Origin of the sequence: Halorubrum salinarum (genome assembly GCF_013267195.1) — an archaeon.
GTDB lineage: Archaea > Halobacteriota > Halobacteria > Halobacteriales > Haloferacaceae > Halorubrum > Halorubrum salinarum.
Genome location: NZ_CP053941.1, coordinates 948,839 through 1,004,277, shown reverse-complemented (window position 1 = coordinate 1,004,277; position 55,439 = coordinate 948,839). Strand labels below are relative to the sequence as shown.

The following is a 55,439-nucleotide window of genomic DNA, read 5'->3' as shown; positions in this document are numbered from 1 at the left end:
GTCGGCATACCCGAATTTCTTCGCACGAGGTGATAAAGGACACGAGACGACGCGCGACGGGGCGGGGTCTCCGGGAGGTGTGGCGCCGTTGTGCGGCGTCGACGCCGGGCGTAAGCGACGGGCGGCTCGTCGTCGGCGCCGCTAGCTGATCGCCGGCGCCCCGCCGATGTCCTCCTCGGTGACCGGCGCCCCGCAGACGACGCAGCCCGTCTCGAGCAGCGTCGCCCGCATCGCGTCGTCCACCTCGATCGAGCGCCGACACTCCGGGCAGACGAAGGTGTGGGTGGATCGCCCCGTCATACCTGTGCGTACGGTCCCCACGCCCATCAAACGGGCCTCGGATTCTCGGGAGTTCGAAATGTGATGAACGATCCTTACTCCAACAGCGACCCGAACAGCTTCCGCTGGGCGGCCGCGACGTGCTCCGTGAACGTCGACCGACCGATCCCCAGCGACTCGGCCACTTCGCCGGCGTTGGCGCCCTTCGGGTGGTCGAAGTAGCCCGCCTCGTAGGCGGCCGCCAGCACCTCGCGCTGCCGCTCGGTCAGCTCGCTCCGGTCGACGGTGACGAGGTCCGACTCCGTCGGCGTCGTCGTCGACTGGAGCAGGCGCTTCACTTCCATGTCCGGACACGCGTCGCGGAACGCCTCCAGGACCGACCGCAGGGTCGGCAGATCCGTCGCGTGGAAGGTTATCCGGAGCCGGCCGTCGCGGATCGTCGCCTCCGAGACGGGCGTCTCGTGGCGGTCGAGGACCGCGAACGGCGAGTCGGGGTCGACCGCGGCGTCAAAGCGGTACGCCGCGCGGCCGCCGTAGTCGAAGACGACCTCGACGTCGTCGGGGACCGCGAGGTCGGCGTCCGCGATGAACTCCACGACGACGCGCTCGCGGTCGGCCGCGGGCGTACAGCGCGCCACCTCGGAGACCGGCGTCGCCCCGTCGACGACGCCGTCGAAGGGCGACGGCGACGCGGTCGGCAGCGAGACCTCCGCCCGGATTCCCGAACCCATCTCGTTCGTCCGTACCCGTCCCGGGCAAAAACGTTGGCGGGCGCGCGGCCGCGGTATAAAACTCCCCGCATATGATGGGCCACCGTTCGGGGGGCTGGAGCGGGTACGTACAGATATGAAACGCCCCCCGCGCACGACGGACGGCACCACGACGACCAAGGGAGACGCGGCGCTCGACGCGACGTTCGAGGCGCTCGCCGACGCCGACTGCCGGGCGATCCTCGCGGCCGCGACGACGCCGAAGACGACGAGCGAACTCGCCGAGGACTGCGACATCGCGCTCTCGACCGCCTACCGGAAGGTCGAACTGCTGAGCGAGACGCCGCTGCTCGCCGAGGGGGTCCGGTTCGACCCGGACGGCGACCACGCCGCGGAGTACGTCCGCGACGCCGCCGACGCCGCGATCGAACTCGGCGACGACGGCGTCGCGCTCACGGTCGACGACGCCGGGCGCGACCCGCTGACCGCCGCGCTCGATTCACCCGGCGTGTCGGCCGACTGACAGCCGCGCACGGCGAGGAGGTCCCTCGATCTGCGCCGATTGTTCTCGTCGCTGATAATCGAACGGTCAACGTTTTAGGCCAGTTCGCAGACGGGTTTCGTATGTCTCGGCCGCCGGAACCAGAGACCCTCATCGATCTCGCGCAGGACAAAATCGCGGTGATCGACGAGACGGGTCGGTTCCGGTACCTCAACGCTGCCACTCACGACCTGCTCGGGTACACGCCCGACGAACTCGTCGGGACGAACGCCTTCGACCTGATTCACCCCGACGACGCCGACCGGGTCCTGGCGGCGTTCGAGCGCCTCGTCGTCGACGGCGAACGCCCGGACGCCCCGCTGGAGTACCGCTACGCGACCGCCGACGGCGACTGGGTGTGGTTCCGCACCCGCGTGTTCCCGCCCGCCGACACCGGACTCGACGGCTACGCGCTGAGCTCTCGCGATATCACCCTCGAAGTCGAGTCCAGGCGCCGCCTGGAGACCATCGCCTCGACCTCGCCGGACGTGCTGTGGATGTTCACCGCCGACTGGTCGGAGCTGCTGTTCGTCAACGGCGCGGCCGAGTCGGTGTTCGGGATCGACCCGGACACGCTCGAAACGCGGCCGCGAGCGTTCCTGGAGGCCGTCCACCCCGACGACCGGGAGGCCGTCGAGGACTCGATGGAGCGGCTCTCCGCCGGCGAGCCGACGAACCTCGACTACCGGATCGGGTCGCGCGACGGACCGACCAGTTGGGTCAGGGTGCCCGCCCGTCCCGTGATCGAGGACGGCGAGGTGGTCGCGGTCACGGGGTTCGCGCGCGACGTGACCAACGAGTACCGCCGCGAGCGACAGCTCACGGTGATGGACAACCTGCTCCGGCACACGATCCGCAACGACATGAACATCGTCGACGGCACTGCGGAGCGGATCGCCGAGCGGGTCGCCGACGCCGTCCCGTCCGGCGACGGGGAGGCGGCCAATGTCGACCTCGCCGGCCTCGCCGCCGACCTGATCGACCACGCCGAGACGGTCCGCCGCGTCGCGGACGACCTGCTGACGACCGCGGAGAAGCAGCGCGGCGTGATCGACCTCCTGCGGCAACACGAGCCGCCGCAGCGGCTCCGGGTCGCCCCCCTCGTCGAGCGCGCGGTGGCGGACGCCGTGGGGGACCCGAGCGACTCGCCCGCCGACGTCTCCGTCACCTGTCCCGAGGACGCGCGGGCGTTCACGCACCCCGAACTCGACTACGCGATCGCCGAGCTGATCGAGAACGCGATCGAACACGCGGAGGGGACGGCGACGGTCGAGATCGAGGTCACGGCGCCCGGCGACCGCGTCGAGATCGCGGTCCGGGACGACGCGCCGCCGATCCCGGCGGCCGAGCGGGACCCTATCACCGACCGGTGGAAGATGGACGACCTCAGACACACCGGCGGGATGGGGCTGTGGCTCGTCTACTGGATCGCGGACCGCTCCGGCGGGGACCTCGCGTTCGACCCCGGCCCCGACGGGAACGAGGTGACGATCAGCGTCCCCGACGCCGACTGCGAGCCCTCCTTCTCGGTGGCGGAGCGGGGGCACCCGGCGGCCGCGCCGGTCAGCCCGTCGGCGGCCGGGATCGACCGCGGGTCGACGGCGCCGGTCTCCGGCTCCGAGACGGTCTCCGAGTCCGACGCCGACGGGGGAGCCGTTGCCGCGTCCGCCGCGGACGGCGGGGTGGACGGGTCCGACGCGTCTCCCGAGGCGTCGACGGGATCGACCGACGGCTGACCGAAACCCGATCGATCGTTCACCGTTGGATTCGATTTCGAAGAACCTCCCACCGATCTTAAGCCGGCGCTTCGCGTACTCCCGCGTTGATGGGTACGCTCAACGAGCTGTTCGACCCGGACCGGGTCGCCGTCGTCGGCGCCACCACCCGCGAGGGGGCCGTCGGCCGCGCCGTCACGTCGAATCTCCTCGACGACTTCGACGGCGACACGGTCCCCGTCAACCCGAACTACGACGAGGTGCTCGGCACGCCCTGCGTCGACGACGTCGCCGACGCGGACGCCGACGTCGCCGTGATCGTCGTGCCCCCCTCGATCGTCTTGGACGCCATCGAGGCGTGCGGCGAGGCGGGGGTCCGCAACGTCGTCGTGATCACCGCCGGGTTCGGCGAGACGGGAGAGGACGGAGCGGCGAGGGAGCGTCGCCTCGCGGAGCTAGCCGACGAGTACGACCTGAACCTCGTCGGCCCCAACAGCCTGGGGATCATGTCGACGCCCTCGGGGATGAACGCGACGTTCGGTCCCGAGAACGCACTCCCCGGCGGGCTCTCCTTCATGAGCCAGTCCGGCGCGTTCGTCACCGCGGTCCTCGACTGGGCCAACGACAACGGGATCGGGTTCAAGGACGTGGTCTCGCTCGGCAACAAGGCGGTCTTAGACGAGACGGACTTCGTCGACCACTGGGGAGACGACGAGGAGACCGACGTGATCATCGGCTACCTGGAGGGGATCGAGGACGGGCGCGAGTTCATCGAGACCGCCCGCGAGACCACCCAAGACACCCCCATCGTCGCCGTGAAGTCCGGCCGGACGAGCGCGGGCGCGCAGGCGGCCTCCTCGCACACCGGCACCCTCGCCGGCTCCGACAAGGCGTACGAGGCCGGCCTCGACCAGGCGGGCGTCATCCGCGCCGAGTCGGTCGACGAGCTGTTCGACTCGGCGGGCATCCTCGGGAGCCAGCCGCTGCCCGACACCGACAGCGTCGCGGTCGTCACCAACGCCGGCGGCCCGGGCGTGATGGCGACCGACGCGGTGGGCGACGCCGACCTCGACATGGCGTCGTTCACCCGCGAGACCAGCGACGCGCTCGCGGCGTCGATGCCCGAGGAGGCGAACATCCACAACCCGGTCGACGTGATCGGCGACGCGGACGTCGAGCGGTTCCGCGAGGCGCTGGAGATCACCGTCGAGGACGACAACGTCGGCGCCGCCCTCGTGTTGGCCGCGCCGACGGCGACGATCGACTTCGGCGACCTCGCGGACGCGATCGAGGCCGTCAGCGAGGAGATGGACGCGCCCGTCGCGGCCTGCCTGATGGGCGGCGACCGGACCCGCGAGCCCAAACAGCAGCTCCAGGCGAAGGGGATCCCCTGCTACTTCGACCCCGCGCGCGCCATCGACAGCCTCGCGACGCTCGCGCGCTACCGCGACATCAAGGCCCGCGAGTACGCGCCGCCCATGGAGTTCGACGTCGACCGCGAGCGCGCCCGCGAGATCCTCGCCACGGTGCGCCACCGCGACGACAACCGCCTGGGCGTCGAGGCGATGGACCTCCTCGACGCGTACGGCATCCCCACGCCCGACGGCGAGATCGTCGACTCGCCGGAGCGCGCCCGCGAGGTCGCCGAGCGCGTCGACGGCGACGTGGTGATGAAGATCGTCTCGCCGGACATCCTGCATAAGTCCGACATCGGCGGCGTCGCCGTCGGCGTCGCCGACGCGGACGTGGCCGACACCTACGAGGACCTCGTCACCCGCGCCCGCAACTACCAGCCGGACGCGACCGTCCTCGGCGTCCAAGTACAGGAGATGGTCGACTTAGACGACGGCGTCGAGACCATCGTCGGCATGAACCGCGACCCGCAGTTCGGCCCGCTGCTGATGTTCGGGCTCGGCGGCATCTTCGTGGAGGTGATGGAGGACACCACCTTCCGCGTCGCGCCCGTCTCCGAGCCCGAGGCCCGCGAGATGACCGAGGAGATCCAGTCGGCGCCGCTGCTGCGGGGCGCCCGCGGCCGCGACCCGGTCGACGTCGACGCCGTGATCGAGACGATCGGCCGGCTCTCGCAGCTGGTCACCGACTTCCCGGCCATCCTCGAACTCGACATCAACCCACTCGTCGCACTGCCCGACGACGACGGCGGCACGAACGCCGCCGCCGTCGACGTGAGACTCACCGTCGACCCGGAGGCACTCGACCCCGAAGCCACCGACCCGGAGGCACCCACCGATGACTGACACACCCACCACACTCGTCACCGCGACCGGAGACAGCGCCGGAAAGACAGCGATCACCGTCGCCCTCGCGCGGCTCGCGGCCGACCGCGACCGCAGCGTCGGCTACATGAAACCGAAGGGCACGCGGCTCCAGTCGAACGTCGGCAAGACGCTCGATCAGGACCCCATGCTCGCCCGCGAGGTGCTCGGCTTGGACGCCGAGATGCACCAGATGGAGCCCGTCGTCTACTCGCCGACGTTCGTCGAGGGCGCGGTCCGCGGCACCGAGGACCCCGACGCCCTGCGCGACCGGATCCGCGAGGAGTACGACGGGATCGCCGCCGACAACGACCAGGTGTTCGTCGAGGGCGGCGGCAGCTGGACGACCGGCGGCGTCGTCGACCTCACCGACGTCGACGTCGCGGAGCTGCTCGACGCGCGGGTGGTGCTCGTCGCCGACTACGACTCGCCGAACGACCTCGACGAGGTGCTGGCGGCCGCCGACGCGTTCGGCGACCGCCTCGCCGGCGTCGTGTTCAACAAGGTGTCCGACGACGCCTTCGAGTCGCTCGACCAGGACGGGATCCCGTTCCTCGAATCGAAGGGCATCACCGTCTTCGGCGCGCTGCCGTACGAGAAGGAGCTCGCCGGCGTCACCGTCGGCGAGCTGGCCGACGAGCTGGGCGCCGAACTGCTCACGGACGCGCCCACCGACGCGTTCGTCGAGCGCTTCCTCGTCGGCGCGATGGGCGGCGACGAGGCGCTGCGCTACTTCCGGCGCGCCCGCGACGCCGCGGTCATCACCGGCGGCGACCGCGCCGACGTCCAGACCGCGGCGCTCGACGCCTCCGGCGTCGCCTGTCTCGTCTTGACCGGCGGTCACCGCCCCTCGGGCGCGGTGCTGGGCAAGGCCGCGGACGCCGGCAGGCCCGTCCTCGCCGTGAACACCGACACGGTCACCGCCATCGACCGCGCCGAGGAAGTCGTCCGCGGCGGCCGGACGCGCGACGTCCGTACCGTCGACCGGATGGCGGAGCTACTCGCCGACTACGTCGACGTCGACGCGCTGGTCTGAGCGGCGCGCGCCGCGCCTACGCGGCGAACCGGACCCCGGTGATCTCGAACCGCGCGCCGCCGGCCGCGCTTTCGGTGACGGTCACGTCCCAGCCGTGCGCGTCCGCGATCTCGCCGACGATCGCCAGCCCGAATCCGGTGTTGTCCGGCACCGTCGAGTACGCCGACTCGAACACCGCCTCCCGGTCGGCCGCGGCGATCCCGGGGCCGTCGTCCGCGACGTAGAACCCGTCCGCGAGGCGCCCGACCTCGACGGTCACCTCCGGACCGACGTGGTCGATGGCGTTCCGGATCAGGTTCTCGAGGAGCTGTTTCAGCCGCCCTCGGTCAGCCACCACCGTTCGGTCGGCGTCGACGTTCAGCGTCGCGTCGCCGGTCTCGACGCCCGCCCAGCACCCCTCGACCACCTCCTTCAGGGGGACGGGCTCGGTCTCGGTGACGACCTTCCCCTCGCGCGCCAACGACAGCAGATCGTCGACGAGCGCCTGCCCGCGTTCGAGCGCCTGCTCGGCCTCGAGGAGCTGGTCGCTGTCGCACTCGGCCCGGGCCAGTTCGAGCCGCCCCTCGACCACGTTCAGCGGGTTCCGGAGGTCGTGGCTGACGACCCTCGCGAACTTCTCTAAGCGCTCGTTCTGTCGCTGGAGCTCCTCCTCGCGCTCCCGCCGCTCTGTGATGTCCCGCGCGATGTGGAGCCCGGCGACGACGTCGCCGTCCTCGCGGACCGGCGCCGTCCGTATCTCGAACACCCGGTCCTCGTAGGGCACCTCGACGCGCTCCGACGCTCCGGCCAGCGTCGCCTCGTGGACCGCCTCGATCGTCTCGATAAGCTCCTCGGGGAACCGCTCGACCTCGGAGACGCTGCGCCCCACGATGTCGTCGGGATCGGTGTCGAGCGGGTCGAAGCCGCTCCCGGAGACGATCTGGTACCGAAAATCGCGGTCGACGTAGAAGACGCCGCCGTTCGGGAAGTTCTCCGCGAGCGTCCGGTACCGGGACTCGCTTTCCGCGAGCTCCTGCTCGCGCTGTTTCCGTTCGGTGATGTCGGTGATGAACCCCTTTAGGGCGTCCAGTTCGCCGTCGTCCGCGTACACGCCTCGCCCGCGCTCCCACATCCACCTCGTCTCGCCGTCCTCGGTGACGATGCGGTAGGTGACCTCGAAGGTGTCGCCGGCGGAAAGCTCCGCCTGGACGGTCGCCCACATCTCCTCTCTGTCGTCGGGGTGGAGGATGTCCTCGCCCCAGACGACCCCGTCGTCGCCCTCGATCGCGCCGGCGCTGTGCCCGGTGAGGTCCTCGACTTCGCCCCTGACGGTCTCCATCGGCCACCCCGGCTCGTTCCGACACCGGTACACCATCCCCGGCAGGTTGCTGATGAGCGTCTCCAACCGCCGCGTCCGTTCCGCCGCGATGCGCCGCGACCGGTGCGCCTCGACGGCGTTCAGGATCCGGTTGGCGAGCAGCGCGTACTGATCGGCGCTTCCGGACTTCTGAATGTAGTCGGTGACGCCGGCCGAGATCGCGTCGCTGGCGACCTCCTCGCTCCCCTTGCCGGTGTGGAGGATGAACGGGAGGTCGGGGTGGTCGTCGCGGACGGTCTCGAGGAACTCGATCCCGTTTTGTCCCGGCATGTCGTAATCGGAGATCACGCAGTCGAACGACTCGTCGGCCAGCCTGGCCGACCCCTCGGTCCCGCTCGACACGATCTCGACGTCGAACCGGTCGTCTTCGCGTCCGAGAAAGGTCGCAGCCATCTCTGCGAACTCCGGCTCGTCGTCGACGTACAGGACGCGGATCGAGTCGGTTATCGGCTCCATCTGTGCTACCAATTGTCGAATAATCACATCTGGAAGACATAAATCCGGTGGCGACGCTCGCATCTCGCGCCTCCGGTCGCCGACGCCGGCCGTCTCTCCGGCTTTCGCGTCTCGGCCCACGCTTGAGCCCGACCGCTGGCCCGACAGCGCGGTGCGTTCACGAGCGGTCGCCGCCGTCGGACGGCGCGCGCTCGCCCGCCCCGCGGGTGATCGTCTGACGTACTGTTTTCACGGTGGACGACGTACCCCGCCCATGACCAGTCTCTCGGAGGCGTACGGTGGACGGGGGCGCTCCGGGGTCGACCCGCGTCGGCTGTACCTCGGTGTGGGGTCGTTCGTCGCGGGCGCGCTGCTCGTCGTCGCGGGGATCCTCGTGGCGGCCGAGGTGGCGATGCCGTCGGGGTTCTCGTCCGGGACCGCCAGGGAGGTCGGCGGGATCCTCGGCGGCGTCGGCGTCCCGCTCGTGTTGCTCGGCGTGATGGCCGTCCTCCCGGCCGACCGCAACACCTACGCCGCGGCGGCCGTCGGCGCGGCCGTCATGTGTCTCGGCGTGGCCCTGTTCGCTCACGCGTACCCCCAGCAGTGGGTCGGCGGGCCGCGCCCGGAGCTGACCGACCTCACCCTCCCGACCGCGGGCGTCTACTTCCTCGGCGCCGCGACGACGCTGTGGAGCGTGTTCGTCGGCGTCGCCAACTTCAAGACCCGCAACGACCCCGGCGGCACCGTCTCGATGGAGGTGACCCACAAGGGGGAGACGAAGGTGGTCGAGGTCCCCCGCGACCAACTGAGCGGCCCCGGCGGCGTCGGCCTCCTCGGCGGCACCCCCGACGGCGAGGTCGAGACGCAGACGAACCGCCCCGACGACGCGAACCGGCCGACGCCCGGCGCGTCCCGGCCGGCCGATCGAGACCCCGCCGGCGCGGCGGCCGGCACCGGAGCGACGAACGGATCGGGTGCGACCAACGGATCGGGAGCGACGGTCGCCTCCGGGGCGTCCGACCGATCGGGCGGTCGGTCGAACGACCGCTCCGCCGCGGGCGACCGGTCGAACGGCACGGGACCGTCCGGGTCGGGCCGGTCGGGCACGGGCGGCGCCCCCGGCCCCGGCTCGGCGGGCGTGAGCGACGGCGGCAGCGCCGAGACCGACATCAGCTCCCCGCTCGACGGCCCGGGGCCGGAGGGACCGGCCTCGCCGTCGACCCCTTCCCCCGGCTCCCCCGCCGCGCGCGACGGCCCCGGCGACGCCTACTGCGGCAACTGCGAGAAGTTCGACTACGTCCGGACCGAAGACGGGATGCGCCCCTACTGCGCGCACTACGACGAGCTGATGGACGACATGGAGGCGTGCGACGCCTGGACGCCGCGGTAGACGACGGACGCCCGTTTTCTCCCCGCCTCACACCGGTTCCGCGGACGGGAGCTGCGACTCCGCGACCGCGAACGCGAGCGTGCTCAACACGCCGATGAGCGTCCCCGCCGCGAGCGCCAACGCCAGCTCCGAGAGGCCGAGCGCCGTCACGCCCGGCGCGTCCGGGAGGAAGAACCCGGAGACCGCGAACAGCACGACGGCGATTGAGGCCACGTAGAACGGCGCGTTGAGGTAGCGCCACCGGAACCGACCGGCGAGGTACTCGTCGGTGATCTGGCCGAGGCTGGAGGTGACGCCCGCGACGCCGAGCCACTGGACGAACCCGTGGACGAACGCCGCGAGGGCGGTGCCGGCGGCGAGCGGGCTCCCCAGCGCGGTCCGGACCGTGTCGACGGTGTCGACCCCCTGAACGCCGCCGACGACGATCAGCGCGAGCGCGACGACGTAGGTGACGAGCGTCACGCGGCCGGTGTACAGCACGTTGCGGACGCTCTCAGCGGCGCCGTCGACGCTCTCTTCGAGCCCCAGCCCGCGGAACAGCGAGTAGAGGCCGACGGCGCCCGAGAGGATCCCCAGCACGGCCGCGCCGGCGACGTCGAAGAGGTTCGCGACGACGACGAGCGGGTAGATGAGGAGGAGCACGCCCAGCGGGATGAGGATCGTCCCGCGGGTCTCCGGGTCCGCGAGGACCTGCTTGATCGTGTAGTACAGCGACTCGAGGTCCTGCGCCTGGCGGACGACGACGCGGCGCATCCCGTCGATCGGCATCCGCGACCGGATCACGGGGAGGACGGACTCGTCTTGGGCGCCGTCGGTGATCACGACCGCCGACACCTCCTCGCCGGTCGACAGCTCGGCGAGCACGCGGTCGACCTCCTGACCGACCGCGCGATTCGCCTTCACGTCGGGGCCGTCGACGCCGGTGACGGCCGCGACCTCGACGGCCTCGCCCTCCGCGGCGAGCTCGTCGTGGACGTTGACGCCCTGGAAGAGGACGTTCACGTCGGAGTCCTCCGGGTCGGCGGTCGCGAGCGCGACCGCGGCCTCCGTGACGTCCTCGTCGCCGATGACGGGGGTAGGGATCCCCGTCTTGCGGCCGAGGTCGTCGTCGAGGTCGACGCAGAGGACGAGCAGCATCGGTCGAGGCTACGCGGGGGGACGGCATATGTTTTCGGCTCGGAGCGCTCGGGTCCGTCGAACCCGGCGACCGCGTCGGCCCGCGCGGCCGAGTTTGCGCGCGCGGCCGCGTTCGTGCGCGTCGCCCCGCGCCGCCGCGTCCGTCAGTTCTCCTCGTTCGGCTCGTGTTCGATCCCGTTCATCATCCGGCGGACGTTCTCGCCGTCGCTGAACGCGGCCGGGTACGCCGCGAGCGGGAGGACGAAGTCGCTCCCGACGCCGACCGGCTCGCCGATGTGGAGCTCCAGCTCGGTGGTCACGCCGGTGCCCTCGATCTCCGCGTCGGCCGTGTACACGACGACCCCGGCGTCCGAGCCGAGGACCTCGGTCGAGTACTCCGAGCCGCGTTCGAGGTCCCCGACGCCCTCGAAGCGGCTCAGGATGAGCTCGGCGCGCTCGCGGGTGCTGAACTCGGCGATCGGGTTCAGCGCCCGGCCCAGTACCTCGATCTGCGGCGTCGTCACCGCGGCGAAGACGGCGGCCTGGTAGCGCTCGCCGAACAGCTCGACGGCCTTGTCGTACTCGGCGACCGTGTTCGTCACCCGGACCTCGCGGGTCTGCCCGGCCGCCTCGACCTCCCGGGAGAGGGTCTCCTCCGAGACCTCGTTGAGCTCGTACCCGCTCTCCGAGAGCGTGGCGTCGGCGACCGTGGCCGTGCCGGCCGCGAACTCCGCCGGCCCCTCGCCGGTGGCGACCTCGAACGCGGTACAGCCGGCGAGGCTCGCGAGACCGACCGCCCCGCCCGCCGCGAGCGCCCGGCGACGGGTGACGGCGTCGCTCGCGTCGCTGTTCTCGGCGTCGTGCTCGGCGGTCGGGTCTCGGTTCATGGCCGTCACTGACGGCGGCGGGGGTACATACTTTGTGTTCGGGCGGGTCGGACGGCCGCCCGTTCGGTCGTCCCGTCACGCCGCCGTGACAACCGCTCTCGCCCGACTCCGCGCTTCGCACGCTTTTTCACGTCGCGGCCGGTAGAGGGGGGTAGATGATCTCCAAGGGCTGTGAACAGTGCGCCAAGGGCGGGAAGATGGTACTTTTCGTCTACGGGTACTGCGACCAGCGGGACTGCTTCTACTGCCCCCTCGGAGAGAACCGGAAGAACGTCACCGACGTGTACGCCAACGAGCGGAAAGTCGAGTCGGACGAAGACGTGATCGAGGAGGCAAAGCGCATGAGCGCGCTCGGCACCTCGATCACCGGCGGCGAGCCGCAGGAGGCGATGGCGAAGACGACCCGGTACCTCGAACTCCTGAAAGACGAGTTCGGCGAGGACCACCACACCCACCTCTACACCGGGATCACGGGCGGCCGCGAGAACATGCGTCGCCTCTCGGAGGCGGGCCTCGACGAGATCCGCTTCCACCCGCCGCTGGAGATGTGGGGCGACATGCACGGCACCGAGTGGGAGGAGATCCTCCACATCGCCCGCGAGGAGGGGCTCACGCCCGCCTTCGAGATCCCCGGCATCCGCGCGGAACCGGAGTTCTTGGAGTTCTTAGACGAGGGCGCCGCGGAGTTCTGTAACATCAACGAGTTCGAGATGTCCGACGGGAACTACCGCCGGATGCAAGCGGAGGGGTTCGAGCTCCAGGAGGGCCACATGTCCGCCGTCGAGGGGTCGAAGGACGACGCCATCCTCGAGGAGATGGCGAGCCACGAGAAGGTGTACTTCTGTACGTCGGTGTTCAAAGACGCCGCCCAGCACCGGAACCGCCTCAAGCGGATGGCGCGGAACATCCGCCGCGAGTTCGACGAGGTGACCGACGACGGGACTCTGGTCTACGGGAAGGCGTTCGCCGACCCCGAGCGGTTCGAGGCGCTCGGCGTCCCCGAGGAGTTCTACACCGTGAAATCGAACCACGTCGAGGTGGCGTGGTGGCTGCTCGAAGAGATGGTCGAGGACGGCGACCTCGACGAGGGCGAGATCGTCGAGCAGTACCCGACCGTCGACGGGACGGTCGTCGAGCGCACCCCGGTCGCCTGAGCGGGCGCGGTCCGATTCTTCTGACGAAGATTCCCGGTGCTTACCCGCAGGAACGGCGGTGGCGCGCGCCTGCGAGGCCGCACCGCGGCCGAGCAGCGCGCGCGAGGGAGTCAGTCGCCGAGCGGAGCGACGGCGACTGACGAGGCTGGGGAGGCGTGAGGCCGCGGTGCTGTGCGGGGCGGGACTCAAAGGGGCAGTCGGGAGGACGAAGCACGGCGCAGTAAGCACCGCAGGAACGAGCGGAGCGAGTAACGAGGAGCGCAACAAGCCGCGCGAGTCCTCCCGGCTGGGGCTTTGGCGGTGTTGGCCGCAGATCCGTGGCCGAACACTCCGCCTGTGTCGTGCCACTCACTGTCACAATTATAAGTGATAAACACGTACGGTCGCGTATGGCCTCCGAAGAACCCGTATTCGCCGACGTGAGCATCGGACAGGCGGTGTACAACGAGGACGGGGAGCGGCTCGGCTCGATCCGCGGGGTCGACGACGACGGCTTCTACGTCGCGTCGCCGTCGGGCACGGACACACTGACGCTCACCGACGCGCGCGACGTGTTCGGCACCGCGTACGTGATGTGGCGCTGCTGGGAGTGCGGCGAGATGGGCGAGATCGGCGACCAGCTCCCCGCGAACTGCCCGAGCTGCGACGCGCCCCGCGAGGAGCTGTACTACTGGGCCGAGGATTGACACGATTACCGTGAGAAGCGGTCTCGCGTTTATACCGTCTTCTTGTGAGCGGCTGACCGTGTAGCTACTGTTGACGCCCCCGAAGCCCCAGCCGCGAGGCGGCCGCACACTCGCTGCGCTCCTCGGTCGCTCGTTTCACTCGCTCCCTACGGTGCTTACTTCGTCTGCGGCCGCCTCGCGGCTGCCCCTTCGACTCCTCCCCACCGCAACCGCACGGCACCTCACGCCTCCCCAGCCTCGTCAGTCGCCCTCCGCGTTGCTCCGGGCGACTGACTCCCTCGCGCGTGCTGCTCGGCCGCAAGGCGACCTCGCAGGCACGCGCCGACCGCTTCGAGCAATTATGAGCTCTCCTCTTCCTCCTCAAGTTCGTCCCCCTCGTCGCCCACCTGCTCGCGGAGGCGCTCGACCTCCGCCTCCAGTTCGGCGATTCGGTCGGCGTCCGCCCCTCCGTCGTCGGAGCGCGTCGTGAGGTACACCACCGCGCCCGCGACGAGGACGAGCGGCACGCCGAAGAGGAGCACGGCGATGATCATGATGATTATCAGCTCCGGACCGCCGGGCACGCCGCCGAACGCGGGGACGAGAGAGACCATGTGCCGTCCACTCGACGGCGCGACTAAAGCGATCGGGGCGAGGGGTCCGCGGCTCAGTCCGCGTCGACGAAGTCCGCGAGGTTCGCCTGGAGCCCGGCCGCGAGCGTCGACTTCCGGCGCAGGCGCCCCAGCGAGACGGGGAGGTGGTCGGCGACGCCGCGGACCGCCTCGCCGAACGTCTCGGCGGCCCCGAACTCGCCGTCGAAGGCGTTCCGGACGGCCTCGCGCACCTGCCAGACGCCGACCGGGCCCCAGTAGTCGTCGGAGACGTGGCGGAGGACGAGCGCCTTCGCCTGCCGGCCGCGCTCGTCGAGGTGTTCTAAGACGCCGAGCCGGGCCGCGTAGTAGGCGCCCGCCGTCTCCTCGACGTAGCCGGTCCGGCCCTCGCGCCCCTCGCTGGCGGCCGCGAGGTATACCCCCGCCTCGGGGTCGGGGTTCCAGATGGAGCCGGGCGACTTCATCTCGACGAGCTCGTACTCCCAGCGCCCCGGGACCAAGATTACCCAGAACGCGTTGCCGAGGTACTCGTTGCGGTGGACCTCGATCCGATCGACGGTCGGGTTGTCGCGGATCGAGCCGCGGAGGAACTGGCCGACCGTGTCGTCGACGGCCGTGATCGACCAGCGCGTCGGGACGAGCCGGCGGTTCTCGCCGCGCCCCAGCGCGCCCGCCGAGAGGATCGTGTTGATCTCGTACACGTCGAACCCGCGGCGGTAGAGGTAGGTCATCGCGCCCTCGGCGCGCCAGTCGTCGTCTTCGAGCGTCTTCTTCACCGGGCGCGGCACGTGCGGGTTCTCGCCGAGGTCGGCGCGCTGCGCCGCGGCGCGCGGCCCCGTCGGCGTCTTGATGTCCTCCGTCCCCACGTCGAAGTCGAGGTCCGGGCGGCCGTCGAGCCCGATCTCCACGTCGACCGGGCGGTCCGCGATCGCGACCTCGCGTTGGACGCCCAGCCAGCCGTCCCACGCGTCGTGGACGCTCTCGGCGGGCCCCCTGCCGCCTCCGACCGACTTCGCCCCGCCCGTCGCGCCCGCGTCCGCGACGTCGACGCCGCGGGTCGAGTTGAGCAGGCTGGTCCGGCGGTCGAACACGTCCGAAATCGAGACGCCCTCGTCGTACCACGCCGCGGAGGTCTCGAACGCTTCCGCGCGCTCCTCGCGGCCGACCGGCGAGAGCAGGCCCGTCGAGACGTTCGGGTAGTCCGCGCGGCCGACGAAGATGGAGGGCGAGACGCTGCCGACCACGGCGTCGTCGGAGACGTGTTCGTCGAAGCGCCGCTCGAAGGAGTCGAGGTGATCGAGGATGCCGTAGTCCTTCTCCGCGGCGAGGCGCCGCCGCTCGGCGCGCTCGTTCGCCTCGAACTCGATGAACTCGTCGAGCCGCATTCGGATCGGCGTTGGCGGCGCACCGGCTTGAACGTTTCCGGCGCGGGCGCCCGTCAGAACGGCAGAGAGGGGAAAGGTGAGAGACCGCGGGACCGAGGCCGCCTAACTGTGGATGCCCATCGCTTCGATCTGCTCTTGGTACCGGTTGCGGATGGTGACCTCGGTGACCTGCGCCACGTCGGCGACCTCGCGCTGGGTCTTCTTCTCGTTACAGAGCAGCGACGCGGCGTAGATGGCGGCGGCGGCGTAGCCGGTGGGCGACTTCCCGGAGAGGAGGCCCTGCTCGGCCGTCGTCTCGATGATCTCGTTGGCCTTCGACTGGACCTCCTCGGAGAGCTCCAGCTCCGAGGAGAAGCGCGGGACGTACTTCTTCGGGTCGACCGGCCGCATCTCTAAGCCGAGCTCCTGGGAGATGTAGCGGTACGTCCGGCCGATCTCCTTGCGGTCGACCCGCGAGACCTCCGAAATCTCCTCGAGGCTGCGGGGGATCCCCTCCTTGCGGCAGGCGGCGTACAGCGCGGCGGTGGAGACGCCCTCTATCGAGCGCCCCCGGATGAGGTCCTCGTTCAGGGCCCGTCGATAGATCACCGACGCCACCTCGCGTACCGAGCGCGGCACGCCGAGCGCGCTGGCCATTCGGTCGATCTCGGAGAGCGCGAACTGGAGGTTTCGCTCGCCCGCGTCCTTCGTCCGAATTCGCTCCTGCCACTTCCGTAAGCGGTGCATCTGCGACCGCTTCTTCGAGGAGATGGAGCGGCCGTAGGCGTCCTTGTCCTTCCAGTCGATGGTCGTCGTCAGCCCCTTGTCGTGCATCGTCTTCGTCGTCGGGGCGCCGACGCGCGACTTCTCCTGCCGCTCCGAGTGGTTGAACGCGCGCCACTCCGGGCCGGGATCGATCTGCTCGTCCTCGATGATCATCCCCGTCTCCTCGTGTATCAGCTCCCCGTCGGCCGTCCGGGTGAGGTCCTCCGGATCGAAGTCCTCGGGGTCCAACTCGTCGACGTCCTCGATGTCTATCTCCGCTTCCTCGGCGTCCTCGTCCCCCACGCGCTGCCGGTCGTGATCCCGTTGCCGGGTGGGCCGTGTCATCGCATTTATATGCTATCCAATCGGTTTAACTTAAAAGTTCGTTACCGTGCGGGTGAGTAGCACGGTCTTTCGCGGCCTCAAACCGGTTCGGGCCGACGGTCGGCGCGGTCGCTGCGTCGGAACCGCGGGACACGCCGCCCGCGTCGGCGGCGCCTCCGATTTCGGCCCCTTTTCAGTCGGCGGACGGACAGCCCTTTGTCCGCCCGGCGCGGAACCCGGACGAATGCCGACGATCGACTGCGACCCGACGGCCGCGCGCGAGCGGCTCGCGGACGCCGGCGTCCGGATCGACGAGGGGAACACGCCCCACGAGCGGTGGCGCGCCGACCGCGACGGGGCCGTCGCGGTCGCGTACGACGACAAGGTCGTCGTCCAGGGGAGCGACCCCACCCGCCTGACCGCCCTGCTTCGCGACGGCGGCGGCCGCGCGCACGTCTACTTCGACGGGGCCTCCCGCGGGAACCCGGGCCCGGCCGCGGTGGGCTGGTGCCTGGTCACGTCCGACGGCGTCGTCGCCGAGGGCGGCGAGCGCATCGGCCGCGCGACGAACAACCAGGCCGAGTACGCGGCGCTGATCCGCGCGCTGGAGGCGGCCGACGAGTACGGCTTCGACGCGGTCGACGTCCGCGGCGACTCCCAGCTGACCGTCAAGCAAGTCCGCGGCGAGTGGAACGCCAACGACCCGGAGCTGCGCGAGCGGCGGGTCCGCGCCCGGGAGCTGCTGGAGCGGTTCGACCGCTGGTCGATCGCCCACGTACCGCGGGAGATAAACGAGCGCGCCGACGACTTGGCGAACGAGGCACTCGATGACGCGAACTGACGACGACCCGCCCGAGTGGGCCAAGGAGCGGGCGCGCGAGATGATGGCGGCGGGAGACGAGGAGGCGGCCGACGACCCCGCGGACGCCGTGGACTCGCCCGATCCCGACGACGAGCGCGTCCCGGACGTGCCGGTCGAGGCGGTCGAGGAGGCGGAGCGGCTCACGCGGCTCGCCCGCGAGGCCGAATCCGCGGAGCCGACCCCGGAGATCGAGCAGGCGGCCGCGCAGTACCGCGAGCGGCGCGACGCCCTCGCGGCCGAGTACGGCTACACCGCGCGCGTCCGCGAGGAGGACGACGCGCTCGTCCTGTACCCCGACGAGTGGATGGACGAGGGGACGGTTCAACTCGACCGCGTCGAGGACACCGACCGCGCGGTCGAGGTGTCGCTGTCCGGTCCCGGCGACGCCGACCGCTACCGCGAGGTGGCCGCGTACAACGAGGCGGTGGCCGCGGCGGTCGCCGAGCGCGAGGCCGCGGTCCACGCGCGCACCGCGGAGACGTTCGCGACGTTCATGAGCAACCACTACGTCCGCACGGTCGACGACGCGACCCCGGAGATGCGGGCGGAGTTCCGCGAGGAGTACCTGGTCCGGAACGGGTGGCCGACCGACGAGCAGCTCGACGCCGTCGACGAGTCGCTGTCCGTGATCGAGTCCGTCGCCGCCGACGTGGACGTCGACGACGTGGCGGTCGACGACGTGGACGATCCCGCTGCCGACGAATCAGGCGACGCCGGCGGGTCCGCCGCCGACGAATCCCCCGACGCCGCGGACTCACCCGACACGAGCGACTCGGCGTAGCGGCCGCTCGGCGGAGAAAAACGCGGCTTTCGCCGCGCCGTGTGCCAAAAGGGTCGGTTAGCGTTCGATGCCGGACGGCCCCGCGGGGCGCGCTCGACTACTCCAGCAGCGCGCGGACCTCGTCCGCGCGCTCCTCGTCGGTGACGAACCGGTCGAGGACCCACTCGATCTGCCCGAGGACCACGTCGTGGCCCTCCTCGGTGAGCTCGTACTGGTTCGTCCGCTTGTCGAGTTCGCTCTTTTCGACGAGCCCGTCGTCGACGAGATCGTCGAGGTTGGGGTACAGGCGGCCGTGGTTCACTTCGGAGCCGTAGTACGCCTCCAGCTCCCGCTTGATCGCGAGACCGTACATCGGCTCCTCGGCCAGGATGGTGAGGATGTTCTGCTGGAACGCCGTGAGATCGCTCGCCGCCCTCGATTCATCAGTGACTGTTTGTGCCTCTGACATGCGTAGTGGAAAGGGGCCCGAACTTATAGTCTTTCTCAACATTCACGATCGTTGCGATGCGTAACCTCGAACGGTTGTCCGGATCCCTCGGTATCGACGGTCTCTTCGCGGACATCCGTGCGATCCGCCGGCGGACTGCGTTCGACCGATCGATTCCGTTCGCGCCGAGTGCGCCGACGATCCGTCGGTCGCATCGCCGTTTCGGTTCGCGATCGAAACCCGGGGTTCGACCCCTGACGGGGCGAATCGGCGCTGCGGTTCGCCGTCCCCGTCGCGCCGCGCGTCCACCGGCTCAGGCGATCCCGAAAGGACTTTGCCCGGCTTCGACGCATCTTCGGGCACATGGTCAACCTCTGGGAGGATCTCGAGACGGGACCGAACACGCCGGACGAGATCTACGCCGTCGTCGAGTGTCTCAAAGGCGAGCGCAACAAGTACGAGTACGACAAGGACATCCCCGGCGTCGTCTTGGACCGCGTGCTCCACTCGAACGTCCACTACCCGTACGACTACGGGTTCATCCCGCAGTCGTACTACGACGACGAGGACCCCTTCGACGTGATGGTGCTCGTCGAGGACCAGACGTTCCCCGGCTGCGTCGTCGAGGCCCGCCCCGTCGCGCTGATGAAGATGGACGACGACGGCGAGCAGGACGACAAGGTGATCGCGGTGCCGACCGAGGACCCGCGGTTCGACCACATCGAGGACCTCGATGACATCCCGCAGCAGACCCTCGACGAGATAGACGAGTTCTTCGCGACCTACAAGAACCTCGAGGCCGGCAAGGAGGTCGAAACGCTCGGCTGGGAGGACAAGGCCGCCGCGAAGGACGCCATCGAGCACGCGCAGGACCTGTACGACGAGCACTTCGCGTAACGGACCGATAACCTGGACGCATCCGCCGCCCGCGGCCGGATGCGTTATGCCTATGGGTAATTTTTAGAATGTGAGTCGCGTACCCTCGCGTAGAGCCATGAGCGCCACCACGCCTTCCGTCGGCATCGATCACCCGACGGTCGTTCCTGCGAACTTCGACCCGGACGACGACGCGGCCGACGCGGCGGCCGAGGAGACCGCGACGACCGACGACGCGTAGCCGACTCCTCAGACGCGTTCGACGACGGCGGAGAGCGGCGTCGCCTCGTCCCGAAGCGACGCGAACGCCTCGTCGACCCAGTCGACGACGGTCTCGTCCGTCGATTCGAGCACGCATCGCGGGTTGTTCCGCTCGTCGTACGCGGCCACGCACGCGACGTCGCCGCACCGGACGAGCCCGTACTCTATCGGCTCGGCGCTCACGTACACCGTCGCGTCGTCGTCGTACAGGGCGCGGTCCGTCGCCGGACCGAACTCCGCGACCGACGCGTCGGCGACGTCGCGGTCGATGATCAGCTCCACGTCCGCGCCGCCGTCCAGCGCCGCGGCCGCCGCGTCGTTGAACTGCTGGAGGACGACCGGGGAGACGGCCCGGATCTCGGCGCCGCGGCTCTCGCGGAGGAGGTCCGTGAGCCGGTCGACCACCGCCAGCGGGTTCTGATCGGACGCCACCGTGAGGTCGCTGTCGGGGATCCCCTCCGGCGGGAAGTCGACGCCGACACGCTCGACGGTCTCGGCGAACCGCCCGTAGCGCTCGCCGCGTTCCACCTCGGTCAGGAGCGCCTCGTACGCGTCGTGAACGCGTACTCCGGTCGGCGTCACCCGGTAGTCGGCGTCGCGTTTCACGACCCAGTTCCGCTCGCGGAACCCCCCGAGGATCCGCTGAACCGTCGTTCGGGTCGCGTCGACCGCGTCGGTCAGTTCGGCCGGACGCCGCGGCTCCTCGCGCAGCGCCCGGAGTATCGCGACCCGAACGGGCGAGCCGGCGAGGTACTGTGCGCCGTCGTGTCCGTCCTCGGCCGTCATCGTACGATCCGTGTGTACGGGTACCGCCGTGTTAACCGTACCGCGTCCTCGCGGCGGTCGCCGCGACCCGCGCGCTCCCGTCGCTCAGTCCCGGTAGCGGAACGAGACGACGGTGCCGACGGTGTCCTCGCCGGCGATGCGCTCCGTGGTCACGGTCACGGCCGCGAGCGCGTCCGCGCCGAGCGCCTCCTCGATCACCGCCCGCAGCGCGTCGGGGTCGGCGCCTTCCTGTCTCACCGGCACGCGGACCTGTCGGCGGTTGACCGCGACGTCGCCGAGGTCGTACTCCGTGTGCTCGAACGCCTCCCGGATCGCCGCTTCGATGTCGGTCATGGCACGGTCCGTTGCGCGCTGGGCGGTGAAAAAACGCGGTCTTCAGTGACGGTCGCGAGAGCGGCGGTTTTCGGTCGTTGTCGATCGGGGTAGAACGGGCAATTTCTCGAAGTTTAGCGGCCATGTTTATTTAATACAGATAATTTATAGTTCAAACATCTCTATAATCCAACCGCAGAACAATCTCAATATTTATTTATCCTGATACTTTTCGAATATGCACGAAAGTGTCGCAGATTACCTGGCAGAGCACCCAAAAATGGCCGGCGTCCTGTTCACCGCGCTGCTGCTGTTAACGCAGGCGGCGCCTGCGGTGGCGAATCAGGCAGCTTCTAATCCCGGTCCTTAATCGTCTCAATCTTATCATTCCAAGTTAATTCGCCGTTGTAAAAAATCGGTGTATTTTCCAGGTCAAGGAAGGAAGCAACCTCCTCATCGTCTATTGAGGTTATGTTTATTGTCGATGGAACAATATGATTAGAGCCATCTTGGTTTAAATTCAGTGTTGTCATGGTCCCTACCCCATATGGGCCATTTGGGAACGTTCCAACATTCACATCCCAGCCTGATTTGTTCTCATTTCTTAGATTGATTACTAATGCTACACCGCTCCTGCTCTGACAAACGGTCGTCCCCCCGTCGCCCACCACGATGTACTGGTGGCCGGTAATCAGTTCGCGCTTCGCCACGTGAAGCGCGGTGCGGAGGTTGAACCCGCTGTTCATCAGGCGGGCGATGATCCGGCCGAGCGTCGTCGCGGGCGAGTTCGCCACGTCGGAGAGCGTGACGATGCCGCCGCGCGAGCCGCGGTGGACCAGGGCCTCGCCCTGCTGGTAGGACTGGCAGGCGTTGAGAAGGAAGGCGCTGACGCCGATCTCGAGGTCCTCGTCGGTCAGGTCGAGGTAGCTGTCCGCGCACTGCATCCCGCGGTCGTCGACGTGTCCGATGTAGTGGAGGAAGTCCACGTCGGATTCGAGGGTCTCGCGCATCTCCGCGCGCGTGAGGTCGTGGCGCACCTCGATGTCGAACTGGACCATGTCGCGGAGCCCGTAGAGGTCGGCGACGTTGCCCTCCTCGCGCATCTGCTCGTCGTTACAGACGACGAGGACGGAGATGCGCGACTGCTCGACCTGACCCGCTTCGAGCCGACGGTGGTACGCGTCGAGCGTCGCCTTGTTCGCGTCGAGCGGGACGCCGTCGCCGACCCACGCGTGCTCGACGGTGTCGACCGGCTCCGGGCGGACGAAGTCGGTCTGGGCGGCGACGGCGCCGCGCTCCGCGGAGGCGTCCGCGCCGCGGGTGGCCGCCGCGCTCGCGCCGCCGCGCACGAACTCGTCGTCTCCGAGGCCGATGCCGCCGGCCGGGGCCTCCCGCCTCGTCGCCCGCGCGGAACTCCGGTCCGCGCCGCCCAGGAAGCCGACGCCGACTCCTCCGTCATCCTCCACCGGCGTGACGGTCTCCGGCGAGCGAACGATGGACAGCTCGCCCGCGACGAACGGGAGCATCTCCACGTTCTCCGGGTCGGGTCGGACGTCCGTCGTCAGAGTCCACTGCGGCAGCTCTGGCTCGACCGCCTCGAAGGGCACGTCGAGGTACTCGCCGAGCCGCTCCGCGAGCGGGAGGTCGTACAGCCGCCCCCAGTCGAGGTCGAGGCCGGTCGTCTCGCGCTCGTGGAGGTCGACCGGGTAGAACCCCTCCGTGCGGGCGAGACAGTCCATGTGGAACGACTGCCTGAGCACCTGGGCGGTCCGCGCCTCGAAGCCGGGTTCGAGCGGGTACGTCCACCCGTCGCCCTCGATCCGCGGGTCGTCGCCCGGCACCACGTCGGCCGCGAAGTAGTACGCCAGCGAGACGACTGGGTAGAGGTAGCGGTACTCGGGCGGGACGACGATCCGAACGCCGCTGTCGACGGGCTCAACCCGCTCGGGGACCCGGAACTCGTCGCCGGGTTCGATCAGCGGAGGATGCCCCCGCAAGGTGGGGAACGACCGCTCGGGACTGGTCGTCTGGAGCGCGGAGCCGAGCAGCGAGACGGCGTCCATCAGCGACTCGGGGTCGGTCGGGGCGGTGATCGTCCCCGCCGGCGTCTGGTGGAGCGACCGGAAGCCGAGCCCGACGGTCCCCGGCGCGTCGAGGTCGATCCGGGTGGTCCGGTCGGTCGTCGAGACGGAGAAGCCGGCGTCGAAGGTGAGGTACAGCTTCGTCGGCGCCGGGTTGATCCCGACGTGGTACGTCCCGTCCGGCATCGTGTAGCAGTCGCCGTGGGTGAGCAGCGTCCCGTCGCCGGCGCGCGTCTCGACGACCGCGACGCGCGGGATCTCGATCGCCCCGGTCTCGACGGCGACGCTGGCGTCGACCGGGAAGTAGTGGTCCGATTCGGGCCGTCGTCGCGGCTCGACCGGCCGGTCGGTGTACACGTCGAACTGGGTGTTCTCGATGTGGTCCGTGACGGTGATCCCGTCGGCCTCGCGCAGCGGGTCGATGTCGATGCTCATGGGGGCTCCGCGGCCGTCGTTCGGGCCGATGAGGACGGACGCCGCGGGGGTTGGTACCGTCCGGTTGGGCGAAAGCGGCGATAAAGCTTGCGTCGGTCGGATCGCCGCGGACCGAACGGATAAAGTCCCGGCCGCCCCACCTCCGCGTAATGATAACGCTGGGAACGGCCCGCGCCGCTCCGGGCGAGACGGACACGGGCCGTCTCGAGGTGGGGGAGATGCGGGACGGGAGCCCCGTCCGGCTGCCGGTCGCCGCGGTCAACGGCGCGGCCGACGGGCCGACGCTGTACGTCCAGGCGGTGAGCGACGGCGACGAGCTGAACGGGCTCGGCGTCGTCAACCGCGTCGTCCCGCGCCTCGACCCGGCCGAGCTGTCCGGGTCGGTCCTCGTCGTCGGCATCGTGAACCACTTCGCGTTCCAGGCGGCGGAACACCGGAACCCGGTCGACGACCGGAAGATGAACCGCGGCTACCCCGGCGACGCCGACGGGACGACGAGCGAGCGGATCGCCCACGAGACGTTCCAGGTCGCCAAGCGCGCCGACTACATCCTCGACCTCCACCAGGGGTCGACGAGCCGGATGATAAACGAGACGCGCGTCCGCTGCGGCGTCCGCCACCGCCTCCACGGCGACTGCTTAGAGCTCGCGAAGGCGTTCGGCTGCGGGCACGTCCTCGACATCAAGGGCCCGGACGGCCAGCTCGCCCGGGCCGGTCCGGAACACGGGATCCCCACCGTCGACCCCGAGCTCGGCGGCTGCGTCGGCTGGGACGAGGAGTCGATCCGGTACGGCGTCGAGGGCGTGTTCAACGTGCTCCGGCACTACGGGTTCCTCGACGGCGACGCCGCCCTCGACTCGCAGACGCGCGCCCGCGGCTTCGACCAGTACGGCTCGCCCGCCGGCGGCTTGGTCCGCTTCGAGCGCGAACTCGGCGAGCGCGTCTCGGCCGGCGACGTCCTCTTCGAGGTGACCGACACCTTCGGCGCCTTGGAGGGCCGCGTCACCGCCGACACGGACGGGATATTCTGGCGGACGCGTCGGCTCCCGCAGGTGGCCGCAGGCGAGTACGTCTGCTCGATCGGTACCAACGTCGACGAGTACTGATGGGTTCCCCCGACGGATCGAGCGGAGGAGTGCGCGCCCTCCGCTGTCCGGACTGCGGCGAGACGTACCGCGACCGCTGGCGCTGCCGGTGCGGCGCCCCCCTCGACTTCGCCGAGCCTCCGGTTCCGGACGGTCCCGCGCCCGACCCCCAGTCGTTCGACGCGCGCGACGGTCTGTGGGCGTTCGACGGCTTCCTCGCCGTCGGCGACGACCCCGCTGACCGGGTGACGCTGGGCGAGGGGCTGACGCCGCTCGTCGACGCCGACCGGGGCCGCGGATCCGCGGAGAACGCGGACGGCGGCGACGCCGCGCCGTGGAACGCGTCGTTCAAGCTGGAGTACGTCTTCCCGACCGGCTCGTTCAAGGACCGCGGCGCGACGACGACGCTGACGCGGGCCCGCGAGCTGGGCGTCGAGCGCGTCGTCGAGGACTCCTCCGGCAACGCCGGCGCCGCGGTCGCGACCTACGCCGCCCGCGCCGGAATGGCGGCCGAGATCTACGTCCCCGCCGACGCGAAGGAGTCGAAGCTCGCGGCGATCCGTCGCGCCGGCGCCGAGCCGGTCCGGATCGAGGGGAGTCGGCGGGACGTGACCGAGGCGTGCGTCGCGGCGCTCGACGGAAGCGGAGACGACCCCGCGGGCGACGCCGGCGGCCCGGCCGCCGACGGGGACGACGACCCGGCCTGGTACGCCAGCCACGCCTGGAACCCGGCGTTCTTCGAGGGAACCGCCACGGTCGCGTACGAGATCGCGTACCAGAGCGGCTGGGACGCCCCCGACGCGGTCGTGACGCCGCTCGGCCACGGGACGCTGTTCCTCGGCGCCTACCGCGGGTTCCGGCGGCTCGAACGGGCCGGCTGGACCGACTCCGTCCCCCGGCTCTACGGCGCGCAGGCGGCCGGCGTCGCGCCCATCGTCCGGGCGCTCCACGGCCCGGATGCCGCCGATCCGGAGGGCGTCGTCAACGCCGCGGCCGACGGGATCCAGATCGCCGAGCCGGTCCGGGACCGCGAGATCCTGTCTGCCGTCGACGCGACGGACGGCGACGCGGTCGCGGTCACCGAGGCGGCCGCGACCCGCGAACTCGACCGGCTCCACGCCGCCGGGTTCTACACGGAGCCGACCTGCGCGGTCGCGCCCGCCGCGCTGCGGACCCTCCGCGACCGCGGGGAGATCGATCCCGACGAGGACGTGGTCGTGCCGCTGACCGGCAGCGGGCTGAAGGGCTGAGGCGGACGGCGCGGTCGGCACCGACCCGCCCCACCGTCACCACTATTCAGCCGGCGCCCGTCGCCGTCGGTATGGAGGTGCTCGTCTACGGCGCCGGCGCGCTCGGGAGCCTCGTGGGCGGGCTGCTGGCGCGCGAACACGACGTGACGCTCGTCGGCCGCGACCCGCACATGCGGACGATCCGGGAGGACGGCCTCCGGATCGACGGCGAGATCGACGCCCGCGTCGCCCCTCGCGCGCTCACCGACGGGCGGCACCGCGCCGCCGACCTCGCCCTCGTCACGACGAAGGCGTACGACACCGACGCGGCCGCCCGGGCGCTCGCCACGGGGGAGTACGAGGCGGTCTGCTCGCTCCAGAACGGGCTCACCGAGGAGCGACTGGTCGCCGCGCTCGACGCGACGGTCCTCGCCGGCACCGCGACCTACGGCGCCCGGTTCGCGGAGCCGGGCCGGGTCACCTGTACCGGCGTCGGCGAGGTGGTGGTCGGCGCGCTCTCCGGGGGCCCGAGCCCGGCGGCCGCGCGGGTCGGCGCGGCCTTCGAGGCGGCCGGGATCGAGGCGGTCGTCGCCGAGGACATGCCGGTCCGCCGCTTCGAGAAGCTCGCGGTCAACGCCGGGATCAACGGCCCCTCCGCGCTCGCGCGGACCGAGAACGGGCCGACGCTGGACGGCCCGGCGGGCGAGGTCGCCCGCGAGGCCGCCCGCGAGACGGCCGCGACGGCCCGGGCGGTCGGGGTCGACCTCGCCGACGACCGGGCGGTCGCGGCCGTCGAGCGCGTCGCCGATCGCACCGCCGCGAACCGGTCGTCGATGTGCGAGGACGTGGCGAACGGCCGCCGGACCGAGGTCGACGCCGTCTACGGGGCGATCGCCGACCGAGCGGAGCGTCACGCCGTGGCGGTTCCGACGTGCCGGACCGTCGGGTCGCTGATCCGCGGCTGGGAGGCGGCGCGGGGGCTCCGGTAGGGGTAGACGAACTGCGAAAAGGGTCCGGCGCCGGCGGCGTCCGCGGCCGCTACGCGCTCAACACCACTCTTCGAGGACGGTCGCGTCGGTCTCGTCGACCGACACCCACGCGTCCTCCCGCGAGACGTCCGCGATGACGAGCTCCGGTCGCGACGACGAGGAGTCGATGGACGCCATCACGTCCGGCGCCTCGGCGGCGTCGAGCGCCGGGTCCGTCGGCAGCGCCGTCCGACGGCGGTCGGGGTCCGGGTCGTCCCAAGGAGTGGAACTCCGTGACATGGTTGTGAATAGTTCACAGTACGTATAAGAGTTGCGAACCCGACCGGAATCCGCCGTCAGATCCGAGTTTCCCGGGACCGCCGGCCGACGTATCTCCCGATACCCGGCCCCTCGGCCGACGATGTGCTCGAACGTGTCGAGTTTCTCATCGGCTCACCGGGGGCTCCCGCGCCGGGGGCTTCCGCGCCGGGATTCCGGCTCTGCGCGTCTCCGCGCGGCCGGCCTTTCCGCTGTGCGCCACGCGGTCCGTCTCCGCCCACCTTCGCAGTATACAAGAGGTGTCACGCTGAATGACGGGCATGAACGTCGCAGACGCCATGACGCCCCGGTCGGAGCTCGTCGTCGTCGAGATCCCCGGGAGCCGCAACGACGTGTTGGAGTACATCCAGGAGCACGGCTTCTCATCGGTGCCGGTCGTGAAAGACGTCGACGGCGACGAGGTGTACCGCGGGCTCGTCACGCGCGACGACCTGATCGAGCAGCCGGACGAGGACCAGCTCGCGCTGCTGATGCGCGAGGTGCCGACCGTCGCGGCCGACGACGACATGGTCGAGGCCGCCCGGACGATGGTCGCGGAGGAGTCCCGGCGCCTCCCCGTCGTCGACGGCGACGAGCTCGTCGGCATCCTCACCGTCACCGACGTGGTGCGGGCGATCGCCCGCGGCGAGGTCGACGGGGAGACCCAGGTCGGCGAGCTCGCGACGCGCGCGGTCAACGCGACCCACGCCGGCACGCCGCTGCCGGTCGCCGAGCGCGAGATCGGGCTCTCCGGGGTCCCGTACGCGGTCGTCCTCGACGACGAGGCCGCGGTCGCGGGGATGCTCACCGAGGTCGACATCCTCGAGGTCGCCCGCGTGGTCGAGGGGGAGGCGAGCACCGGCGACTCGATCGCCGAGGAGGACTCCGAGTGGTCCTGGGAGGGGATCAAGGCGACCGGCGCGCGCTACCTCCCCACCCGGAACGTCGAGATCCCGGCCGAGGCGGTCCGCCACTTCATGACCGAGGACCTGATCACGGTCAACGCCACGCGGACGGCCCGGGAGGTCGCCCAGGAGCTCATCAGCAACGACATCGAGCAGGTCCCGCTCGTCTCCGGCACGGACCTCGACGGGATCGTCCGGGACGTGGACCTGCTGGAGGGGCTGTAGATGGCCGCGGACGCGCTCGCCGAACTCGCGAAGCGCCGCGGGTTCTTCTTCGGCTCGAACGGCGCGTACGGCGGCACCGCCGGCTTCTACACGTTTGGCCCGCAGGGCGCCGCCCTCAAGCGGAACGTCGAGGACGCGTGGCGCGACCGGTTCACCATCCGCGAGGGGAACCGCGAGATCGAGGCGCCGACGGTGATGCCAGAGGCCGTCTTCGAGGCCTCCGGCCACCTGGAGGGGTTCGACGACATGCTCGTCGAGTGCCCCGAGTGCGGCGAGTCCCACCGCGCCGACCACCTCGTCGAGGACGCCACCGACGTCGAGGACGCCGAGGCGCTCCCCGGCGAGGAGGTCGCCGAGCTGATCGCCGACGCCGGCATCGCCTGCCCGGCCTGCGGCACCGAGCTCGCCGGCCAGCCGGTCGAGGCGTTCAACCTCATGTTCGCGACCGACATCGGTCCCGGCGACGCCCAGCCCGGCTACCTCCGCCCGGAGACCGCGCAGGGGATCTTCGTCGAGTTCCCGCGGCTGAAGGAGTACGCCCGCGGGAACCTCCCGTTCGGCATCACCCAGATCGGCCCCGCCTACCGCAACGAGATCTCGCCGCGCGGCGGGCTCCTCCGGCTCCGCGAGTTCACGCAGGCCGAGTTAGAGCAGTTCATCGACCCCGAGGAGGACGAGCCGCCGCTCGACCGCGTCCGCGACGTGGAGGTCCGGCTGTACCCGGCAAGCGAGCAGGAGGCGGACGACGGCGACTACCTCGACACGACGGTCGGCGAGGCGGTCGACGAGGGCGTCATCGGCTCCCCGTGGGTCGGCTACTACCTCGGCGTCGCCCAGGAGTGGTACGAGCGCGTCGGCGTCGACCTCGACCGCTTCCGGTTCCGCCAGCACCTCGCGGGCGAGCGCGCCCACTACGCGGCCGACTGCTGGGACGCGGAGAGCGAGGTCGACGGCGACTGGATCGAGATCGCCGGCTTCGCGTACCGCGGCGACTACGACCTCTCGAAGCACGACGAGTACGGCGACGACGCGTTCACCGTCTTCAAGCGCTACGACGAGCCGAAGACGGTCGAGCGCGCGACGGTCGACCCCGACATGTCCGTGCTGGGGCCCGAGTTCGGCGGCGACGCCGCCGCGGTCGCCGAGGCGCTGGAGGCGCTCGCCGAGCGCGACCCCGACGCCTTCGACGGCGAGACGGTGACCGTCGACGTGGACGGCGAACCGCGCGAGGTCGACGCCGACGTCGCGGACTTCTCGGTCGAGGAGGTGACCGAGAGCGGCGAGCACATCACGCCCCACGTCGTCGAGCCGTCGTTCGGCGTCGGGCGGACCGTCCAGACGCTGCTCGCGCACGCCTACGAGACCGACGAGGTCGACGGGGAGGAGCGGACGTACCTCTCCTTAGCGCCCGAGGTCGCGCCGCAGGACGCCGCGGTCTTCCCACTCGTCACCAACGACGACCGCCTCACGGCGCTCGCCGACGAGGTCGCGGCCGACCTCCGCGCGGCGGGGCTCGCGGTCGCGTACGACGACTCCGGCTCGATCGGCCGCCGGTACCGGCGGCAGGACGAGGTCGGCACGCCGTTCTGCGTCACGGTCGACCGCGACGGCATCGAGGGCGACGGCCCCGACACCGTCACGCTCCGCGAGCGCGACTCCGCGGCGCAGGTCCGGATCCCCGTCGCGGACCTCGCCAACGAGCTGACCGCGCTGCGCGAGGGCGAGCCGTTCGCCGCTGTCGCGGACCGGTACGACGCGGTCGACACCGACATCGAGACCGCGGGGAACTGAGGGCGTGACGCTCCCGGCCGCGGCGTGGCGCGAGCGCGTGGAGTTCGAGCGGCGGCTGGTCCACGCGAGCGGCACCCTCTACCCGGTCCCGTACCTGCTGGGCTGGATCTCGTGGCGGACGACCGGCCGGCTGCTCCTCGTGAGCGTCGCCGTCGCGGCCGTCCTCGAAACGCTCCGACTCTCGGGGTCGGTCGGCCCGCTCGACCCGCTGTACGACGCCTTGGTCAGGGAGTACGAGTCCGACAGCGTCGCCGGCTACGCGCTGTACCAGGTGAGCATGGCGGGCACCGCGTTCCTCTTCGCGCCGGTGTTCGCCGTGCCCGCGATGTGGATGCTCTCGGTCGGCGACCCGATAAGCGGCGGCCTCGGCGAGAACGCGGCGACGGAGCCGAAGCGCCTCTCGGTGGTGGCGGCGATGGTGTTCGTCTGCTTCGGGATCGCCGTCCCGTACGCGATCCCCGAGTTCGGGCCCGACCCCGGCGTGATCGTCGCGCTCGCCGGCGCGATCCCCGCCGCGATCGCCGACGGACTCCCGCCGCTCATCCGCGGCGTCGCCGTCGACGACAACCTCACCATCCCGCCCGCGGCCGCCGGCGGAATGTTCCTCGCGGCGGCGCTGATCGCGTAGCGCGGTCGACGGAGACCGCGTAGCGCGGTCGCTCGGTCCCGCTCGGTTCTGAGGTGACGGCGCCGTCGCTCGCCGAATTGGGCTGAGAGAAGCGCCGAGGCGGAGATTTGAACTCCGGTGTCCGAATGGACAGTAGATTTCGAATCTACCGCCTTGGCCAGGCTAGGCTACCTCGGCTCACTCTCCGGTTGGCCGGTTCCGCTGTTATGCGTTTCGATCGCGCCCGCGGCGCGGTGCCCCGATCGCCGCCGACCGCGCCGGGGTCCTGGCGTCCCCGTCCCCCCGCGGTCTCCGGTTCCGGCAACGCTTTTCGGCCCGGCTCCCGTGCGGTCGGTATGGACGTCCCCGAAGCGGCCGACGCCTGCTCCCGCGTCGTCGACGAGGTCGGCGGCGCCGTCGTCGCCGACCGCGAGTTCCTCGACCGCGTCACGCTCGGCATCCTCGCCCGCGGCCACGTCCTCCTGGAGGACGTGCCCGGCACCGGCAAGACCCTCTCTGCGCGCTCGTTCGCGACCGCGCTCGGCCTGGAGTTCTCCCGGATCCAGTTCACCCCCGACCTCCTCCCGGCCGACGTCACCGGCACCAACGTGTTCGACGAGCGCGACGGCTCCTTCTCGTTCTCGCCGGGGCCGATCTTCGCGAACGTCGTCCTCGCCGACGAGATCAACCGCGCACCGCCGAAGACGCAGGCGGCGCTGCTGGAGGCGATGGAGGAGGGCCAGGTGACCGTCGACGGCGACACCCACGAGCTGCCGAGCCCGTTCTACGTCATCGCGACCCAGAACCCGGTCGAGAGCGAGGGCGCGTTCCCGCTGCCGGAGGCCCAGCTCGACCGCTTCACGATCAAGACCTCCATCGGCTACCCCGACGAGGACGGCGAGCTGGAGCTGCTCCGGCGCCGCGCCGGGCGCGTCGAGCAGTCGCCGACCGTCGACCGCGTGCTCGACCCCGACGCCGTGGCGGCGCTGCGGGAGGTCCCCGAGTCGGTCCGCGTCGAGGACGACCTGCTGCGCTACGCGGCGGCGCTCGCGCGGGCGACCCGCGAGGACCGCCGCGTCGAGGCTGGCGTCTCCCCCCGCGGCACCCAGCGGCTCTTCGAGACCGCCCGCGCGGCCGCCGTCCTCGCCGGCCGCGAGTTCGTCACGCCGGACGACGTGAAGCGGGTCGCGGAGCCGACGCTCGCCCACCGGCTCGTGTTGACGCCCGACGCCGCCGTCAACGACGTCGACGAGCGCGACGTGATCGCCGACGTGCTCGACCGCGTCGCGGTGCCGACGGTCGAGCCGCCGGAGGCCTGAGGCGCCTCGGCGCCGCGGCGCCTAGGTTACTCCGCGTCCCGCTCCGCCAGCAGCTCCGTCGCCGTGAGCAGCGACTCCAGCTCCGCGTCGTGTTCTTCGAGCAGCTCCGCGGCGCCCTCCTCGCGGTCGACGACGACCAGCACGCGGTCCACGGTCGCGCCCGCCTCGCGGAGCGCCTCCACCGCGTCGACCGCGGACTGCCCCGTCGTGGCGATGTCCTCGATCACGACGACCTCTTCGCCGTCGTCGAGCCGGCCCTCGATCCGGTTGCCCGTCCCGTACTCCTTCGCCTGCTTGCGCGCGATGACGTACGGGCGGCCGAGCTCCGCGGCCGTGACGGCCACCAGCGGGACCGCGCCGAGCGCGACGCCCGCCAGCTTCGCGTCCGTCTCGGCGAGCCGGTCGGCGAACGCCTCGGCGACGAGCGTCAGGGCGTCCGGGTCGGTCTCGAAGAGGTACTTGTCGACGTAGTAGTCGCTCGTGCCGCCGTGGGACAGCTCGAACTCGCCGAACCGGACGGCGTCGGCCGCGGTGAGCGCGGCGATCAGCTCGCGTCGTCGGTCGTCGTCGGTCATACACGGAGACGGACCGCCGCCGACAATAAACGGGTCGGAACGCGGAGGGCGGCTACCGCTCGTCCCCGCCGTCGAGCCCGGGACCGCTCCGCTCCGCCGCCGGGAGCACGAGCGTCACCGTCGTCCCCTCGCCGTCGAGCCCGGGGCCGAACCGGATCTCGCCGCCGTACGCCTCCACGACCCAGGCGGCGATCCACAGCCCGACGCCGGTGTTGTGCTGTAGCTGCGTCACCTCGCTGTCGCCGGTGATCACGTCCCGGACCGCGGCCGCGATCCCGGGGCCGTCGTCGGCGACGCGCACTGCCACGACGCCGTCGTCCGGGTCGCGCTCGGCGGTCACCGCGACGCGCGGGGCGTCCCCGCCGTGCTCGACGGCGTTCTCCACGAGGTGGTCGACCGCGACCGAGAGGCGGTCGTCGCCCCGCACCGCGGTCCCAGCCGGCACGTCGGTGGTGATCCGCGCGTCGGGCCGCTCGGCCGCGTGCTTCGACGCGACCGCCTCGACGACCTCGGCCACGTCGACCGCGTCCGGGTCGGTCACGTACCCCTCCTCCACGACGCGGCGGAGCGTGGTGGCGCCGTCGGCGACGCCCGCCAGCCGCTTGCCCGTGGCCTCGATCCGCTCCGCGAAGTCGCTGACCTGCTCGTCGTCGCTGCGGTCGGCGATCTCGCCGGCGAAGCCGAACACGACGTTCAGCTCGTTCCGGACGTTGTGTCTGAGGATCCGGTTGACGATCCGCACGTACCGCTCGCGGCGCTTCCGGTCGGTGATGTCCGTGTAGATCCCGAACGCCCGACGGGTCCCCTCCGTCTCGTAGCTGAACCCGCGGAAGAGGAACTCCCGCGGGCCGTCCACGGTCTGCCGGCGGACCTCGCGCGTCGCGAACCCGCGCTCGCGGACCATCGCGTCGAGGTCCGCCTCCTCGTCGCCGCCGCGATCGCTGTCCCCCAGCCGGTCGTCCTGGATGTCCAACGCGCCGATCGTCCGGCCGCGGAGCGACGCCTCGTCCGCGCCGAACTGCTGCTCGAACGCGGGGTTGACCCCGTCTATCACCGTCTCGTCGTCCTCCAAGACGACCTCCATCACCGGGTCGGGGATCCGGTCGAACAGCCGCCGGAAGCGGTCACGCTCCGTCGACAGCTCGGTCTGCGTCCGCCGGAGGTCCGTCGTGTCGCTCAGCGACCCGACGACGCCGCCCCCGTGGTCGGAGAGCCGCGACAGCCGCAACTGGCCGTGCCGCGGCCGCGGGTCGCCCTCGCGCTCGGCGGTCAGTTCGATCGTCCGGGCCGGCTCGGGACCCCCGCCGGCGTCGGCCGTCGAGTCGGTGAGCGCCCCGACCGCGTCGGCCACCAGCGGCGCGTCGGCCGCGTCGACGAGCGCGTCGAGCCGCTCCCCGACGACCTCGTCGCGGTCGTCGGCCCCGAACCACGCGACGAACGGCGCGGTGGCGTACGTGACGGCGCCGTCGCCGTCGAGCACGCACACCATGTCGTCGACGTTCTTCAGCGCGTCCTCGTAGGTCCGGAGCCGGCGGCGGCGGTCCGCGGCGTCCATCGCCGCGACCGCGTTCGTCGCCAGCAGTTCGAGCACGGCGACGTCGTCCTCGCCGAAGGCGTCCGGTTCGACGGCGCCGACGATGACCACGCCGTGAGCGCCGAGCGGGACCGCCGCGACGGAGCGCATCCCGTGGTACGAGCGCCCGTCGCCGAGCGCCTCGATGTCGTCCATCACCCGCGGGTCGCCCGCCTCGAACACCCCGCCGGTGAACCCCTCGCCGGGACGACGCGGCCCGCGGCTGTCGGCGAACCGGTCGCCGACCCCGTCGCTCGTCGCGACCAGCCGGAGCCGGTCCGCGTCGGCGTCGTACAGCCGCACGCCGCTGATCTCGTAGCCCAGCACCTCGTCGGCGGCCTCGATCAGCCGGTCCGCGACGGCCTCCCTCCCGTCGGCCCGCTGGATGCCCTCCACGGTGCCGAGGAGCCGTTCGAGGATCCGCTCGCGGCGCTTCCGGTCCGTGATGTCCGCGAAGAACACGGAGAGCCCGTCGGGCGAGGGATACGCGGTCACCTCGGTCCACAGGTCCAGCGGCTCGTAGTAGCTCTCGAAGGAGACGGACTCCTGCGTCTCCATCGCCCGCCGGTAGTTCGTCTCGTACTCCTCGCCTATCGCCGCCGGGAACTCCGCCCAGACGTCGGCGCCGAGCAGCTCGTCCGGCTCGCGCTCTAACAGCGCCGCGGCCCGCTCGTTGACGTAGGTGAACCGCCAGTCGTCGTCGAGCGCGAAGAAGGCGTCGTCGATCCGTTCGAGGGTCTCCTCGAATCGGTCGACGGCCGCCTCGCGCTCCTCGCGGGCGACCCGCCGTTCGAGCGCCCGCCCCAGCCAGTCTGCGAGCAGCTCGACGAACAGCCGCTCGCGCTCGTCGAACGGTCGGTCGCGTCGCTCCGGGTCGAGGAAACAGAGCGTCCCGAACGTCTCGCCGTCGACGACGACACGGCCGCCGACGTAGCTGCCGAAGCCGAACGCCTCGTAGGACGGGTCGTCGCCGAGGCCCGCGGCCTCGGGGTCGGTGAACGCGACCACGTCGTCGCTCCGGACCGTCCGCTTGCAGTAGGTCAGGTCCAGCGGCAGCGTCCCGTCGTCGTCGAGCGCGTCCTCGGCGAGCGACGCCACCGTCCCGGTCCCGTCGCTGTACTGTCGGAGTTCGATGCGGTCGCCCTCGACCCGCGAGGAGTAGCCGATGGAGAGGTCGAGCCGGTCGCGGCCCAGCGCCAACAGCTCGTCGAGCTTCTCGTCGAGGTCGGTGGTCCGGTCCGAGACGATCCGAATGAACGGTTCCAGGGCGGCCTCGCGCTCCCGACGCAGCGTGTCGTCGGGTCGACGGTCCTCGCTCCCGGCGCCGAGGCGGTCCGCGAGCGTCTCGCCGTCGGCCGCCAGCCGGCGCCCGGAGGCGTACTCGACCCCGATCCGGCTCGCGTCGATCGCCGCGTCCGGGTCGTCTTCGACGGTGTACGCGAGCGTCGTCGCGTCGGGGTAGCGGTCGCGGACCGCCCGCAGGCGGTCCCGCACGGCGCGGCCGCGCTCGCCCGCCGCCCCGTCGCGCAGCCGGACGATCACCGCGTCCGGGCACCCGACGCCGTCGCCGTCGCTCTCCCGGCCGCCGTGCGGGACCGTCCGGGTCCCCTCCGGGAGGGCCCCCCACGCGGCGTCGACCGGCTCCCCGAGGTGAAGGGTCGACTCACCGGGCATCTGTTGGGGGCGTGCGTCGCGGTCGTCCGCGGCGGGGGCGGTCGGCGGCCGTCATCTCGGCCGCGGCCCTCTCGCCTCTCGTCGCCGGGCCGGGGAGACGGTCGACTCGCCGCCCCCGTTCGGCTCGGTACCCTCCCGGCTCGTCGCGTCGGTCATCGGCTCTGCTACGAACGTCCCCCACATAATCGTTCCCTCCGCGTTTTCGGAATCGATAGCGGCGGTGCCTCGCGGCGTCGCGACCGCGGCCGACCGGTCCGCGTCGGCGGCGACGGTCCCGACACGATTTAGGCGGCCCGCTCACAACGCTCCGGTAATGAGCACGCAGGCCGCGACGGCGGACCGGACAGTCGTGATCGGGCTGGAGGTCCACGTCCAGCTCGAGACCGACACGAAGATCTTCTGCGGCTGCTCGACGGAGCCCGCCGAGGACGAGGCGCCGAACACGCGCACCTGCCCGACCTGCCTCGGGCTGCCGGGCGCGCTCCCCGTCCTCAACGAGGCCGCCGTCGAGGCCGCCGTGAAGGTCGGGAAGGCGATCGACGCCGACATCCCCGAGACGACCACGTTCCACCGGAAGAACTACTACTACCCCGACCTCCCGAAGAACTTCCAGCTCACCCAGTACGACGCGCCGATCTGCGCCGAGGGCGAACTGGAGGTCCGCGTCGACGGCGACCCGCGCACCATCGGGATCACCCGCGCGCACCTCGAAGAGGACCCCGGCAGCCTCCAGCACGCCGGCGGCTCCATCGAGTCGGCGAGCCACACCCTCGTCAACTACAACCGCGCCGGCACTCCCCTCATGGAGATCGTCACGGAGCCGGACTTCCGCTCGCCGGCCGAGACGCGGGCGTTCCTCGCGAAGCTGGAGGAGGTCTTGGAGTACCTCGGCGTGTTCGACCCCGGCCGCGACGGGAGCCTGCGCGTCGACGCCAACGTCTCCTTAGTCCCCGCCGAACACGTCGCCGACGACGGGACGATCGACGCGGACGCGCTCGACGACGTGAACCGCGCCGAGGTGAAGAACATCTCCAGCCACAAGGGCGCGGAGCAGGCGCTCGCCTACGAGGTCACCCGCCAGGAGAACGTCCTCCGCCGCGGCCGCGAGATCGAACAGGAGACCCGCCACTGGGACGAGGACCGCGGCGTCACCGTCGGCATGCGCTCGAAGGAGGCCGAGAAGGACTACCGCTACTTCCGCGAGGGCGACCTCCCCGCGCTGGAGGTGGCCGACTGGAAAGAGCAGATCGCGATCCCGGAGCTCCCCGACGCCCGCCGCGAGCGCTTCCGCGACGAGTACGGGCTCGACCGCGAGGCGGCCTCGAAGCTCACCTCCACGAAGGCGGTCGCGGACTTCTTCGAGGACGTGGCCAGCGAGTTCGACCCCGACCTCGCGGCGACGTGGGTCGCCGACAACTTACTCGGCGAGCTCAACTACCGCGAGATGGCGATCACCGACGTCGAGGGCCGGCTCGACGAGTTCACGCGCCTGATCGAGCTCGTCGCCGCCGACGAGCTGACCGTGAAGAACGCCGAGGAGACCGTCCTCCGCGAGATGCTCGACGAGGGCGACGACCCCGAGACGATCATCGAGCGCGAGGACCTCGGCAAGGCCGAGAGCGGCGAGGTCGAGGCCGCGGTCGCGGCCGCCATCGACGAGAACCCCGACGCGGTCGCTGACTACCACGACGGCGACGAGGGCGCGATCAACTTCCTCGTCGGGCAGGTGATGCAGGCGACCGGCGGCAGCGCCGACCCCGGCCAGGTGAACGGCCTGCTCCGCGAGGAGCTGGACGGCTGAGCCGCGGCCGACGCGACCGAGAGCAACCATGGCGATCGTCGAAACCGTCCTGATCGGCCACGTCAGCGGGTTCTGTCTCCTTCTCGCGTGGGCGATCCGCCGCGGCGACGCGGCCGACCTGATCGCCGGCTACGACGGCGACCTACCGCCAGAGCGCGAGGCGGCGCTCGCCCGCGACGCGGCGCGCGTGCTCGTCGTCGCCGCGGCCGCGACCGGCCTCCTCGTCGTCGACGCGTGGACCGGCGCGGTCCCGCGGCCCGGCGCGCTGGCGGCGGTCGCCGTCGGCGCCGCGGTCGCGTGGTTCCTCTACACGTGGAACGTCCGCGAGCCGGCCGACGGCTGAGCCGAGCCGCCGGAACCGTGCGATTGACGCCGCCGCGCCCGCTACCGCGCCCATGGACGTGACCGTCGAGGTCGTCGGCGAGGGGACCGCCGAGTACAGCCTCGCTGCCGACGCGACGTACGACGACCTGATCCGCGAGGCGGGCTACCACCCGCAGGAGGCGTCCGCGCTGGTCGACGGCTCGCCGGTCCCGGGCGACCGCGTCGTCGACGCCCCGGAGGTGCGGGTCCTGCGGCTGATCAAGGGCGGGACGGGCGCGAGCGCCCCGCCGTGACCGCCGAGGAGGCCCGCCCCGACCCGCCCGCGGACGTGACCGTCGAGCCGGCGACGCCCGGCGACCGCCTCGACGTCCTCCGGGTCCTCGACGCCGCGATGCTCTCGACCGACGCGGCGACCGTCGACGACCGGATCGACGCGGGCGACGCGCTCGTCGCCCGCTCCGCCCGGACCGGCGGAGTCGTCGGCGCGCTGGTCGCCGTGCGACCCGACCCGGACCGACTCCACGTCGACGCCGTCGCGGTCAGGCGGGCGCGCCGAGGGGAAGGGATCGGCGCCGCGCTCGTCGCGGCCGCGCTCGACCGGGGCGCGTCTGACCCCGCGGTCGCGGCCGTCACCGCGACGTTCGACGCCGACCTGCGGGGGTTCTACGAGCGCCTCGGGTTCGCGGTCCGCCCGGCGGGAGCGCGGGGCGACGCCGCTGAGGGGGCGGCGGGCGACGACGCCAGCGGAAGTTCGGACCGGCTCGCGGGCCGGGCGTCCGTGACCGGTCGCGAGCGGTCGTGAACCCCGCGCAAGCGGTGCGTCGGACTCGCGGCTGACTGAGATTTTTTAGTGTGGTACGCGTACGCACGCCTCCCACGGATGATGCCCTCAGCGTCCGGAACCCTCGATCCCGATGGCACCGACGGCGAGGCGGTGGACTCGATCGACGGCCCCAGGCTCCGCCCGGTCGCGTCCGCGGACGACCGCTCGACCGGCGACGGGCGGCCGGTCCCCGACCGACGCGGCCGCGACGAGGCCCGCGCGGCCGAGCGCGACCTGCCGGCGGACAGAGTCGAGCGGCTCGCGGACGAGGTGGCGGCGCTCGAAGCCGAGGTCGAGGCGCTCGAAGCGGAACTCGCGTCGAAGGAGCGGGAGCGCCAGCAGGTGATCGACACCTACGAGTCGATCGTCGCGGCGCAACGGACGCCCACCGAATCGACCGAGCCGACGCCCGACCTGTCGACCGGGAGCGACGGGCGGCGGCCGCTCGCCGCGCTCGCGTCTCGCCTCGGGCGGGTCGCGACGTGGCTGCGAGGGCGCGAGTAGCCCTTCCGCCACCGCACGTCGCCGAAGCGCTCCGCGCCGTCTCCCCGGCGCGCACGCATTCGACGTTCATTTCCCGGTCGCCCCCGTCGTTACGGGTATGAGCGCGAATTCGCCCGCGGGTTCGGCGGCCCCTTCCCGGGCCGCGGTGACCGACGCATGAGCGGGAAAGACGACTACTACAACCGGTCCAAACAGCAGGGGTACCGCGCCCGGTCCGCCTACAAGCTGAAACAGCTCGACGAGGAGGCCGACCTCCTCGGCCACGGCGACACCGTGGTCGACCTCGGCGCCGCGCCCGGCGGCTGGCTCCAGGTCGCGGCCGAGGAAGTCGGCGAGGGCGGCACCGTGGTCGGCGTCGACCTCCAGCGCATCGACGAGTTCGACGACCACGACGTGGAGACGATCCGCGGCGACATGACCGAGGAGCGCACCCGCCACTACCTGCGCGAGGCGGTCGGCGAGGGCGGCGCCGACGCGGTCCTCTCCGACATGGCGCCGAACATGACCGGCGAGTACTCCCTCGACCACGCCCGGTCGGTCCACCTCGCGCGGCAGGCGCTCGACACCGCGGACGAGCTGCTCGCGCCCGGCGGCGACTTCGTCGTGAAGGTGTTCCAGGGCCGGGACCTCGACGACTTCCGCGACGACGTGAGCGAGTCGTTCCAGTACGTGCGGACCGTCTCGCCGCCCGCCTCCCGGGACTCGTCCTCTGAGGTGTACCTCGTCGCGAAGGGGTACACGACCTCGCCGGTCGCCGAGGGCGACCGCGTCGAGGTGACGGTGGAAGAGGAGGGCGACGAGGGCGACGGGATCGCCTACGTCGAGGGATACACGCTGTTCGTCGACGCTGACGTGGGCGAGACGCTCACGGTCGAGGTCACGGACGTGAAGCCCCGGTTCGGGTTCGCCGATCCGGTCGACGACTGACTCGCCCCCCGGTCCGGGGACGAGCGCCCCTCACTCGCCGTCCCGCTCGACGGTCGCGCCGCGCAGCGCGTACCTGACGCCGGCGTCGTAGCCGCGGTCCGGCTCGACGCTCCAGCCCTCCACCCGCCCGAGCGCGCGGACGTTCGGCAGCGCCATGCCCGCCTCCGCGCTCGGCTCGGCGCTCTCGTACTCGAACAGGAGCTCCCCGCCGTCGTCGCCCGTGAACCGACCGTCGTCCGCGACCGCGAACCCGTCGTCGGTCAGGGTCACGGTCACGGCGGTCGCCTCGTTGAAGGCGGCGAACTCGAACGCGTTCTTGAACAGCTGTTTGAGGCGGGTCGGCGCCGCGCGTATCCGCCCGTCGCCCTCGACGGCCACCTCCACGTCCGCCTCGGACGCGGCCGCGGCGTCGGTCACCGCGGCCTCGAAGTCGACGAACGTCGACTCGTCGACGTCGCGCGCGTACCGCGCGAGGGTGTGGAGGTCCTCGACGACCCCGCCGATCCGGGCGACGCGGCGCCGCGCCACGTCCACCGACTCGGCGGCGGCCGCCGCGTCGCCCCCGTCGAGCCGGTCTTCCGCCTCCGCGAGGTGGCCGTCGGCGACCGCGACGGAGTTCCGCAGCTCGTGGGCGATCGCGCCGGCCATGTCCCTCAGCTGCTCCTCGTGGCGGTCGAGCTGCTCGCGCTGCCGCTCGATGGCGGTCACGTCCTGGACCAGCAGCGCCCACCCGAACGCCGCGCCGCCGACCGCGAGCGGCTCGCTCGTGACGCAGTAGGTCCGGCTCCGACCCGCTGGGCCGTCGACGTCGACGAGCGCGGGCGCCTCCGTCCGGTACCGCTCGGCGACGCCCGGGGCGAACTCCTCGATGCGCTCCTCTCCGTCGGGGATCGCGGGGAACAGGTCGGCCGCCCGATCGTTGTGGTCGCGGAGCCGCCCCTCGGTGTCGAGGACGAGGACGGCCCCGGCGGTGCGCTCGACGAACGCCCGCGTCGTCGTCTGTTCGACCGCGAGGAAGGTGTCCTCGACGAGGTAGACGGCGCCGACCGCGAAGACGGCGACGCCGAGCGGCTCGTAGCTCAGTTGGGGGAGGAGGCTCGGATCCGCGAGGGCGACCGCGTTCGGCACGACCGCGAGCCCGGTCGCCGCGAACACCCCGGCCAGCGTCCACGACGACCCTTCGGACCGCTCGAACAGCCGGTACAGGAGGTAGAAGCCGACCCCGGAGAGGAGGTACGCGACCGCGAGCGACCCCCAGTACAGCGCCCCCTCCTCGACGACGAGCCGACGGACCGGCTCCGTCCGGAGCGACGCCTCGAAGTACCGGCCGTGGATCGGGTTCGTGAGCTTCAGCGCGACGACCGCGACGTAGAGCGCGACCCCGGCCCGCCGGTAGCCCGGCCGCCGGTGGTAGTCGCGGCCGGCGTACGCCGAGGCGAAGTACAGCCACGCGAACGGCGTGGCGAACCCGACGATCAGCGCGAGGACGTACAGCGCCACCGCCGTCGACTCCTCGCCGGCGAGCAGCACGCCCGCCTGGAGGAACCCCCAGACGCCGACGAGTATCAGGAGCCAGCGGAGTCCCCGCCGGCCGTCGCCGTTCCGCAGGCGCGATCCGTGGAACGCGGCCGCGAAGCAGGCGGCTCCCGAGAGGGCGAACAGCCCGACGAGCCACCACAGGGCTGTCACGGACACACCGAGTATCGGAGGGAAATAACTTAATTTGGTCGCTCACTCGGGGACGGAACGTCGGACGAGAAATATATCTCTGCGTATGTGTTGCCGGTTCGGCCGCCCCGCCCGAGCGCGGCGGTCAGTTCGCGGCGCGCCTGACCCACTCGCGGAGCGTGAACCGGTCGTACGCCGTCTCCGCGGCGACCTCCCACTCGTCGTCGTCCCACTCGGGGTAGTACGTGTCGCCCTCGTAGGCGCCGTCGACGTGGCTGAGGGCCATCCCGTCGAGGTGCGGCTGGAACAGGTCGTAGATGCCGCCCCCGCCGAGGACGTACGCCGTGTCGACGCCGACCTCGGTCGCGGCCTCGCGGGCCAGTTCGATCGCCGCCTCGTCGCCGTTCGCGACGCTCGCGGTCGGCACGTCCACCGCCTCGACGCTCCGGCTCACGACGATCTGACGGCTGCCGGGGAGGTCGTCGCGCATCGAGTCGAAGGTGCGCCGGCCCAGAATCACCGGCGAGCCCGCGACGCGCTCGCGGTACTGCCTGACGTCCGCCTCGATGTGGGGCCACGGCACCTCGCCGTCCCTCCCGATCACCCGGTTCTCCGCGAGCGCGGCGACGCTGACGAGTTTCACGGACGTGGTAGGGGACGGAGGGGCAAAAGCGGCGCGTCGGCCGGGGTCGTCGGGGTCGAACGAGGTAGAAGGACTCAGCCGTCGAGGCCGAGCAGGTCGGCCGGACTCAGCCGTCGAGGCCGAGCAGGTCGAACGGGTAGCCGTTGTCCAGTTCGTCGGCGCGCTCGTAGACGACGCGGGCGGCCGCCACGTCCTGGATCGCGAGCCCCGTCGAGTCGAAGACGCTGACGCCGCGCACGCCGTCGGCGTCGGCCGGCGTGCCGGGCGTGCCGGGGCGGCCCGCGCGGCGGCCGACGACGATCTCGCCGATCTCGCCGTAGATGTCGTCGTCGGTGAGCGTCCCCGCGGCGTACGGGACGTTGATCTCGCCGGAGTGGGTGCACTGCTCGTGGTCGTCGATGACGACGGTGGCGTCCAAGAGGAGGTCGTCCGCCAGTTCGTGTTTGCCCTCGGCGTCCGCGCCCATGGCGTTGACGTGGGTGTGGTCGCCCACGTCGTCCGGGCCGACGATCGGGTCCTCGACGGGGGTGACCGTCGAGAGCACGTCGCAGTGGCCGGCCTCGGCGATCGAGCCCGCGCGCACGTCGAACCGGTCCTCGAAGGCGTCGACGAAGTCGGCGACGCGCGCCTCGTCGAGGTCGCTCACGACGACCTCCTCGATGTCCCGGACCGCCGCGATCGCTTCGAGCTGGGTGTACGACTGGACGCCGGCGCCGACGATGCCGAGCGAGGTCGCGTCCGGGACCGCGAGGTGGTCGGTCGCGACCGCGGCGGCCGCCCCGGTGCGTTTCATCGTCAGCGTCGTCCCGTCGAGGACCGCGAGCGGGAACGCCGTCTCCGGGTCGGAGTAGATCATCGTCCCCATCACGGTCGGGAGGTCGTGGTGGTCGGGGTTGTCGGTGTGGACGTTCACCCACTTGATCCCGGCGGCGTCCCAGCCGTCGCCCTCCTCGGTCTCCTCGGCCACGTCCTCCTCGCGCACGTCGAGGTAGGCCGGCATCGAGCGGAAGTCGCCGTTGTACTCGGGGAGGTCGATGTACGACTTCGCCGGCATCTTCGCGTCGCCGCGCTCGTAGGCCGTGAACGCGCCGCGGACCGCGTCGATCACGCGGTCCATCTCGGCGTTCTCGTCCACGTCGTCAGCGTTGAGGAGCAGCGTCTGCATGTCGCAGAATTTGCCGGCCGCTACTTAGTCCCTTCCGAACGCGCGCCGCGTCCCCCCGGTCGGTCGCCGCCGTCAGGGCGCGCGCCGCGCTCCGGGACCACGACCGCGCGCAGGTCGTTGGCGTTCGTCCCCGTCGGCCCGGTGCGGAGCAGCGCCCCCGCGTCGTCGAGGACCGGGTACGCGTCGTGCGCGTCGAGCGCGTCCGCGGCCGCCTCGCGGTCGATCGTTTCTCCCTCGCCGACGAGGCGGTCGTCGACCAGCGCCCCCGCGGCGTCCGTGGCGCCGTCGATCCCGTCGGTGTCGACGCTCGCGACGGCGATCCCCTCGCCGTCGGGCCCCGCCGCGTCGAGTTCGGCCGCCGCCGACAGGGCGAACTCCCCGTTCGGCCCGCCCTCGCCGGGGTCGTCGCCGAGCGTCACCGTCACCTCGCCGGCCGAGAGGAGGACCGCCGGGGGCTCGACCGGCTCCCCGACCGCCCGGCACTCCTCGGCGACCGCCGCGTGCGCCTTCGCCGCCTCCCGCGCCTCGCCGCGCATCCGCGCGGCGAGCACGAGCGGCTCGTACCCCCGCTCGGCGGCGACCTCGCGGGCGGCGGTCAGGGCCGTGCGCGCGTTCGCGACGATCCGAACGGCGACGCCGTCGAAGGCGGGATCCCCCGCGGTCGGGGTCTCCGCGACCTCGCCCGCGGCGCCGCGTTCGAGGCGGTCCGCGACGGCGGCGGGCGCGTCGATCCCGTATCGGTCGAGGACGGCGAGCGCGTCCCCGAACGTCGTCGGGTCCGGCGAGAGTGGGCCGCTCGCGATCACGGCCGGGTCGTCGCCGGTCACGTCGCTGACCGCCAGCGCGAGCGCGTCGGCGGGGGCGGCCGTCCGCGCCAGCCGCCCGCCCTTCACCGCCGAGAGGTGCTTGCGGACCGCGTTGATCTCCGAGATGGTCGCCCCGCTCGCCAGCAGCGCCTCGGTCGTCTCGCGGAGGCCGTCGAGGCCGACTCCCTCGGCCGGCGCGGCCAGCAGCGCGCTCCCGCCGCCGGTGATCAGCCCGAGCACGAGGTCGGACTCGCCGGCGTCGGCCGCGACCTCCCGCACCCGCCGGGCGCTCTCGACGCCCGCCTCGCTCGGCGTCGGGTGGTCGCCGGGGAGGACCGCGACCCGCTCGGTCTCGACCGGGTCGTCCGTGACGACCGCCCCGCCGTCGATCCGGTCGCCGAGCAGCCGCTCGACCGCGGCCGCGAAGTGGCCCGCCGCGTTGCCCGCGCCGACGACCAGCACGCGGTCGTACGCGGCGAGGTCGCGGGCGGTCGTCGTCCCGCCGGCGGCCGCGACGGTCAGCACGTCGCCGTCGAGCGCGAGCGCGTCGGCGACGACCGCGGCGGGGTGCGCCGCCTCGATCCCCGCGACGACGCAGTCGAGCGCGACCTCGCGGGGCGGGTCGCTCGCGTGTCGCTCGCGGTCGGCGACGGTCACGGAGGAAGCGGCGGCGTCGAGCGGGTCGGACATCGTCTCGGTCGGTATGCGGCCCGTCGCGACAAGAGGGTTCGGTCGGCGCGACCACCGAGCGGTCCGGCTCAGAGGATGTAGCCGGCGGTCGAGAGGACGTAGTACGCCGCGAGCAGCGCCGCGATGACGTACTGGCCGAGCGCGACGTCGCGGCCCTCGCCGATCGCGAGCTTGATCAGCGGGTACGCGACGATGCCGGCCGCCAGCCCGTCGGCGATGGAGTAGGCGAACGGCATCACGGTGACCGTGAGTCCGGCGGAGACGGCCCACGCGGGCTCGCTCCAGTCGACCTCGACGAGCCCTTGGAGCATCATCACGCCGACGACGATCAGCGCGATGAAGGAGGCGTACGCCGGGATGGCGGCGACGACGGGGATCACGACGAGCGACGCGAGGAAGAGCGCGGCGACGACGAGCGCGGTCAGCCCGGTGCGGCCGCCCTCCTCGACGCCCGTCGACGACTCGATGTACGTCGTCACGGTGGAGGTCCCGAGCACCGCGCCGGCGGTCGTCCCCACCGCGTCGGCCATCAGCGGCTTGTCCATGTCGGGGAGGTCGCCGTTGTCGTCGAGGAAGTCACCGAACTGCGAGACGCCGATGAGCGTCCCGGCGGTGTCGAAGAAGTCGACGAAGAAGAACGTGAACACGACCAGCACGAACGTGAGCGGGTCGATCCCGGAGAGCCCGTCGACGAACGCGCCCGCGAGCGGCGTGATGTCGTACTGCGCCGAGGGAAGGGACTCGGGGGTCACGGCGCCGCGCGCGAAGAACCCGCCGAGGGTGAGCGACCAGCCCGCGATCGCGGTGGTGAGGACGCCGACGATGATGGCGCCGGTGACGTTCCGGGCCCACAGCACGAACGTGAACACGAGCCCGAGCACGCCGAGGATCGCCCACGGGTTCGCGAAGACGTTCCCGAGCGCGACGAGCGTCGCCTCGTCGTTGACGACGACCTGGAGCTCCTGGAGGCCGATGAACAGCAGGAACAGCCCGATGCCGGCCCCGACCGAGCGCTTCACCGGCTCGGGGAACAGCCGGATGACGTACTCGCGCGCGCCGACCGCGGTGAGCGCCATGAACACGACGCCCTCCACGAAGACGGCCGCCAGCGCCGTCTGCCACGGGATCCCGAGCCCGAGCACGACCGTGTACGCGAAGAAGGCGTTGAGCCCGAGCCCCGGCGCGAGCCCGAACGGCCGGTTCGCGTACAGCGCCATCACGGCCGTCCCGATGGCCGCCGAGAGGATCGTCGCGATGGCGATCATCTGGAACACCTCGCCCTGCCCGTACCCCTCGATCTGGATCGCCTCCGAGAGGATCGCGGGATTCACCACGATGATGTACGACATCGCGAGGAACGTCGTGAGCCCCGCGATCAGCTCCGTCCGGACGTCGGAGTCGTGCTCCTCTACGTCGAACCGCGCAGCGAGCGTGTCTGTGATCCCCATTGAACGGGTGAGTGTTCCCCGGGATCGGGTGATAAGCCTTGCTGAACGGTCCGAGTATCGATCCGCATGTGTGGATCAAAAAGCCGCCACAGCCGATTTTTTCTCAGAGAGTATGCGTGAACGTGGCTACTCGAACGTCGTCAGCGCCCCGACCGGGGCGTCCGTGATCGCTCGCGCGCGGTCCATCCCCTCGTCGCCGACGGCGATAAGCGCGAACACGCCGGTGACGTCGGCGTCGCCCTGGAGCGCGATGTCCAAGAGGAGCTCCTGGGTCTCGCCCGAGCGGATCAGGTCGTCGACGACGAGGACGGTGTCGCCGGCGTCGATGGCGCTCGCGGGGAGGTAGTAGGTGAGCTCGATGCCGGAGGCGAGCCGCTGGCGCGACTCGATGAACTCCTCGACCGCCGTCTCCTTCGACTTCTTCGCGTACGCCAGGCGCGCGTCGAAAAAGGAGGCCATCGCCGCGCCGAGCGTGATGCCGTCGGTCGCGGCCGTCAACACCACGTCGGGCGACTCGAACTCGAACGTCTCCGCCGCCACCGGCGCCACGAGGTCGAGGAACGACTGGTCGAAGACGACCCCGGAGTTGTCGACGTACCCCTCGTCGTCGAACTCGACGCGCGCGACCAGCTCGTCGGCGAGCGCCTCGCGGCCGACCGACTCGACGACCTCGCTCGCGCGGTCGGTGCCGGGCAGCACGTGCCCGTTCACGTAGCGGTTCAGGTCGCCCGCTGGCAGCCCCGTCACGTCGGACAGCTCCTCGTACGTTCGCGTCTCCTTCAGCATCCGCAACACGGCGACCGCCTGTAGCTGGAGGGCCGCCTTCTCTGCGCGGTTCATACGGATGATCGAGATCGCACAACTATGAATACGTCGAAGTCAGACGCCAAGCGGATACCCACGTGCGTGGGTCTCACGCCTCGGGCGCGTCGAAGAAGACCGCCGGCTCGTCGATCGCGATCTCGACGTGGTCGCGGTCGTCGAGGGGGCGCAGCCGCACGGTGAGCGCGCCAGCCGCCTCCGCGGCCGCGCGCAGCGCGGCGAGGTCGTCGCTTCCGAGGTACGTGGGCACGCACAGCGCCACCTGCGCGGACTCGTCGGTGGCGACCACCAGCCGGTACGCGACCCCCTCGGCGGCGCCCGCGTACACGTCGACGCCGTCGATCGCGGCGCCCTCGACCGCGGCGAGCGCGTCGTCGAACTCCGAGCCGGGCAACAGCACGTCGATCCGGGCGGCGTCCGCGACGGGGTTCACCTGCCCGGGGTGGCCCGCGATCGCGGTCCAGCCGCGCTCGCCGTACGCCGCCGCCGTCGACTCCGCGTCCGCCTCGACCGCGTCCCACTGGGGTCCGGGATCGGGTCCGTCCATACCGTCCGCCTACCGCCGGGGGCCCTACATACCCGTCGGTTTCCGCTCGCGCCCGATGAGCCGAGTTCGGCGGCGCTCACCCCGCCGACTCGGCCCCACTACTGTCAGCCCATCGCGAGCAGTCGGTCCCGAAAGGGGCCGTGTCTGCCGGTAGGTTCATAACTCTCTATCGTATGGGATCGCCTATGCCTACTGACAACGACGATCATGTCGACAGGCGGACGGTGCTCAAGTACGCCGGAACGGCCGGTGCTGTCGGTCTCGCGGGCTGCGCCGGCGGCGGCGACGGCGGCGACGGCGGCGACGGGTCCGACGGCGGCGACGGTATGGACGGCGGGGACGGCTCCGACGGGTCGGACGGATCCGACGGCGGCGACGGCGGCGACGACACGTTCGAACTCGGCGTCACCATGGGGCAGATGGACTCCGGGCTCGACCCGCAGGACCACGCCGAGACGAACACCGAGATCATCGTCGGCCAGCTGTACGAGGGGCTCCTCGACCGCGACAAGCAGGGCGGCATCATCGCCGGCCTCGCGGACGAGTGGGAGCGCACCGAGGACGGCGACGTCCGCTTCATGCTGCGCGACGGCCTCACGTTCCACAACGGCGACGAGGTCACGCCGCAGGACGTCCGGTACAGCATCCGGCGGATCGTGTTCGAGGACGTCGGCATCGCCAGCCCGCAGTCGAACGACCTCGGGCCGGTCACTGAGGTCGCCACCGGCGACGGGCAGGTGACCGTCTCCTTCGACGGCTACAACCCGATCGCCTTCCAGCTGTTCGCGACGAACGGCCCGATCGTCCAGCAGTCGTGGATCGAGGAGAACGGCAGCGACTACATCAACCGGAACGCCAACGGGACGGGGCCGTTCCGCCTCACGAACTACGAGTCGGGCAACCAGGTCGTCTACGAGCCGAACGAGGAGTACTGGGACGGCGCGCCCGAGGTCGACGAGCTCACCATGACCGCCTCCAGCGAGTCGAGCACGCGGGTCAACCAGCTGCTCGCCGAGGAGACGGACATCGTGACCAACGTGCCGCCGAACGAGGTCTCCCGGGTGAACAGCTCGGACGTGGCGACGATCAACTCCGTGCCCAGCGCGCGGATCATCTTCCTCCAGATGCGGTACGACGTGGAGCCGTTCTCCAGCCAGCAGTTCCGGCAGGCGATGAACTACGCCGTCGACGTCGAGAGCATCATCGAGAACGTGCTCAACGGCTTCGGGAACATCACCGGCCAGCCGACGCTGGAGGGCCACGTCGGCTACAACCCCGACATCGACCCGTACCCGTACGACCCCGACGAGGCGGAGCGGCTCGTCGAGGAGTCCGGCCACGCGGGCGTCGAGATCACGCTCCAGACCCCGATCGGTCGCTACCTCCGCGACGTGGAGATCGCGCAGGCCGCGGCGAACCAGATCGACTCGCTGTCGAACGTCTCCTGTGAGGTCCAACAGCGCGAGTTCTCCTCGCTCGTCCAGGACATCACGACGGGCAACATCGAGGACAAGCCGCACTTCAACCTCCTCGGCTGGGGGAACGGCGAGTTCGACGGCAGTCAGACCATGACGCCGCTGATGTCCTCCGAGGGGGCGCTGACGATCCTGAAGAACGACGACCTCGACGCGCTGCTCAACGAGGCCGAGACGACGCAGGACACCGAGGAGCGCGTCGACATCCTCCAGGAGGCGAACCAGCTCGCCCACGACCTCGCGCCGTGGGTGTTCATGCACCAGCAGTTCAGCGTCTACGGCGTCTCGAACGAGATCTCGTGGGAGCCGCGGGCCGACGAGTTCATCGACCCGGACACCGCCACCCGGCAGTAACGCCTCCGCCATCTCCCAATATCGTTATTAATGTCATTCGGAAGATTCGTACTCAAAAGAAGCCTCCAGGGGATCGGGGTCGTCTGGGGCGTCGTCACCGTCGTGTTCGCGCTCCGGTTCGTCACCCCCGGCAGCCCGATCAACGCGGTGGCACCGCTCGACGCGTCACAGGAGACGCGACAGGCGATCGCGGCCGAGCTCGGCCTCGACCAGCCGCTGTACATCCAGTACGGGCGGTACGTCTTCGAACTGCTTCAGGGCGACATGGGCCGGTCGTACATCCGCGGCCAGGAGGTCACGACGCTCGTCTTCGAGCGCCTGCCCGCGACGATCGAGCTCGCCGTCGCCGCCAGCATCGTCGCCATCGTCCTCGCCATCCCGCTCGGCGTGATCAGCGCGACCCGCCGCAACGAGCCGGTCGACTACGGCGCGACCCTGCTGTCGCTCGGCGGCATCTCGACGCCGAACTTCTGGCTCGGGATCATGCTCATCCTGATCTTCGCCGTGGAGTTCAACATCTTCAACACCAGCGGCCGCGGCGCCGACGTCGGCGACGTGGCGCTGTCGGTGGTCAACGCCGAGCCGTTCGTCGGGACGCTGTTGACGTGGCTCGCGTACATCACCCTGCCGTCCATCGCCTTGGGGACCTACTTCATGGCGCTCATCACCCGGCTGACGCGGTCGGGCATGCTCGACGAGCTCAGCAAGGGCTACGTCCAGGCCGCGCGGGCCAAGGGGCTCCCGCGGACTCTGATCCGGTACAAGCACGCGCTCCGGAACACGCTGATCCCCGTTATCACCGTCCTCGGGCTCCAGCTCGGGACGCTGATCGGCGGCGCCGTGATCACGGAGGCGGTGTTCTCGTGGCCGGGGCTCGGCACGCTGGTCATCGAGAGCATCAACCAGCGCGACTGGCCCGCGCTCCAGGGCAGCCTGATCGTCATCGGGACGAGCTTCGTCCTCGTCAACATCCTCGTCGACGTGGTGTACGCCTACCTCGACCCGGAGGTGGTGACCGACTAACATGGTCTCTTCACGTGTCATACGCAATCTCAAGAAGGAGTTCAGACAGAGCGGGCTCGCGAAACTCGGGCTGGCGCTCGTGGTGGTCATCGTGTTGACCGCCGTGTTCGCCCCGTTCGTCGCGCCCCACAACCCGACCGACCAACAGCTCAACGAGAGCGAGCTACCGCCGCTCGGCTTCTCGCAGACGGCCGAGCGGACCTCCTCGCAGATGGTCGACGGCGAGATCCAGACCGTCACCGAGGAGGTCGAGATCACGGCCGACCCGGACCACGTGTTCGGGACCGACGGGCTCGGCCGCGACATGTTCTCGCGGGTGGTGTACGGCGCTCGCACGTCGCTCGTCGTCGGCGTCCTCGGCACGCTCCTGGCGGCGTCGATCGGCGTGCCGGTCGGGCTGCTCGCCGGCTACCACCGCGGGCGCGTCGACGACGCGCTGATGCGGATCGCGGACGTGAGCCTCGCGTTCCCCTCGCTCGTGCTGGCGGTCGCGCTCATCGGGCTGTGGGGGCGCGCGGCGGTGAACGTCCCCGACCCGTTCGTCGTCGCCGGGCTCGCGCCGGAGATGCCCGAGAGCTTCGTGTTGCCGATAACGGTGGTGATCGTCGTCGGCCTCGTCAACTGGGTGTGGTTCGCCCGCGTCGCCCGCGGGGAGGCGCTCTCCTTGCGCGGGCAGGAGTACGTGAAGGCGTCGCGCGCCCTCGGGGCCGACGACAACACGATCATCGTCCGCCACATCCTCCCGAACGCGATCACGCCGATCATCGTCCTCGGGACCGTACAGGTGGCGGCGATCATCCTCCTGGAGAGCTCGCTGTCGTTCCTCGGCTTCTCGGGGACGACGCTGTCGTGGGGCTTCGACATCGCGCAGGGGCGCGACTACGTCTCCTCCGGGCAGTGGTGGATCGCCTCCATCCCCGGGCTCGCGATCATGCTGTCGGTGATCGGGATCAACCTGCTCGGCGACTGGCTGCGTGACGCCTTAGACCCCGGTATCGAGGGCGAAGGGGGTGCCGCATGAGCGACGCCGAGCGGTCGCCCGACGACCTCGCCGCGGCGACCGACGGCGGCGCGAGCGACGCCGCGACGGCCGACGCCGTCGGCGCTGCCGGCGCGGCCCCGACCGGGCTGCCCGCGGCCGACGACGTGCTGTCGGTCCGGGACCTCTCGACGCGCTTCTTCACCGAGGAGGGGCAGATCAACGCGGTGGAGTCGGTGTCGTTCGACCTCCGGGAAGACGAGATCCTCGGCGTCGTCGGCGAGTCCGGGTCCGGCAAGTCCGTGACCGCGCTGTCGCTCGTCGACCTCGTCGAGACGCCCGGCCGTATCACGGCCGGCGAGGTCTGGTACCGCGACCCCGACCTCGCGGAGGAGTTCCGCGGGACGGAGGCGGTCCACGTCGACGGCGACCACGTCGACCTCCGGACGGTGCCGCCGAGCGTGCGCCGGTCGCTGCGCGGCCCCTCGTTCAGCGTCATCTTCCAGGACCCGATGAGCAGCTTCAACCCCTCGATCACGGTCGGCGAGCAGATCGCCGAGGCGGTCGAGGTGCAGCGCCGGGCGCGGGCGAACCCCCGCTCGACGCGCTCGCGGACGCAGGGGTACGGGCTCGGCAAGTACCTCCTCGACGGGCTCGTCCCCGGCCGCGACTACACGAGCGAGGAGAGCATGGAGCGGGCGGTCGAGCTGCTCGGGCAGGTCGGGATCCCCGACCCCGAGGACCGCGTCGACGAGTACCCCGGCCAGTTCTCCGGCGGGATGCTCCAGCGCGCGATGATCGCGCAGGCGCTCGCCGGCGAGCCGGACGTGCTGATCGCCGACGAGCCGACGACCGCGCTCGACGTGACGATCCAGGCGCAGATCCTGAACCTGCTGAAGGAGATCCAGGCCGAGCGCGGGATGAGCATCGTGCTCATCACCCACGACCTCGGCGTGATCGCGGAGATGTGCGACCGCGTCTGCGTGATGTACGCCGGCGAGGTCGTCGAGCGCGGCACGCTCGACTCCGTGTTCGAGGACACCGTCCACCCGTACACGCAGGGGCTGCTCGGCTCGATCCCCGACGTGGACGACCCGCGGCCGCGGCTCGAACCGATCGCGGGCAACGTCCCGAGCCTGGTCGACGCCGAGATGGGCGACCGGTGCTACTTCGCGGACCGGTGCCCGAAGGCGATGGAGGCGTGCCTCGACAAGCCCGCGGAGGCGACCGTCGACGCCGCCGCCGACCACGGCGCCAAGTGCGTCCTCGCCGAGCGGGAGTACGACCCGGCGGACGCGCTCCCGGACGACCACTTCGGCGGCCCCGGGGGTGAGGGCGAATGAGCGACCCGCTGCTCTCCGTCGACGGGCTGAAGAAGTACTACGCGGACGACTCGTCGATCGTCGACCGCCTGCTCGGGCAGGAATCGTCGAGCGTGAAGGCGGTCGACGGCGTCTCCTTCGACGTGCGCGAGGGTGAGACGCTGGGGCTCGTCGGCGAGTCCGGCTGCGGGAAGTCGACGACCGGCGAGACGGTGCTGCGCCTGCGCGAGCCGACCGCCGGCGAGATCACCTTCGACGGGACCGACGTTCGGGCGATGACCGACCGCGACCTGAACGAGTTCCGCCGGCGCGCCCAGATCGTGTTCCAGGACCCGTTCTCCAGCCTCGACCCGCGGATGACCACCGGCGACATCATCACGGAGGGGCTCCGCATCCACGACGTCGCCGATCGGGAACAGCGCCGCGAGACGGCCCGCGAACTGCTCGAACGGGTCGGCCTCTCCGCCGACCAGATGGACCGGTACCCGCACGAGTTCTCGGGCGGGCAGCGCCAGCGCATCGGGATCGCCCGGGCGCTCGCCCTGGACCCCGACTTCGTCGTCCTCGACGAGCCGGTGTCGGCGCTGGACGTGAGCGTTCAGGCGCAGATCCTGAACCTGCTCGAAGACCTCCAGGACGACTTCGGGCTCACGTTCCTGTTCATCGCGCACAACCTCGGCGTGGTGCGGCACGTCTGCGACCGCGTCGCGGTGATGTACCTCGGCGAGATCGTCGAGATCGGGCCGGTGGAGGAGATCTTCGACGACCCCGCGCACCCGTACACGAAGGCGCTGCTGTCGAGCGTCCCGCGCGCGAGCACGGAGGCGCGCGACGAGGAGTTCGAGACGCTCCGCGGCGACGTGCCCTCGCCGCGGAACCCGCCGGCGGGCTGCCGGTTCCACACCCGCTGCCCGGAGGCGCGCGCGGCCTGCCGCGAGTCGGCGCCGCCGGGGTACGACGTGGGCGACGGCCGGACGGCGACCTGCTTCCGCGCGGACGACGGCCACGCCTACTGGGACAGCGAGCCGATCGGCGAGAACGCGGCGGCCGGCGACGAGTCGGACGCGCCCGCCGGGGAGCCGGCGGACGACTGATCCGCGCCCGCTCCCGCCGCGGCTGATTCTTTTATATACTACGGGCCGAACAGGTTCGTCGGTCGTACCTCCGATCGGGAAGCCGCGACCCGGTTATGGTCCCGCTTCCCTTCGGTCCAGACATGACCCACGCTGGTTCCGACTCCGACGGCGGCTTCGCGCGGCGAACGATCCTCCAGGCGGCGGGGCTCTCGGGCGTCGCCGGGCTGGCGGGCTGTATGAGCCAGACGGTCTCCACCGCCGCGACCGGCGACGGCGCGGAGCCGACGCAGACGGACGACGACGGGCCCGCGCTCCCCGAGACGGGGTCGCCGGAGGTCGTCGACCTCGACGAGCGCGGCCGCGAGGTGACGCTGCGCTCGGTCCACGCCCGACACGCGGCCCACCCCGGCGGCTCGCTCGGGGGGCCGGTCGAGATGCCGGTGACGTGGGCGTTCCAGGCCGACGACGGCACGCCGAGCGTCCCCGGGCCGGTCCTCCGCGCGACCGAGGGCGACGACCTGTCGATCACGCTCGACAACACCGACGGGGAGATGCCCCACACGCTCCACTTCCACGGCGTCTCGAAGTCGTGGAAGGACGACGGCGTCCCGTCGACGACCGGGATCACGGTGATGCCCGGCGAGAAACACACCTACGAGATCGGCGCCGACGTGCCCGGCACCCACCTCTACCACTGCCACTTCAACACCCCGATGCACATGGACATGGGGATGTACGGGATCCTCCGTATCGACCCCGAGGGGTACGACGAAGCCGACGTGGAGCGGTTCATGACGCTGAAAGACTGGGACACGCGGCTCTCCCGGTCGTACGGCGGCGAGGACGCGACCTACGACATCGAGAACCGGCGGCCGGACGCGTTCACGATCAACGGCCGCGTCGCGCCGTACACGTTCAACCCCGACCGCGGCTCGCCGATCGTCGTCAGCGAGGGCGACACGGTGCGGCTCCACATGGTCAACGCCGGGTTCATGTCGCACCCGATGCACACGCACAACCACCGGTTCCGCACCGTCGAGAAGGACGGCGCCGCGTACCCCGAGGTGATGCAGCTCCCGGAGGACGTGGTGAACGTCGCGCCCGCGGAGCGGTACACCGTCGAGTTCGAGGCCGACGCGGACCCCGGCATCTACCCGATGCACTGCCACAAGGTCGACCACGTCCGGAACGGCGGGGTCTACCCCGGCGGGATGCTCACCGCCATCGTCTACGAGCAGGCGATGGGGACCGACGTGTTCGCGGACCTCATGGAGAAGGCGGGCTACGAGCTCTGAACGCCGAGCAGCGCGGCCCGAAACCCCTGTTC

The 55,439-nt window shown here is 71.2% G+C and carries 54 protein-coding genes and 1 tRNA gene (1 of these 55 cut by a window edge); 31 read left to right on the top strand and 24 right to left on the bottom strand.

What is annotated here, in order from left to right; genetic code table 11:
* The 3 genes from HPS36_RS05120 to HPS36_RS05110 form a co-directional block, all read right to left on the bottom strand.
* On the bottom strand, positions 1-8 hold the 5' portion of the coding sequence (locus HPS36_RS05120; RefSeq protein WP_173228888.1) for a pyridoxamine 5'-phosphate oxidase family protein. 448 nt of this gene lie to the left of the window's left edge; the window shows 8 of its 456 coding nt (coding positions 1-8); its start codon is at positions 6-8; its stop codon lies off the left edge, out of view.
* 133 nt (positions 9-141) lie between these two features.
* Positions 142-300 (bottom strand): DUF7560 family zinc ribbon protein, encoded by a 159-nt coding sequence (locus HPS36_RS05115; protein WP_173228886.1) that lies wholly within the window; start codon positions 298-300, stop codon positions 142-144.
* A gap of 74 nt (positions 301-374) precedes the next feature.
* Positions 375-1,010, bottom strand: a complete 636-nt coding sequence (locus HPS36_RS05110) for a helix-turn-helix domain-containing protein (protein WP_173228884.1) — start codon at positions 1,008-1,010, stop codon at positions 375-377.
* A gap of 115 nt (positions 1,011-1,125) precedes the next feature.
* Here HPS36_RS05110 and HPS36_RS05105 point away from each other — a divergent pair, with 115 nt between their 5' ends.
* The 4 genes from HPS36_RS05105 (at position 1,126) to HPS36_RS05090 (ending at position 6,557) form a co-directional block, all read left to right on the top strand.
* The gene (locus tag HPS36_RS05105) at positions 1,126-1,512 is read left to right on the top strand and encodes a winged helix-turn-helix domain-containing protein (protein WP_173228882.1); all 387 of its coding nucleotides are present in this window, start codon (positions 1,126-1,128) and stop codon (positions 1,510-1,512) included.
* Positions 1,513-1,613: 101 nt separating this feature from the next.
* Positions 1,614-3,266 carry a PAS domain S-box protein gene (locus HPS36_RS05100; RefSeq protein WP_173228880.1) on the top strand — a complete coding sequence of 551 codons (1,653 nt, stop codon included), beginning with the start codon at positions 1,614-1,616 and terminating at the stop codon, positions 3,264-3,266.
* Positions 3,267-3,355: 89 nt separating this feature from the next.
* Complete coding sequence (locus HPS36_RS05095; protein WP_173228878.1) at positions 3,356-5,503, top strand: acetate--CoA ligase family protein; 2,148 nt, start codon at positions 3,356-3,358, stop codon at positions 5,501-5,503.
* Positions 5,496-6,557: a phosphotransacetylase family protein gene (locus HPS36_RS05090; RefSeq protein WP_173228876.1), complete on the top strand. Its 1,062-nt coding sequence runs from the start codon at positions 5,496-5,498 to the stop codon at positions 6,555-6,557. Before HPS36_RS05095 ends, HPS36_RS05090 begins: the two co-directional genes overlap by 8 nt.
* A gap of 16 nt (positions 6,558-6,573) precedes the next feature.
* Here HPS36_RS05090 and HPS36_RS05085 read toward each other — a convergent pair whose 3' ends face one another.
* Positions 6,574-8,370, bottom strand: a complete 1,797-nt coding sequence (locus HPS36_RS05085; RefSeq protein ID WP_173228874.1) for a hybrid sensor histidine kinase/response regulator — start codon at positions 8,368-8,370, stop codon at positions 6,574-6,576.
* Positions 8,371-8,623: 253 nt separating this feature from the next.
* Here HPS36_RS05085 and HPS36_RS05080 point away from each other — a divergent pair, with 253 nt between their 5' ends.
* A complete protein-coding gene (locus HPS36_RS05080; protein ID WP_173228872.1) occupies positions 8,624-9,739 on the top strand; it encodes a DUF7139 domain-containing protein in 1,116 nt (371 codons plus the stop codon).
* Between the two features lie 27 nt (positions 9,740-9,766).
* On the opposite strand, the gene HPS36_RS05075 is transcribed toward HPS36_RS05080, so the two are convergent.
* The gene (locus tag HPS36_RS05075) at positions 9,767-10,876 is read right to left on the bottom strand and encodes a DUF373 family protein (protein WP_137717205.1); all 1,110 of its coding nucleotides are present in this window, start codon (positions 10,874-10,876) and stop codon (positions 9,767-9,769) included.
* Positions 10,877-11,019: 143 nt separating this feature from the next.
* The gene (locus HPS36_RS05070) at positions 11,020-11,742 is read right to left on the bottom strand and encodes a DUF6517 family protein (RefSeq protein ID WP_053771924.1); all 723 of its coding nucleotides are present in this window, start codon (positions 11,740-11,742) and stop codon (positions 11,020-11,022) included.
* Between the two features lie 155 nt (positions 11,743-11,897).
* Between HPS36_RS05070 and HPS36_RS05065 the strand changes: the two genes are divergently transcribed.
* Entirely contained in the window at positions 11,898-12,896 is a 999-nt protein-coding gene (locus tag HPS36_RS05065) for a radical SAM protein (RefSeq protein WP_173228870.1), read from the top strand.
* A gap of 389 nt (positions 12,897-13,285) precedes the next feature.
* Positions 13,286-13,582, top strand: a complete 297-nt coding sequence (locus tag HPS36_RS05060; RefSeq protein WP_173228868.1) for a DUF7130 family rubredoxin-like protein — start codon at positions 13,286-13,288, stop codon at positions 13,580-13,582.
* A 338-nt stretch (positions 13,583-13,920) separates the two neighbouring features.
* On the opposite strand, the gene HPS36_RS05055 is transcribed toward HPS36_RS05060, so the two are convergent.
* From HPS36_RS05055 to HPS36_RS05045, 3 genes are all read right to left on the bottom strand, one after another.
* Positions 13,921-14,175 (bottom strand): preprotein translocase subunit TatA, encoded by a 255-nt coding sequence (locus HPS36_RS05055; RefSeq protein WP_173228866.1) that lies wholly within the window; start codon positions 14,173-14,175, stop codon positions 13,921-13,923.
* A gap of 53 nt (positions 14,176-14,228) precedes the next feature.
* Positions 14,229-15,557 (bottom strand): DNA repair protein NreA, encoded by a 1,329-nt coding sequence (gene nreA, locus HPS36_RS05050; RefSeq protein ID WP_173228865.1) that lies wholly within the window; start codon positions 15,555-15,557, stop codon positions 14,229-14,231.
* Positions 15,558-15,659: 102 nt separating this feature from the next.
* Complete coding sequence (locus HPS36_RS05045) at positions 15,660-16,646, bottom strand: transcription initiation factor IIB (protein WP_121561476.1); 987 nt, start codon at positions 16,644-16,646, stop codon at positions 15,660-15,662.
* Between the two features lie 223 nt (positions 16,647-16,869).
* Between HPS36_RS05045 and rnhA the strand changes: the two genes are divergently transcribed.
* Entirely contained in the window at positions 16,870-17,466 is a 597-nt protein-coding gene (gene rnhA, locus HPS36_RS05040) for a ribonuclease HI (protein ID WP_173228863.1), read from the top strand.
* The gene (locus tag HPS36_RS05035; RefSeq protein WP_235681742.1) at positions 17,453-18,268 is read left to right on the top strand and encodes a DUF7108 domain-containing protein; all 816 of its coding nucleotides are present in this window, start codon (positions 17,453-17,455) and stop codon (positions 18,266-18,268) included. Before rnhA ends, HPS36_RS05035 begins: the two co-directional genes overlap by 14 nt.
* A 97-nt stretch (positions 18,269-18,365) precedes the next feature.
* Here HPS36_RS05035 and HPS36_RS05030 read toward each other — a convergent pair whose 3' ends face one another.
* Positions 18,366-18,716 (bottom strand): PadR family transcriptional regulator, encoded by a 351-nt coding sequence (locus HPS36_RS05030; RefSeq protein ID WP_173228861.1) that lies wholly within the window; start codon positions 18,714-18,716, stop codon positions 18,366-18,368.
* Between the two features lie 342 nt (positions 18,717-19,058).
* Between HPS36_RS05030 and HPS36_RS05025 the strand changes: the two genes are divergently transcribed.
* Both HPS36_RS05025 and HPS36_RS16970 read left to right on the top strand, forming a co-directional pair.
* A complete protein-coding gene (locus HPS36_RS05025; RefSeq protein ID WP_173228859.1) occupies positions 19,059-19,592 on the top strand; it encodes an inorganic diphosphatase in 534 nt (177 codons plus the stop codon).
* 97 nt (positions 19,593-19,689) lie between these two features.
* Complete coding sequence (locus HPS36_RS16970; protein WP_268898303.1) at positions 19,690-19,812, top strand: hypothetical protein; 123 nt, start codon at positions 19,690-19,692, stop codon at positions 19,810-19,812.
* Between the two features lie 8 nt (positions 19,813-19,820).
* Here the strand turns inward: HPS36_RS16970 and HPS36_RS05020 are convergent, their stop codons facing one another.
* Together HPS36_RS05020 and HPS36_RS05015 are read right to left on the bottom strand one after the other, a co-directional pair.
* Complete coding sequence (locus HPS36_RS05020; protein WP_173228857.1) at positions 19,821-20,618, bottom strand: helix-turn-helix transcriptional regulator; 798 nt, start codon at positions 20,616-20,618, stop codon at positions 19,821-19,823.
* Between the two features lie 84 nt (positions 20,619-20,702).
* On the bottom strand, positions 20,703-20,951 hold the full coding sequence (locus tag HPS36_RS05015; RefSeq protein WP_007345008.1) for a hypothetical protein: 249 nt from the start codon (positions 20,949-20,951) through the stop codon (positions 20,703-20,705).
* A 217-nt stretch (positions 20,952-21,168) separates the two neighbouring features.
* On the opposite strand from HPS36_RS05015, the gene HPS36_RS17075 reads away from it, so the two are divergent.
* Positions 21,169-21,300 carry a DUF7503 family protein gene (locus HPS36_RS17075; RefSeq protein ID WP_449405247.1) on the top strand — a complete coding sequence of 44 codons (132 nt, stop codon included), beginning with the start codon at positions 21,169-21,171 and terminating at the stop codon, positions 21,298-21,300.
* Here HPS36_RS17075 and HPS36_RS05010 read toward each other — a convergent pair.
* Positions 21,284-23,446: a caspase family protein gene (locus tag HPS36_RS05010; RefSeq protein ID WP_173228855.1), complete on the bottom strand. Its 2,163-nt coding sequence runs from the start codon at positions 23,444-23,446 to the stop codon at positions 21,284-21,286. The genes HPS36_RS17075 and HPS36_RS05010 overlap by 17 nt on opposite strands.
* Before the next feature lie 149 nt (positions 23,447-23,595).
* On the opposite strand from HPS36_RS05010, the gene HPS36_RS05005 reads away from it, so the two are divergent.
* The 3 genes from HPS36_RS05005 (at position 23,596) to HPS36_RS04995 (ending at position 26,749) form a co-directional block, all read left to right on the top strand.
* Positions 23,596-24,552 carry a succinylglutamate desuccinylase/aspartoacylase family protein gene (locus tag HPS36_RS05005; RefSeq protein WP_173228853.1) on the top strand — a complete coding sequence of 319 codons (957 nt, stop codon included), beginning with the start codon at positions 23,596-23,598 and terminating at the stop codon, positions 24,550-24,552.
* Entirely contained in the window at positions 24,552-25,781 is a 1,230-nt protein-coding gene (locus tag HPS36_RS05000) for a pyridoxal-phosphate dependent enzyme (protein ID WP_173228851.1), read from the top strand. The genes HPS36_RS05005 and HPS36_RS05000 overlap by 1 nt, the downstream gene beginning before the upstream one ends.
* A gap of 71 nt (positions 25,782-25,852) precedes the next feature.
* Positions 25,853-26,749, top strand: coding sequence for a ketopantoate reductase family protein (locus tag HPS36_RS04995; protein WP_173228849.1), 897 nt, complete (start codon positions 25,853-25,855; stop codon positions 26,747-26,749).
* Between the two features lie 57 nt (positions 26,750-26,806).
* Here the strand turns inward: HPS36_RS04995 and HPS36_RS04990 are convergent, their stop codons facing one another.
* The gene (locus HPS36_RS04990; protein ID WP_053771909.1) at positions 26,807-27,028 is read right to left on the bottom strand and encodes a DUF7556 family protein; all 222 of its coding nucleotides are present in this window, start codon (positions 27,026-27,028) and stop codon (positions 26,807-26,809) included.
* A gap of 299 nt (positions 27,029-27,327) precedes the next feature.
* On the opposite strand from HPS36_RS04990, the gene HPS36_RS04985 reads away from it, so the two are divergent.
* The 3 genes from HPS36_RS04985 to HPS36_RS04975 are packed head-to-tail and all read left to right on the top strand — an operon-like array spanning position 27,328 to position 30,595.
* Positions 27,328-28,176, top strand: a complete 849-nt coding sequence (locus tag HPS36_RS04985) for a CBS domain-containing protein (RefSeq protein WP_173228847.1) — start codon at positions 27,328-27,330, stop codon at positions 28,174-28,176.
* Positions 28,177-29,967: a glycine--tRNA ligase gene (glyS, locus tag HPS36_RS04980; protein WP_173228845.1), complete on the top strand. Its 1,791-nt coding sequence runs from the start codon at positions 28,177-28,179 to the stop codon at positions 29,965-29,967.
* Positions 29,968-29,971: 4 nt separating this feature from the next.
* On the top strand, positions 29,972-30,595 hold the full coding sequence (locus HPS36_RS04975) for a diacylglycerol/polyprenol kinase family protein (RefSeq protein ID WP_173228843.1): 624 nt from the start codon (positions 29,972-29,974) through the stop codon (positions 30,593-30,595).
* A gap of 92 nt (positions 30,596-30,687) precedes the next feature.
* On the opposite strand, the gene HPS36_RS04970 is transcribed toward HPS36_RS04975, so the two are convergent.
* Positions 30,688-30,772, bottom strand: a tRNA-Ser gene (locus HPS36_RS04970).
* Positions 30,773-30,930: 158 nt separating this feature from the next.
* Here HPS36_RS04970 and HPS36_RS04965 point away from each other — a divergent pair.
* Entirely contained in the window at positions 30,931-31,893 is a 963-nt protein-coding gene (locus HPS36_RS04965; protein WP_173228841.1) for an AAA family ATPase, read from the top strand.
* A gap of 26 nt (positions 31,894-31,919) precedes the next feature.
* Here HPS36_RS04965 and pyrE read toward each other — a convergent pair whose 3' ends face one another.
* Positions 31,920-32,468, bottom strand: coding sequence for an orotate phosphoribosyltransferase (gene pyrE, locus HPS36_RS04960; RefSeq protein WP_121561495.1), 549 nt, complete (start codon positions 32,466-32,468; stop codon positions 31,920-31,922).
* Between the two features lie 52 nt (positions 32,469-32,520).
* A complete protein-coding gene (locus HPS36_RS04955; protein ID WP_173228839.1) occupies positions 32,521-35,715 on the bottom strand; it encodes a PAS domain-containing protein in 3,195 nt (1,064 codons plus the stop codon).
* Between the two features lie 313 nt (positions 35,716-36,028).
* Between HPS36_RS04955 and gatB the strand changes: the two genes are divergently transcribed.
* The 6 genes from gatB (at position 36,029) to HPS36_RS04925 (ending at position 40,094) form a co-directional block, all read left to right on the top strand.
* Positions 36,029-37,516: an Asp-tRNA(Asn)/Glu-tRNA(Gln) amidotransferase subunit GatB gene (gene gatB, locus HPS36_RS04950; RefSeq protein ID WP_173228837.1), complete on the top strand. Its 1,488-nt coding sequence runs from the start codon at positions 36,029-36,031 to the stop codon at positions 37,514-37,516.
* Between the two features lie 28 nt (positions 37,517-37,544).
* On the top strand, positions 37,545-37,859 hold the full coding sequence (locus tag HPS36_RS04945) for a hypothetical protein (RefSeq protein WP_173228835.1): 315 nt from the start codon (positions 37,545-37,547) through the stop codon (positions 37,857-37,859).
* 52 nt (positions 37,860-37,911) lie between these two features.
* Entirely contained in the window at positions 37,912-38,133 is a 222-nt protein-coding gene (gene samp2 / locus HPS36_RS04940) for a ubiquitin-like small modifier protein SAMP2 (RefSeq protein WP_173228833.1), read from the top strand.
* Entirely contained in the window at positions 38,130-38,642 is a 513-nt protein-coding gene (locus HPS36_RS04935) for a GNAT family N-acetyltransferase (protein ID WP_173228831.1), read from the top strand. Before samp2 ends, HPS36_RS04935 begins: the two co-directional genes overlap by 4 nt.
* A 78-nt stretch (positions 38,643-38,720) precedes the next feature.
* Positions 38,721-39,167, top strand: coding sequence for a hypothetical protein (locus HPS36_RS04930; RefSeq protein ID WP_173228829.1), 447 nt, complete (start codon positions 38,721-38,723; stop codon positions 39,165-39,167).
* 156 nt (positions 39,168-39,323) lie between these two features.
* Positions 39,324-40,094 (top strand): 23S rRNA (uridine(2552)-2'-O)-methyltransferase, encoded by a 771-nt coding sequence (locus tag HPS36_RS04925; RefSeq protein ID WP_173228827.1) that lies wholly within the window; start codon positions 39,324-39,326, stop codon positions 40,092-40,094.
* Between the two features lie 30 nt (positions 40,095-40,124).
* Here HPS36_RS04925 and HPS36_RS04920 read toward each other — a convergent pair whose 3' ends face one another.
* The 7 genes from HPS36_RS04920 to HPS36_RS04890 form a co-directional block, all read right to left on the bottom strand.
* Positions 40,125-41,789 (bottom strand): histidine kinase N-terminal 7TM domain-containing protein, encoded by a 1,665-nt coding sequence (locus tag HPS36_RS04920; protein WP_173228825.1) that lies wholly within the window; start codon positions 41,787-41,789, stop codon positions 40,125-40,127.
* Positions 41,790-41,907: 118 nt separating this feature from the next.
* A complete protein-coding gene (locus tag HPS36_RS04915; protein ID WP_173228824.1) occupies positions 41,908-42,405 on the bottom strand; it encodes a dihydrofolate reductase in 498 nt (165 codons plus the stop codon).
* A gap of 106 nt (positions 42,406-42,511) precedes the next feature.
* The gene (locus HPS36_RS04910; protein WP_173228822.1) at positions 42,512-43,570 is read right to left on the bottom strand and encodes an ornithine cyclodeaminase family protein; all 1,059 of its coding nucleotides are present in this window, start codon (positions 43,568-43,570) and stop codon (positions 42,512-42,514) included.
* Positions 43,571-43,590: 20 nt separating this feature from the next.
* Positions 43,591-45,066, bottom strand: a complete 1,476-nt coding sequence (locus tag HPS36_RS04905; RefSeq protein WP_173228820.1) for a glycerate kinase type-2 family protein — start codon at positions 45,064-45,066, stop codon at positions 43,591-43,593.
* Between the two features lie 68 nt (positions 45,067-45,134).
* Positions 45,135-46,514 (bottom strand): NCS2 family permease, encoded by a 1,380-nt coding sequence (locus HPS36_RS04900; RefSeq protein WP_173228818.1) that lies wholly within the window; start codon positions 46,512-46,514, stop codon positions 45,135-45,137.
* A gap of 126 nt (positions 46,515-46,640) precedes the next feature.
* On the bottom strand, positions 46,641-47,354 hold the full coding sequence (locus tag HPS36_RS04895) for a phosphoribosyltransferase family protein (RefSeq protein WP_053771892.1): 714 nt from the start codon (positions 47,352-47,354) through the stop codon (positions 46,641-46,643).
* A 73-nt stretch (positions 47,355-47,427) separates the two neighbouring features.
* Positions 47,428-47,883 (bottom strand): DUF7529 family protein, encoded by a 456-nt coding sequence (locus HPS36_RS04890; protein WP_137716423.1) that lies wholly within the window; start codon positions 47,881-47,883, stop codon positions 47,428-47,430.
* Positions 47,884-48,068: 185 nt separating this feature from the next.
* Between HPS36_RS04890 and HPS36_RS04885 the strand changes: the two genes are divergently transcribed.
* The 6 genes from HPS36_RS04885 (at position 48,069) to HPS36_RS04860 (ending at position 55,407) form a co-directional block, all read left to right on the top strand.
* A complete protein-coding gene (locus HPS36_RS04885; RefSeq protein ID WP_173228816.1) occupies positions 48,069-49,712 on the top strand; it encodes an ABC transporter substrate-binding protein in 1,644 nt (547 codons plus the stop codon).
* Between the two features lie 30 nt (positions 49,713-49,742).
* The gene (locus HPS36_RS04880; RefSeq protein ID WP_121561510.1) at positions 49,743-50,735 is read left to right on the top strand and encodes an ABC transporter permease; all 993 of its coding nucleotides are present in this window, start codon (positions 49,743-49,745) and stop codon (positions 50,733-50,735) included.
* Position 50,736: 1 nt separating this feature from the next.
* Entirely contained in the window at positions 50,737-51,756 is a 1,020-nt protein-coding gene (locus tag HPS36_RS04875) for an ABC transporter permease (RefSeq protein WP_173228814.1), read from the top strand.
* A complete protein-coding gene (locus HPS36_RS04870; protein ID WP_235681741.1) occupies positions 51,753-53,057 on the top strand; it encodes an ABC transporter ATP-binding protein in 1,305 nt (434 codons plus the stop codon). The genes HPS36_RS04875 and HPS36_RS04870 overlap by 4 nt, the downstream gene beginning before the upstream one ends.
* On the top strand, positions 53,054-54,130 hold the full coding sequence (locus HPS36_RS04865; RefSeq protein WP_121561512.1) for an ABC transporter ATP-binding protein: 1,077 nt from the start codon (positions 53,054-53,056) through the stop codon (positions 54,128-54,130). Before HPS36_RS04870 ends, HPS36_RS04865 begins: the two co-directional genes overlap by 4 nt.
* Positions 54,131-54,252: 122 nt before the next feature.
* The gene (locus HPS36_RS04860) at positions 54,253-55,407 is read left to right on the top strand and encodes a multicopper oxidase domain-containing protein (protein ID WP_173228812.1); all 1,155 of its coding nucleotides are present in this window, start codon (positions 54,253-54,255) and stop codon (positions 55,405-55,407) included.
* Positions 55,408-55,439: the final 32 nt, after the last annotated feature.

Bases quoted from the DNA above. Each gene is read 5' to 3' on its own strand.
- HPS36_RS05115 (WP_173228886.1), bottom strand. From the start codon at position 300: ATGACGGGGCGATCCACCCACACCTTCGTCTGCCCGGAGTGTCGGCGC.
- HPS36_RS05110 (WP_173228884.1), bottom strand. From the start codon at position 1,010: ATGGGTTCGGGAATCCGGGCGGAGGTCTCGCTGCCGACCGCGTCGCCG.
- HPS36_RS05105 (WP_173228882.1), top strand. From the start codon at position 1,126: ATGAAACGCCCCCCGCGCACGACGGACGGCACCACGACGACCAAGGGA.
- HPS36_RS05100 (WP_173228880.1), top strand. From the start codon at position 1,614: ATGTCTCGGCCGCCGGAACCAGAGACCCTCATCGATCTCGCGCAGGAC.
- HPS36_RS05095 (WP_173228878.1), top strand. From the start codon at position 3,356: ATGGGTACGCTCAACGAGCTGTTCGACCCGGACCGGGTCGCCGTCGTC.
- HPS36_RS05090 (WP_173228876.1), top strand. From the start codon at position 5,496: ATGACTGACACACCCACCACACTCGTCACCGCGACCGGAGACAGCGCC.
- HPS36_RS05085 (WP_173228874.1), bottom strand. From the start codon at position 8,370: ATGGAGCCGATAACCGACTCGATCCGCGTCCTGTACGTCGACGACGAG.
- HPS36_RS05080 (WP_173228872.1), top strand. From the start codon at position 8,624: ATGACCAGTCTCTCGGAGGCGTACGGTGGACGGGGGCGCTCCGGGGTC.
- HPS36_RS05075 (WP_137717205.1), bottom strand. From the start codon at position 10,876: ATGCTGCTCGTCCTCTGCGTCGACCTCGACGACGACCTCGGCCGCAAG.
- HPS36_RS05070 (WP_053771924.1), bottom strand. From the start codon at position 11,742: ATGAACCGAGACCCGACCGCCGAGCACGACGCCGAGAACAGCGACGCG.
- HPS36_RS05065 (WP_173228870.1), top strand. From the start codon at position 11,898: ATGATCTCCAAGGGCTGTGAACAGTGCGCCAAGGGCGGGAAGATGGTA.
- HPS36_RS05060 (WP_173228868.1), top strand. From the start codon at position 13,286: ATGGCCTCCGAAGAACCCGTATTCGCCGACGTGAGCATCGGACAGGCG.
- HPS36_RS05055 (WP_173228866.1), bottom strand. From the start codon at position 14,175: ATGGTCTCTCTCGTCCCCGCGTTCGGCGGCGTGCCCGGCGGTCCGGAG.
- nreA (WP_173228865.1), bottom strand. From the start codon at position 15,557: ATGCGGCTCGACGAGTTCATCGAGTTCGAGGCGAACGAGCGCGCCGAG.
- HPS36_RS05045 (WP_121561476.1), bottom strand. From the start codon at position 16,646: ATGACACGGCCCACCCGGCAACGGGATCACGACCGGCAGCGCGTGGGG.
- rnhA (WP_173228863.1), top strand. From the start codon at position 16,870: ATGCCGACGATCGACTGCGACCCGACGGCCGCGCGCGAGCGGCTCGCG.
- HPS36_RS05035 (WP_235681742.1), top strand. From the start codon at position 17,453: ATGACGCGAACTGACGACGACCCGCCCGAGTGGGCCAAGGAGCGGGCG.
- HPS36_RS05030 (WP_173228861.1), bottom strand. From the start codon at position 18,716: ATGTCAGAGGCACAAACAGTCACTGATGAATCGAGGGCGGCGAGCGAT.
- HPS36_RS05025 (WP_173228859.1), top strand. From the start codon at position 19,059: ATGGTCAACCTCTGGGAGGATCTCGAGACGGGACCGAACACGCCGGAC.
- HPS36_RS16970 (WP_268898303.1), top strand. From the start codon at position 19,690: ATGAGCGCCACCACGCCTTCCGTCGGCATCGATCACCCGACGGTCGTT.
- HPS36_RS05020 (WP_173228857.1), bottom strand. From the start codon at position 20,618: ATGACGGCCGAGGACGGACACGACGGCGCACAGTACCTCGCCGGCTCG.
- HPS36_RS05015 (WP_007345008.1), bottom strand. From the start codon at position 20,951: ATGACCGACATCGAAGCGGCGATCCGGGAGGCGTTCGAGCACACGGAG.
- HPS36_RS17075 (WP_449405247.1), top strand. From the start codon at position 21,169: ATGCACGAAAGTGTCGCAGATTACCTGGCAGAGCACCCAAAAATGGCC.
- HPS36_RS05010 (WP_173228855.1), bottom strand. From the start codon at position 23,446: ATGAGCATCGACATCGACCCGCTGCGCGAGGCCGACGGGATCACCGTC.
- HPS36_RS05005 (WP_173228853.1), top strand. From the start codon at position 23,596: ATGATAACGCTGGGAACGGCCCGCGCCGCTCCGGGCGAGACGGACACG.
- HPS36_RS05000 (WP_173228851.1), top strand. From the start codon at position 24,552: ATGGGTTCCCCCGACGGATCGAGCGGAGGAGTGCGCGCCCTCCGCTGT.
- HPS36_RS04995 (WP_173228849.1), top strand. From the start codon at position 25,853: ATGGAGGTGCTCGTCTACGGCGCCGGCGCGCTCGGGAGCCTCGTGGGC.
- HPS36_RS04990 (WP_053771909.1), bottom strand. From the start codon at position 27,028: ATGTCACGGAGTTCCACTCCTTGGGACGACCCGGACCCCGACCGCCGT.
- HPS36_RS04985 (WP_173228847.1), top strand. From the start codon at position 27,328: ATGAACGTCGCAGACGCCATGACGCCCCGGTCGGAGCTCGTCGTCGTC.
- glyS (WP_173228845.1), top strand. From the start codon at position 28,177: ATGGCCGCGGACGCGCTCGCCGAACTCGCGAAGCGCCGCGGGTTCTTC.
- HPS36_RS04965 (WP_173228841.1), top strand. From the start codon at position 30,931: ATGGACGTCCCCGAAGCGGCCGACGCCTGCTCCCGCGTCGTCGACGAG.
- pyrE (WP_121561495.1), bottom strand. From the start codon at position 32,468: ATGACCGACGACGACCGACGACGCGAGCTGATCGCCGCGCTCACCGCG.
- HPS36_RS04955 (WP_173228839.1), bottom strand. From the start codon at position 35,715: ATGCCCGGTGAGTCGACCCTTCACCTCGGGGAGCCGGTCGACGCCGCG.
- gatB (WP_173228837.1), top strand. From the start codon at position 36,029: ATGAGCACGCAGGCCGCGACGGCGGACCGGACAGTCGTGATCGGGCTG.
- HPS36_RS04945 (WP_173228835.1), top strand. From the start codon at position 37,545: ATGGCGATCGTCGAAACCGTCCTGATCGGCCACGTCAGCGGGTTCTGT.
- samp2 (WP_173228833.1), top strand. From the start codon at position 37,912: ATGGACGTGACCGTCGAGGTCGTCGGCGAGGGGACCGCCGAGTACAGC.
- HPS36_RS04930 (WP_173228829.1), top strand. From the start codon at position 38,721: ATGATGCCCTCAGCGTCCGGAACCCTCGATCCCGATGGCACCGACGGC.
- HPS36_RS04925 (WP_173228827.1), top strand. From the start codon at position 39,324: ATGAGCGGGAAAGACGACTACTACAACCGGTCCAAACAGCAGGGGTAC.
- HPS36_RS04910 (WP_173228822.1), bottom strand. From the start codon at position 43,570: ATGCAGACGCTGCTCCTCAACGCTGACGACGTGGACGAGAACGCCGAG.
- HPS36_RS04905 (WP_173228820.1), bottom strand. From the start codon at position 45,066: ATGTCCGACCCGCTCGACGCCGCCGCTTCCTCCGTGACCGTCGCCGAC.
- HPS36_RS04900 (WP_173228818.1), bottom strand. From the start codon at position 46,514: ATGGGGATCACAGACACGCTCGCTGCGCGGTTCGACGTAGAGGAGCAC.
- HPS36_RS04895 (WP_053771892.1), bottom strand. From the start codon at position 47,354: ATGAACCGCGCAGAGAAGGCGGCCCTCCAGCTACAGGCGGTCGCCGTG.
- HPS36_RS04890 (WP_137716423.1), bottom strand. From the start codon at position 47,883: ATGGACGGACCCGATCCCGGACCCCAGTGGGACGCGGTCGAGGCGGAC.
- HPS36_RS04885 (WP_173228816.1), top strand. From the start codon at position 48,069: ATGCCTACTGACAACGACGATCATGTCGACAGGCGGACGGTGCTCAAG.
- HPS36_RS04880 (WP_121561510.1), top strand. From the start codon at position 49,743: ATGTCATTCGGAAGATTCGTACTCAAAAGAAGCCTCCAGGGGATCGGG.
- HPS36_RS04875 (WP_173228814.1), top strand. From the start codon at position 50,737: ATGGTCTCTTCACGTGTCATACGCAATCTCAAGAAGGAGTTCAGACAG.
- HPS36_RS04870 (WP_235681741.1), top strand. From the start codon at position 51,753: ATGAGCGACGCCGAGCGGTCGCCCGACGACCTCGCCGCGGCGACCGAC.
- HPS36_RS04865 (WP_121561512.1), top strand. From the start codon at position 53,054: ATGAGCGACCCGCTGCTCTCCGTCGACGGGCTGAAGAAGTACTACGCG.
- HPS36_RS04860 (WP_173228812.1), top strand. From the start codon at position 54,253: ATGACCCACGCTGGTTCCGACTCCGACGGCGGCTTCGCGCGGCGAACG.